Source organism: Micromonospora sp. CPCC 205739, assembly GCF_036906795.1.
Classification (GTDB): domain Bacteria; phylum Actinomycetota; class Actinomycetes; order Mycobacteriales; family Micromonosporaceae; genus Micromonospora.
In genome coordinates this window covers 1-55,654 of record NZ_JBAKHS010000024.1, presented here as the reverse complement: position 1 = coordinate 55,654, position 55,654 = coordinate 1, and the positions used below count along the sequence as shown (strand labels likewise).

Below are 55,654 nucleotides of genomic sequence, written 5' to 3'. Positions count from 1 at the left end.
TCGTCTTGCCGAGGCTGACCAGCCCGGCGGCGCCCATCAGCCGCACCACGTCGGCGTCGACCGGCGGGACGAAGTCGGCGAAGGCCGCCGAACCGAAGGTGGTGCGCACCCCGGCGGTGAGGGTCAGGTCCTTGATCGCGGTCGGTACGCCGTGCAGCGGGCCGCGCCGCTCGACCGGCACGGCGTCGGCGGCCCGGGCGGCGGCGAGGGCGCGTTCGGGCGTGACCGTGACGAACGCGCCGACGGTGTCGCCGAGCCCGTCGACCCGTTCGAGGTGGTGCGCGACCAGCTCGACGCTGGAGAGTTCGCCCCGCGCGACGGCGGCGGCCTGCTCCAGCGCGGTCAGGTCGTGCGGCTCGGCCATGTCGCCATCCTGCCCGCTCGGCGGCCGGTTGGCCCGGCGACACGACCGGGGCGGGCGGGCGGCTCATACCCCCCTGACATGACCCGACCGGGATTGCCCCCGTCCCGGGACCGGAGGGGAGAGTGACCGCATCGATTCACACCGATCGATGCCACCACCCCCGTCCATCCCGTAGGGAGCCACCACCGTGCAACCTGTCCCCGCCCCGCACATCCACCAGGTCCCGTCCCGGCCGGTGCACCACTGGTCCCGCCGCGCCGCCGGGTCGCTGCTCGCGCTGGCCCTCGCCGGCGCCGGCCTGACCGCCGCACCGGCCGCCCGGGCCGCTGCACCGGACGTCCTCCCGGTCGCGGCGCTCGCCGCCAACCCCTACGAGCGCGGCCCCGCCCCCACCGTCGCCAGCATCGAAGCCAGCCGGGGTCCGTTCGCCATCGCCCAGACCACGATCGCGGCCAGTAGTGTCACCGGCTTCCGCGGCGGCACGGTCTACTACCCGACCAGCACCGCCGAGGGGACGTTCGGCGCGGTGGCCATCTCCCCCGGCTACACCGCGACGCAGTCCAGCGTGGCCTGGCTCGGCCCCCGGCTGGCCTCGCAGGGCTTCGTCGTCATCACCATCGACACCCTGTCCCGGTACGACCAGCCGGCCAGCCGCGGCACCCAACTGCTGGCGGCGCTGGACTACCTGAGCACCACCAGTTCGGTACGGACCCGGATCGACCGGAACCGGCTCGCCGTGATGGGTCACTCGATGGGCGGCGGCGGCAGCCTGTCGGCGGCCAACACCCGGCCCGCGTTGCAGGCGGCGATCCCGCTGACCGGCTGGCACACGGTCAAGAACTGGTCCTCGGTGCGGGTCCCGACGCTGGTCGTCGGCGCCGAGAACGACTCGATCGCCCCGGTCTCCTCGCACTCGGAGCCGTTCTACACCAGCCTGCCGGCCACCCTGGACAAGGCGTACCTGGAACTCAACGCGGCGAGCCACTCCGCACCGACGTCGACGAACGTCACGATCGCGAAGTACAGCATCTCCTGGCTCAAGCGCTTCGTCGACGACGACACCCGCTACGAGCAGTTCCTCTGCCCGGCGCCCCGGGGCACGGCCATCCAGGAGTACCGGGACACCTGCCCGCACTCCTGACGGCGATCGCCGGCCGGACCCGTCGCCCGCTTCGGACGGCGGGTCCGGCTTCGCGGGCGGGAGACGGATCGCCGCCCGCGGCGTCAGGAAAGCGTGCCGGCGGGGGCGACCCACTCGGACCGGGGGCCGCCGACCTCGGTCAGCAGGTCGAAGTCGCGGTCATAGTGCAGAACGGTCGCCGAGTACTCGGCGGCCACGGCGGCGACCGTCACGTCGACCGGGCTGGCGGCGCGGTGGTGACCTCGGGCGGTCAGGGCCAACTGGAGGTCACGGGCTCGCGTCGAGACCGCGGCGGTGACCGGCAGGTCCACCATGAGCTGGGCGCGACGGGCACGGATGGTCATGGCGTCCCGAAAGTCGCGAGCGCTACGCCCGTCCTCGAGATCGAGCGGGAGGCACGTCGCTCCGAGACCCTCCTCGAGGATCGCGGTCAATCGCTTGTACACCACCGGCAGACGCATCCGGGCCCAGGCCGACGTGTCGATCAGATAGAGCCCGCCCGGAATCGTCACGCCGCGTCCTGGCGTCCGCCTGGCGTCTTGTCATCGTCCAGGATTCCGGTCCAATCCCGGTCGACGGCCAGCAGCTCACGTACGGCCTCCAGCCGCTCACTGCGCTCCGCGACCAGTCGCAGCGCCGCGTGGATGGTGTCCTTCTTGCTCTTGGTGCCCAACTCACGACGCGCGCGTTCGAGCAATTCATCGTCAAGATCGATAACAGTCTTCACGAGCAGAGTGTATATCGAGACGCCTGGCTTATATACCCGTCCGGCCGAGGAAGCGCAGCGCGTTGCCGCCGAGGAGCTGGTCGCGCTGCTCGCCGGTGAGGAAGTCGGCCTCGTGGACCACCCGCCCGACCGGCCGCTCCCCCAGCGGGTACGGGTAGTCGCTGCCCAGCAGCACCCGCTCCGCGCCCATGGTGTCCACCAGCAGCCGCAGCGCGGCCGGGGCGAAGACCACCGAGTCGACGCTGAACCGGTCGGTGTAGGAGCTGGGCGGCGCGGTCGAGGCGCCGCGTACCAGGTCGCCGCGGCGGTGCCAGGCGTTGTCGGCGCGGCCCAGCCAGAACGGGAAGCTGCCGCCGCCGTGCGCGAAGCAGATCCGCAGCGTCTCCGGCACCCGGTCGAACACCCCGCCCAGGATGAGCGCCAGCACCGACAGGTGCGTCTCGGCGGGCATGCCGGTGAGCCAGCGGGCCATCCACCGGTCCAGCCGGGGCCCGCCCGGCATGTCCCACGGGTGCACGAAGACCGGCGCGCCCACCTCGGCGCAGTGGGTCAGGAACTGCACGATGCCGGCGTCGTCGAGGTCGCGGTCGCCGACGTGGTTGCCGATCTCCACGCCGGCGTGCCCGGCCGCCAGGCAGCGGTCCAGCTCGGCGCAGGCCGCGTCCGCATCCTGCAACGGCACCTGGCAGAACGGCACCAGCCGGTCCCCACCGGCGGCGGTGACCTCCAGGGTGAGGTCGTTGAAGATCCGGGCGACCTTGAGCGCCTGGTCGGCCGGACGGTCGTAGGAGAAGAAGACCGGGGTCGGGGAGACCACCTGCAGGTCGACGCCGTCGGCGGCCATGTCGGCCAGCCGGGTCGGCGCGTCCCAGCACTCGGCGCCGACCGGTCGGAACTCCGTCTCCCCCACCATGATCATGGCGGCGCGCTCGGAGTCCACCCGCAGCCAGGGCCAGCCGGACCCGCCGCACGCCGCGGCGAGGTCCGGCCACCCCTTCGGTACGACGTGCGTGTGCACGTCGACGACCGGTGGACGCATCAGCCCTTGCCCGGGTGCAGCGTGCCGCACTTGTCGCAGGTACGCGCGGACTCGTCGGCGTAGAACGCCTGGAAGACCGGGGGCAGGTCGGCGGCGATGTCACGCACCTGCAACTCCACCTCGTGCACCTTGTGCCCGCACTCCGGGCAGTACCACTGGAACTTCTCCAGCGTGCCCTCCTCGCGGACCCGCTCCACCACCACGCCGATCGAGCCGGGCTCGGGACGCTGCGGCGAGTGCGGGGTGTTGCGCGGCAGCATCCACATCTGACCCTCGCGCACGTGCACCGTACGCGGCCCGTCGGGCGTCATCAGGTTGATGTGCATGTTGCCCTTGACCTGGTAGAAGAACTCCTCGTACGGGTCGACGTGGAAGTCGGTGCGCTGGTTGGGTCCGCCCACCACCATCACGATGAAGTCGTCCCCACCCGGGAACATCTCCTTGTTGCCCACCGGCGGCTTCAGCAGATGCTGGTTCTCCGCGATCCAGCCCGGGAAGCTGAACGGCTCGGCGATCTCACTCACGACGGACCTCCTTGGGGAAGCAGGGCGACGGCTTGGATCTCGATCAGCAGGTGCGGGTGCGGCAACTGGTGGACGGCCACCGTGGTCCGGGTCGGCCCGGTGGCGTCGAAGAACTCCGCCCACACCTCGTTGTAACCACCGAAGTCGTTCATGCTGACCAGGTACGAGGTCACCTGGACCAGGTCGGACAGCTCCGCACCGACCGACCGCAGCAGGTCGCGAATGTTCTCGATCACCGCCCGCGTCTGCACCCGGATGTCGAGATCCGTGGTGCCGAACTCGTCCACCGACACACCCGCAAAGGTGTTGTCCGGCCGACGCGACGACGTGCCGGAGACGAAGACGAACCCGCCCGCCACCTTGACGTGCGGAAACGCCCCCCGCGGCACGGCCTTCCCGGCGACGACCCGGGCGGTCACGAGGCGGCCCGCAGCGAGGCGGCGCCGAGCTTCTCGACCACGGCACGCACATGGGCACCGGGACGCAGCGGGACAGCCGCGGTGGCGGCACCGGCGAGGAAGACCCAGCCGGAGTGCAGCCGCACCCCGTGCCGGCCGGCGAGCCGGATGCCCTCGTCCAGGGCCCGGCGCGGGTCACCGAGGATCGCCGCCGTCGAGCCGACCTGCGCCACCCGCCCGTCGATCTCCAGCAGCACGCCCAGGTTGTCCAGCCCGTCCGGCACCGGCGACCACGGCCCGACCACGAACGCCGCCGCCGAGGTGTTGTCGGCGACCACGTCCGGCAGGGAGAAGGTGAAGTTCGCGTAGCGGGAGTCGATCAGCTCGATCGCCGGGGCGACCGCGCGGACCGCGTCGGCGAAGGCGCCGACCGGTTCGCCCGGGTCGGGGAGCCGGTCCAGCAGGAACGCGACCTCCGGCTCGACCCGCGGGTGGATGAAGTCGGCCACGTCGACCGTGCCGCCGTCCGGGACCCGCATCACGTCGGTGAGCCGGCCCCAGATCACCTCGTCCACCCCGACCTGGGCCATCTTCGCCTTGCTGGTCAGCCCCATCTTGAGCCCGACCAGCCGCTCGCCCCGGTCGAGCCGGCGCTGCAGCAGCGCGGTCTGCACCGCGTACGCGGCGTCGACGTCCAGCCCGGTCTCGGCGGCGAGCTGCGGAATCGCGGTGGCGCTGTCGGCCGCCGCGCCCAGCTTCTCCGCGATCCCCGCGATGTCCGGCCCGATCACGGCGTCCCCTTCGTTCGCGACTGCGGGGCTCGCAAACCCGGCTCACTCCTCGCGCTCACCGGCGATCTCCCCCTGCTCCTCGCGCCGACCGGCCAGGTCGAGCGCCACGTCCACGATCATGTCCTCCTGGCCGCCGACCATCCGCCGCCGGCCCAGCTCGACCAGGATCGAGCGGACGTCCACGCCGTACCGCGCCGAGGCGCGCTCGGCGTGCCGCAGGAAGCTGGAGTAGACCCCGGCGTAGCCGAGCGACAGCGTCTCCCGGTCGACCTGGACCGGGCGGTCCTGCAGCGGGCGAACCACGTCGTCGGCCGCGTCCATCAGCGCGAACACGTCGCAGCCGTGCTTCCAGCCGTGCAACTCGGCGACCGCGACGAAGACCTCCAGCGGCGCGTTGCCCGCCCCGGCACCCATCCCGGCCAGCGACGCGTCCACCCGGACGGTGCGGCCGTGCGGGGCGTCCGGGCCGACCGGCCCGTCACCGGCGATCCGGCCGTGCTCGACGGCGACCACGCTGTTGGCCACCCCGAGCGACAGGTTGTGGTGGGCGTGGATGCCAATCTGCGTCTCCGGCGCCAGCACCTGCCGGTACGCGTCGACCCGCTGCGCCACGTCCGACATCAGCAGCCGACCGCCGGAGTCGGTGACGTAGACGCAGTGCGCCCCGTACGACTCCATCAGCTTGGCCTGGGCGGCCAGCCCGGCCGGGTCGTTCATGTGCGACATCATCAGGAACCCGGAGACGTCCATGCCGTTCTCCCGGGCCCAGGAGATGTGCTGGGCGGAGATGTCCGCCTCGGTGCAGTGGGTGGCGATCCGCACGCTGGTCACCCCGAGCGCCTTCGCCGCCTTCAGGTCGGCGATGGTGCCGATCCCCGGCAGCAGCAGGGTGGTCAGCTTCGCGCTGGTCATCACCTCGGCGGCGGCGGAGATCCAGTCGGCGTCGCTGGCCGCGCCGTGGCCGTAGTTGACGCTGGAGCCGGCCAGCCCGTCGCCGTGCGCCACCTCGATGGCGGCCACCCCCGCCGCGTCCAGCGCGGCGGCGATGGTGCGTACCTGGTCGACGGTGTAGCGGTGGGCGATGGCGTGCATGCCGTCGCGCAGCGTCACGTCCTGGATGTAGAGGTCGGTCACGCCGCCACCTCCGTGCTGCTCGCGCGGCGGGCCAGCAGTCGCTCCGCGGTGCGCAGCGCGGCCGAGGTCATGATGTCGAGGTTCCCGGCGTACGCCGGCAGGTAGTGCCCGGCCCCGGAGACCTCCAGGAAGACCGAGACCTGCCACCCGGCCAGGTGCCGGCCGAGCGACGGCACGTAGGTGTCGACCCGGTCGAACTGCACGTCCTGCTTCAGCCGGTAGCCGGGGACGTACTCCTGCACCGTGGCCACCATGTCCGCCACCGAGGCGGCGATCGCGGCCCGGTCGGCGTCGGCGTCCGGGCAGAGGCAGTAGACGGTGTCGCGCATCAGCAGCGGCGGGTCGGCCGGGTTGAGCACGATGATCGCCTTGCCGCGCTCCGCGCCGCCGACCACCTCGATCGCCCGGGCGGTGGTCTCGGTGAACTCGTCGATGTTGGCCCGGGTGCCGGGGCCGGCCGACTTCGAGGCGATCGAGGCGACGATCTCCGCGTACGCGACCGGGGTGACCCGGCCGACGGCGGCGACGATCGGCACGGTGGCCTGGCCGCCGCAGGTGACCATGTTGACGTTGCTCTCGTGCAGGTGCTCGTCGAGGTTGACCGGCGGCACCACGTACGGGCCGATCGCCGCCGGGGTCAGGTCGACCACGGTCCGGTCGTGCGCCCGCAGCACCGCGTCGTTGTGCCGGTGCGCGGCGGCCGAGGTGGCGTCGAAGACCAGCTCCACGTCGGCGAACTCGGGCAGCGCCACGAGGCCGTCCACGCCCTCGGCGGTGGTCGCCACGCCGAGCCGCCGGGCCCGGGCCAGCCCGTCGGACTCCGGGTCGATGCCGGCCATCGCCACCATGCGCAGGCTGTCACTCAACCGGAGCACCTTGATCATCAGATCGGTCCCGATGTTGCCGGAGCCGATCACCGCCACCCCGACCGTCACGCCGCCTCCTTGGACGAAGAGAAACAGGTCCGTACCGAGCCGAGCCCGGAGATCCGCGCCTCGTACGCCGCGCCGGGGGTGACCGGCACCATCGGGCCGAGCGCCCCGGAGAGCACCACGTCGCCGGCGCGCAACGGGTCACCGGCGCGGGCCATCGTCCGCACCAGCCACTCCAGCGCGTGCAGCGGATTGCCGAGGCAGGCCGCGCCGGCGCCGACCGACACCGGCTCGCCCGCGTGCTCCAGCACCATCCCGCACAACCGCAGGTCCACGTCGGCCAGCCGGCGCGGCGTGGTGCCCAGCACGAAGAGCCCGCTGGAGGCGTTGTCGGCGACGGTGTCCACGATGGAGATATCCCAGCCGGCGATCCGCGAGTCGACGATCTCGATGGCCGGGAGCACGTGGTCGACCGCCCGGATCAGGTCGACGGTGGTGACCCGCTCGTCGGTCAGGTCCGCGCCGAGCACGAAGGCGATCTCCGCCTCCACCCGGGGCTGGAGCAGCCGGTCGATCGGCACCTCGACGCCGTCGCCGACCGCCATGGCGTCGGTCAGCACCCCGAAGTCCGGCTGGAAGACGCCGAAGTTCTCCTGCACCGCCCGGGAGGTCAGCCCGATCTTGGCACCCACCCGGCGCTCGCCCCGGCCCTGCCAGGCCCGCGCCTGGAGCTGCTGCACCCGGTACGCCGACTCGACGTCGGACTCGGGCAGCAGCCGCCCGCGCAGCGGCGGGCAGGGCTTGCCGCTGCTGCGGGCCTCGGCCAGCTCCCGGTTGGCCGCTTCGATGTCAGCTTTCACGCCGGCTCCTCGCCCGTTCACGACAGGTCCACACAGACGTTGGTGAGCTCGGAGTAGAAGTCCAGCGAGTGCACGCCGCCCTCCCGCCCGATCCCGGAGGCCTTCACGCCGCCGAACGGGGTGCGCAGGTCGCGCAGGAACCAGGTGTTCACCCAGACGATGCCGGCGTCCAGCCGGGCGCCGGCCCGGTGCGCCCGGCCCACGTCCCGGGTCCAGACCGTCGCCGCCAGGCCGTACTCGGTGCCGTTGGCCAGCGCGTACGCCTCGTCCTCGTCGTCGAAGGGCGCCACGTGCACGACCGGGCCGAAGATCTCCTCGGTGTTCGTCCGGGCGTCCGGGCCGAGCCCGGTCAGCACGGTCGGCTGCACGTACGCCCCGCCGTCGCGGGTGTCGCCGAAGCGCGGCGTGCCGCCCCCGGTCAGCACCTCGGCGCCCTCGGTGCGGGCCAGCGCGTAGTGGCCGAGCACCTTGTCCCGGTGGGCGTGCGAGATGAGCGGCATGTTCGCGGTGGCCTCGTCGGCCGGCCACCCGTACGCCAGCTCCCCGGCCCGCTTCGCCAGCCGGGCGGTGAACTCCTCGAAGACCGGCCGCTGCACGTAGATCCGCTCGGTGCAGAGGCAGACCTGCCCGCCGTTGGTGAAGCTGGAGCGCACCGAGCCGGCCACCGCCGCGTCCAGGTCGGCGTCGGCGAAGACCAGCCCGGCGTTCTTGCCGCCCAGCTCGAACGAGACCGCCTTCACCCCGTCCGCGGCGGCCCGCATGATCGCGCCGCCGGTGGCCGACTCGCCCGTGAAGGTGATCGCGTCGACCCCCGGGTGCCGGGTGAGGAACTCACCGGCCGAGTCCGGGCCGAAGCCGTGCACCAGGTTGAACACCCCGTCCGGCACGCCGGCGGCGGCCATCACCTCGGCCAGCAGCGTCGCCGAGGCGGGGGTCTCCTCGCTGGGCTTGACCACCACGGCGTTGCCGCAGGCCAGGGCCGGGGCCACCTTCCAGGTGAGCAGCAGCAGCGGCAGGTTCCACGGCACGATCACGGCGACCACGCCGACCGGCTTGCGGACGGCGTAGTTCAGCGCCCGGCCACCGGCCGGGGTGACCGTGGTGAACGACTCCGTCGGCGCGGTCGCCACGATCTCGGCGAAGGCGCGGAAGTTCGCCGCGCCGCGCGGGATGTCCAGGGTGCGGGCCTGCGAGATGGCCTTGCCGGTGTCGGCGACCTCGGCGGTTACCAGGTCGTCGAAGCGCCGTTCCAGCTCGTCGGCGACCCGGCGCAGCACCTCGGCGCGCTCCCGCTCGCCCATCCGGCCCCACGGCCCGCGCAGCGCCGCCCGGGCCGCGGCCACCGCGTCGTCCACGGTGGACCGCGACGCCTCGACCACCTCGAAGACCGGCTCACCGGTGACCGGGCTGCGCTTGGTGAAGCGCCGGCCGGCGTCGACGAACTCGCCGCCGACGAAGTGGCGCAGCAGCCCCGGCCCGTCCGGCGCGTGCCCGGCCATCAGCCGCGCGTCCCAGAGCGTCATCCGCGCCTCCCCAGGCCGATCGCCGCACTCACCACGCCGGCCAGCAACGCCAGCCCGCCCGCGGCCACCGCCCCCGCCACCGCGTACTGGCGCCGCACCCGGCGGCGCACCTCGGCGTACGGGGTGGTGGAGAAGGAGACCAGTTCGTACTGCGAAACGTACCGGCCGGGCAGCGCCCGCTCCAGCGCGTGCTCGATCCGCTTGCGGGTCTGGAAGACCGGCGAGGCGACCTTGTCCCGCATTTCCACGAAGTTGGCCAGTGCCATCCGGGCGATCGCCTCGGCGTTGTCCTGCCGGCGGCGCTGGTAGAGCGGCAGCGCGGCGGACCAGTCGTCGCCGCACTCGTCGAGGCAGCGGTCCAGCTCGACGACGTCCTCGAAGGCACAGTTGGCGCCCTGGCCGTAGAACGGCACGATGGCGTGCGCCGCGTCGCCGAGCAGCGCCACCTTCCCGTCGACCTGCCAGGGCGCGCAGCGCACCGTGCCGAGCACCCCGACCGGGTTGTGCTGGTAGTCGTCGACCAGGTTGGGCGCGAGCGGGATCAGGTCCGGGTAGTGGGTGGCGAAGTGCTGCTCGATCGCAGCCGGGCTGCCCAGCGAGGCGAAGCTGGCGGTGCCGTGGGTGGGCCAGAAGAGGGTGCAGGTGAACGAGCGGTCCGGGTTGGGCAGCGCGATCATCATCGAGGTGCCGCGCGGCCAGATGTGCAGCGCCGACGGATCGAGGGCGAACTCGCCGCCGAGCGGCGGGATGGTGAGTTCCTTGTAGCCGTAGTCGAGGAAGTCCAGGCTCTCGGTCAACGCGCCGTACCCGAGCAGTTGCCCGCGCACCGCGGAGCCGGCGCCGTCGGCGCCGAGGACGACCGAGGCGGTCGCCGTGACCTTGCCCTGCGGCGTCTCGAAGGTCATCTCGCCGCCGGCCGGGTCGAGGCCGACCAGCCGGTGGTCGAAGGCGATCCGCACCCCGGGCAGCGCGGCGGCGGCGGTGAGCAGGGCGTTGTTCAGCGCGCCCCGGCTGATCGAGTTGATCGCCCGGTCCCCGGAGCCGCTGTACGACTGGAACTGCGGCTCGCCGGCGACCGGGTGGATCATCCGGCCGCGCATCGGCAGGGCGTCGGCCATCACCTGCTCGTCCAGGCCGATGCGGCGCAGCGCGTCCAGGCCGCGCTCGGAGAGCGCCAGGTTGATCGACCGGCCGCGCTCGGCCCGCCCGGCGCGCGGGTCCGGCCGCCGCTCGTAGAGGGCGACCGGATAGCCGCGCCGGGCCAGGAAGCAGGCCAGCAGGCAGCCCGCCAGCCCGGCCCCGACCACCGCCACCTCGTCACGTTCCATGCTCATGGGCGCTCCTCGGCAACGGTCGCGGCCAGCGCGTCGGCGACCCGCCAGCAGTCGTGGTACGTCGAGTAGAGCGGCACCGGGGCGAACCGGATCACGTCCGGCTCCCGGGCGTCGGCGATCACGCCGTGCTCGTGCCGCAATCGCTTGGTCAGCTCGGCGGCGCTGCCGACGCCGATGCGCACCGAGAGCTGGCAGCCCCGGCGGGCGGGGTCGCGCGGGGTGACCACGGTCAGCGGCCGGCCGGGGGTCACCTCGTCGAGCAGCCCTTGCAGGTAGCCGGTGAGCCGGAGGCTGCGCTCGCGCAAGGCGGGCATGCCGACGCGGTCGAAGAGTTCCAGCGAGGTGCGTACCGGGCCCATGGCGAAGATCGGCGGGTTGGAGATCTGCCAGGCCTCCACGGTGGCCGGCGGCCGGGAGACCGGGGTCATCTCGAACCGGGTGGCCGCCTCGGTGCTCCACCAGCCTTCGAAGCGGGGCAGGCGGTCATCGCCCAGGTGGCGCTCGTGGACGAAGACCCCGCCCAGCGCGCCGGGCCCGGAGTTGAGGTACTTGTAGGAGCACCAGGCCGCGAAGTCGACGTCCCAGTCGTGCAGCGCCAGCGGCACGTTGCCGGCGGCGTGCGCCAGGTCCCAGCCGACGACCGCGCCGGCCGCCCGGCCGGCGGCGGTGATCGCCGGGATGTCCATCAGCTCGCCGGTGAGGTAGTTGACCCCGCCGAGCAGCACCAGCGCCACCCGGTCGCCCTCGGCGGCCAGGTAGTCGGTCACGTCCGAGGTGCGCAGGGTGTCCTCGCCGGGGCGCGGGGTCAGCCGGACCACGGTGTCGTCCGGGTCGAGGCCGTGGAAGCGGGCCTGGCTGCGCACCGCGTAGCTGTCCGAGGGGAAGGCGCTGTCCTCGATGACGATCCGGGTCCGCTCTCCGGCGGGCCGGTAGAAGCTCACCATCAGCAGGTGCAGGTTGACGGTGAGGGAGTTCATCACCACGACCTCCGCCGGCCGGGCGCCGACCAGTCGCGCGGCGGGCGCCGTCAACAGCTCGTGGTACGGCAGCCAGGGCCGCTGCGCCTCCAGGTGCCCCTCGACACCGAGCGCCTGCCAGGCGTCCAGGTCGGCGAGGAGTTCGGCGCGGGTGGCCCGGGGTTGCAGCCCGAGGGAGTTGCCGGCCAGGTAGGCCGCCTCCGGGTAGCGGCCGCCGTCGGCGGGCGGCACGTGGAAGAGGTGACGGTGGCCGGGGTCGGCGGCGTCGCGGCGGTGCGCGTCCTGCTCCGAGGTCGACATGTCCCGCTCCCCGCTCACATCGCCGTCCGGGCCGACCACAGCTCCGGGAAGACCACCCGGGCCATGCTGCGCTGCAGCCACGCCAGTCCGGCGGAGCCGCCGCTGCCGACCTTCGCGCCCATGGTCCGCTGCACGGCCTTGACGTGGTTCCACCGCCAGTCACCGAACTGCTCGGCCACCTCGGTCAGCGCCTCGCCGAGCAGGCGGAGGTGGTTCTGCGGCCCGCCGTCGTCGTAGATCTCCACCCAGGCCGCCTCGACCGACGGGTGCGGCCGGTGCTCGACGGCGACGTCCCGCTCCAGCAGGTCGGCGGGGAGGTCGTGGCCGTGCCGGGCGAGCAGGGCGAGCACGTCGTCCCAGAGGCTCGGCACGGCGAGGGCTTCGCGCAGCTCGTCGTAGACCTGCTCCTGGCGGCGGAACGGTCGGATCAGCGCCGGGTCGCGCAGGCCGAGCAGGAACTCCAGGTGCCGGTACATGGCCGACTGGAAGCCGGAGCCCTCGCCGAGCAGGTTGCGGAACCGGTTGAAGTCGGCCGGGGTCATCCAGCGCAGCCCGCGCCAGGCCGCGTTGAGCCCCTCCAGGTGCATGGCGGCCCGGCGCAGCGGCGCCAGCGCCTCCCACACCCGGTCGGCGCGCAGGTCCCGCTGCGCCTGGCGCAGCTCGTGGCAGGTCAGCCCGAAGTACAGCTCCATGATCTGGCTGACCATCAGGAAGGACATCTCGCCGGGGTCGGTGCTGAGCGGCTGCTGCAGGGTGTGCAGCGTGCTGGCCTGCACGTACGCGTCGTACGGCACCCGGTCGGCGAACTCGAGCGTGGGCTCGCCGCCGTTGCGGGCCGCCCGCGCGGCGCGCTGCTGCGGGGTGACCGGGCGCACCGCGGTGGTCCCCGTGGGCGCCCGCAGATCCGTCTGATCCACCTTGTCGTCTCCTCCGTGTGCCGGGTGACGACATGATCCCCCGGTCACAACGGCGTACGGAATGCCGATTCCACGGTGATCCGCCGTGATCGCCTTTGACGCGGAAGGCTCTTCTGCCGTTCGGCTTCAGGAAGGTAAGGTCCACGCGTGGACGAGATGGACTGGGCCCTGCTGCGTGAGCTGCAGGCCGACGCGCGGCTGTCGTACAGCGAGCTGTCCCGGCGGGTGCACCTGTCGCCGCCGGCGGTGGCCGAGCGGGTCCGCCGGCTGGAGGAGTCCGGCGTGATCACCGGCTACCACGCCCACGTGGACCTGACCCGGGCCGGTCGCGGCGTCGTCGCGATGATCCGGATGTCCTGCTACGGCTCGCGCTGCATCCTGCACGACCCGGACGTCGCCGACTGGCCGGAGATCCGGGAGATCCACCGGATCACCGGCGACGCGTGCAGCATGCTCAAGGTCGCCGCCGGCTCGATCACCGAGTTCGAGGCGGTCATCGACCGGCTCGCCCCGTACGGCCAGCCGTCCAGCACGATGGTGCTCTCCACCCCGCTGGACTGGCACCCGGTCACGCCGCTGCCGACCCCGCCGGCCGGGACGCCCTCGCCGGGCGCCCGCCGCCGCTGAACCGAGGCGGGGTTTGCCCCCCGGCGAGCGGGAATGCAGGCCCGGACACCCGTCGCAGGATTCCGGCGCACCTGGCCGGGAGGGGAGAATCATGCGGGGGCTCAGCTCGTACCATCGTGCCTTTTCCGCCGTCCTGACGATGTTCGTCCTGGTCGCGGCGTTCGTGCTGGCGACGGTCTCGCCGGCCCGGGCCGGGGAGAACACCTTCGTCGAGGTCACGCCGAACACCGCGCAGGCCGGCACCCGGGTCAACATCCGGGCCAGTTGCGACAAGGCCAACAACCAGCAGGCCACGGTGCACTCCGACGCCTTCGGCCGGGTGGTGCTGCGGCCGGACAACGGCTTCCTCACCGGGGCCGTGACCATTCCGGGCAACAAGCAGCCCGGTGACTACTCGGTCGACCTGCGGTGCCCCAACGGCGAAACCGCGGCCACCACCCTGACCGTGCTGAACATGGCCCAGCCCACCAAGGGCCCGGCGACCGGAGGCGGCGGCACCGCAGCCCGGGGGGCGGGTTCACTGCTGCTGGTCGGCGGCCTGGCCGTGGTGGCCGTGGTGGCCGGGCTCGGGATGTTCGGCGGGGGCCGTCGGCGGGCCGGCGCCGGCTCCTGACCTTCAGTCGCCATGACCCGCACACGCCGACGTACGCCGCGGTCGGGTCGGGACCGGGTCCGCGCCGCGGCCCGGCTGGCGGCCCGGGCGGCCCGCCGCTTCCGCCGGGTGGCCGGCCAGGCCTTCACCGCCAGCGTGACCACCACCGACCCGGTCGCCCACGCCCGGCCGGTACGGCCGGCGGCGAACCGGGCGGCCCGGCCGGGCGGCTTCCGGAAGCGGGGGCCGGGTGCCCCGGTGCTGGTGATCGCCAGCCTGATGGCGCTGATCGTCACGATGCTCGGCGTCGAGCAGGTGACCGGCCTCAGCGTGCTGCCGGACCGGTTCATCGCCGGCCTGCGCCCGCCGCCGAAGAAGTTCCCGGTGCTGCCGGGCAGCCCGCCGACCCGGATCGCGATCAGCCGGATCGACCTGCGGGCGCCGGTGCACCACGTCGGGATCGCGCCGGACGGCAGCATCGGGGTGCCCGACGCCGCCCGCGCCCAGGAGGCCGGCTGGTACGACCAGGGCCCCACCCCCGGTCAGTACGGCCCGGCGGTGATCGTCGGGCACGTCGACACCACCACCGGTCCGGCGGTCTTCCACGAGCTGCGGGAGCTGCACGACGGCGACACCGTCGAGGTGACCCGCGAGGACCGCACGGTGGCGGTCTTCGAGGTGGACCAGGTGCAGCGCTACGACAAGGAGGAGCTGCCGGTGGACGAGATATACGGGGACTTCAGCCGCCCCAACCTGCGACTGATCACCTGCGGTGGGCGGTGGGTGGGCGGCCGGACCGGGTACGCCGACAACGTGGTGGTGTACGCCTCGCTGGTGGAGGCGCGCATCCGGTGACGGCGCCGGGCGGGCGGCTGGCTCAGGCGGCCTCGGGCTCGCGCAGGTCGAGCCAGTCCGCCCAGCGCGGGTCGGGGGCCCGGTGACCGAGCACCCGCCAGGCCGTGCCCTTGGGGGCGGCGGGCAGGGAGTGCAGCCGCCAACCCAGCTCGGCGGGGGTCTTGTCGCCCTTGGTGTGGTTGCACCGCGCGCAGGCGGCGACCACGTTCTCCCAGGCGTGCCGGCCACCCCGGCTGCGCGGGAAGACGTGGTCGATGGTCTCGGCGGGGCCCCGGCAGTAGGCGCAGCGCCCGCCGTCCCGGGCGAAGATCGCCCGCCGGGACAGACCCACGTGGGTGCGGTACGGCACCCGGACGAAACGGGTCAGCCGGACCACCGAGGGCACCGGGAGCGCGTCGCGCGCGCTGTGCAGGACGCCGTCGCCGTCGGCGACGCAGACCGCCTTGGCGGAGAGCACGAGAATGGCGGCGCGACGCACCGACACGACACACAGCGGCTCGTAGGTGGCGTTGAGAACCAGCGCGCCGGAGCCCACCGTGGGTCGTATGTCAGGCATCGTGCTCACCCTCCCGGTCCAGCCGCTCCCACCACTGGCCACGCCGGTCGGGCCCGCGCAGCGGGGAACCACGACCGACGCCGGCAGGATCACCGACGTCCGTTGCGCCAATCGTCCCTGATAAGACCCGTGATTGCACGTACTAATCCGGGCTCCCTCGTGAAGCTTTCTCGGCGCGTGGAAAGATGTCCGGTTCGCGCGCGGCGGACCGTGGCGGGACGCAGGTCGCCCGGCGGTGGGTCGGCGGCGGGCCGCCGACGGTGTTGCGGTACGAAAGCAGGGTGAGTGCCACCCGTGTGACCGTCGCCGTGCCGACCCCCGACCCCTCGCCGTCGGCCGAGTGCCTCCAGGACACCCTGTGCAAGGGCGTCCTGGACGTGACCGGCTCGGTCTGGTTCGCCGAGGGCAGCTACTGGATCCTGCTCAAGCCGCTGCGGGTCGTGCTGATCCTGCTGCTGGCGTTCGCCGCCCGCTGGGCGTTGCACCGGACGATCAACCGGCTGGTCCGCACCACCACCGACGCGGCGGTGCCGACCATGCTCCGGCCGCTGCGCGAGCGGATCCCGTCGGCCTCGCTCGACCCGGCGGAGTTCATCCCCGAGCGGCGCCGCCAGCGCGCCGAGGCGATCGGGTCGGTGCTGCGCAGCCTGGTCACCGCGTTCGTCTTCGGCATCGCGCTGCTGATGGTGCTCAAGGAGTTCAGCTTCGACCTGGCACCCCTGCTGGCCAGCGCCGGCATCGCCGGCGTCGCCCTCGGCTTCGGCGCGCAGAGCCTGGTGAAGGACCTGATCGCGGGCCTGTTCATGCTCATCGAGGACCAGTACGGCGTCGGCGACACGGTGGACCTGGGCGAGGCGACCGGCGTGGTGGAGTCGGTCGGGCTGCGGGTCACCACCGTCCGCGACGGTCGCGGGGTGCTCTGGTACATCCGCAACGGCGAGATCGTCCGGGTGGGCAACAAGAGCCAGGGCTGGGCCCTGGTGGTGGTGGACCTGCCGATCGGCTTCGCCAGCACCGAGCAGGCCAGCGCCGTGCTGCGGACGGCGGCGGCCTCGGTGGCGCTGGACCCGGAGCTGGCCCCGGAGATCGTCGAGGCGCCCGAGGTGCTGGGCGTCGAGCAGATGACGGTGGACGGCGCGGTGATCCGGACGGTGGTCAAGACGACCGCGGACGGGCAGTTCGCGGTGGGCCGGGAACTGCGCCGCCGGCTGGCCGAGGCGTTGGAGAACTCGGGCATCACCGCGAAGATCGCCGCCGCCCGGCTCTACCCGGGGTTGCCGCAGACCGGCGGGACCGGCCCGGCCGGGACGGCGGGCACCCCCGGCACCGGCCAGGGTGGGGCCACCTGACCTGCGACCGACGACCGGAGCCGGGTTATCCGAAATCTGGGGGTCGCGGACCGCGCGGCCCCTCGGGTATCGTCCGTTCGTTCAGTCGGAGATGCGACGACCAATCCGTTCGCCCTAGCCAGTTGTCAGACGATCGGGCAGAATCCGGTGCACGCGCTCCCGCCGGAGCGTGATCATGTCCTCGCTGATCCGTAGATCTGACGACGGGGTCCCGTCAGGCCGTCACGAGTGGCCGCTCGCGGGGCACGATGGAGGCGACGGTGTCCGACGAGCGACCCTCTCCGGACGGGCCGGCCACATTCCGGGAGGTGTTCGGCCAGTCCGAGTACCGGGCGATCTTCGCGGCCACCGTGTTCTCCTGGGTGGGCGACTACGTGGCCAAGGCCGCGGTCACCGTGCTGGTCTACCGGCAGAGCGAGTCGATCGCCCTCTCCGCCGCCGCGTTCGCGGTCAGCTACCTGCCCTGGCTCGTCGGCGGGCCGCTGCTGGCGGCGCTCGCCGAGCGCTACCGCTACCGGCAGGTCATGGTGGTCTGCGACCTGATCCGGATGGCGCTGATGGCGCTGATCGCCGTGCCGGGCGTGCCGGTGTGGGTGATCCTGGCCCTGCTCTTCGCCACCACGCTGGCCAACCCGCCCAGCCAGGCCGCCCGCTCCGCGCTCATGCCGGCCATCCTCACCGGGGACCGGCTGGTCCTCGGCCTGTCGCTGAACGCCAGCTCCGCCCAGGCCGCGCAGGTGGTCGGGTACCTCCTCGGCGCCGCGGTGGCGGCGGTGAACCCGACCGTCGCGCTGCTGATCAACGCGGCCACCTTCGCCGTCTCCGCCGCGCTGACCCGCTTCGGCGTCCGCGACCGGGAGCCGGCGATGACCGCCGCGCACCGCAGCCACCTGTTGCGCGAGACCGGGCAGGGCTTCCAGATCGTCTTCGGCACCCCGGTCCTGCGGGCCATCGCCGTGCTGGTCTTCAGCGCCATGCTCTTCTCGATCGTCCCCGAGGGGCTGGCCGCCGCGTGGGCCGCCGAGAGCTCCGGCGACGGGCTGGACAGCGGCGTCGCGCAGGCCGTCATCATGGCCGCGAACCCGGTCGGGTTCATCCTCGGCGGGCTGGTGGTGGGCCGGGCGGTCGCGCCGGCCCGCCGGCTCGCCCTGATGCGGCCGCTGGCGGTGATCGCCCCCCTGGTCCTGGTGCCCACGCTCCTCGACCCGCCGCCGGTGGTGGTGGCCCTGCTCGCGGCCGCCTGCGGCTTCGCCGCCGCCGGCCTGCTACCGACGGCCAACGGGCTCTTCGTCCGGGCACTGCCCAACGGCTACCGGGCCCGCGCCTTCGGCGTGATGGCCACCGGCATGCAGGTGATCCAGGGCGCCTCGGTGCTGGTCACCGGGCTGCTCGCGGACCGCTTCTCCATCCCGCTGGTGGTCGGCCTGTGGAGCGCCGCCGGCGTACTGCTGATGCTCTTCACGGCCCTGCGCTGGCCGGACGGGAAGACCATCGACGCGGCCGTCGCGGCGGCCGACCGGGCCAACCAGGACGACGCCGCGGCCCGTGACGCGGCGCACGCTCCCCGGCCCCGCGCCGGCCGGGCGGCGGAGGGCCGCTCCGGCGAGCGGAGCCGCCACAGCCACGCTGTGACGTGATCGGCAGCCGTCCCGGCCGGTACGCGGCGGTCGCCGCGCCGGGGCACCTGGCAGGATGGAACGGTGAATCCCGCAGCTGAGTCCGACCGGCCCGGTGCGTCGATGACCCTCTTCGAGGCGGTCGGCGGCGAGCCCACCTTCCGCAAGCTGGTCGACGAGTTCTACGCCGGCGTCGCCACCGACCCGCTGCTGCGGCCGATGTACCCGGAGGAGGACCTCGGGCCGGCCGCCGACCGGCTGACGCTCTTCCTGATGCAGTACTGGGGCGGCCCGAACACCTACTCCGCCCAGCGCGGGCACCCCCGGCTGCGGATGCGGCACGCGCCGTACCGGATCGGCGCGGCCGAGCGGGACGCCTGGCTGCACCACATGCGGCGGGCGGTCGACCGGCTGGACCTGCCGCCGGAGATCGCCAAGGCGCTCTGGGACTACCTCGAACGCGCCGCGTACTTCATGGTCAACGTGATGGAGGACCCGGCCGGGGACGCCTGAGGCGCCGAAGCGGTCGCGGCCGGCCCGTGCCGGCCTGCGACCGTCGGCTCAGAGCAGCGCGCCCTCGTCGTGCAGCCAGTCCACGAAGGTGGTCGCCACGGCCGCGCCGCAGTCGAGCATCTCGACCAGAAGCGCGTCGTGGGTGCCGGCGCCGAGCGGCACCTGGAGCTCGCCGTAGATCGGCAGTTGGCCCCGCTCGGTGGGGTCGCCGATGTACGCCTTGCAGAACCGACGGGTGTGGTTCCACTCGTTGACCACCCGGTAGGCCCGGTCCGCCCAGTCCGGCGGCACCGTCGCGTGTGGACGGGCCCGCATCACCAGGATCTCGTCCTCGGGGCCCTCCAGGGTGACCAGCACCGCGTGCCGCTCCCACATGGCCAGCAGGTTCCCGTCGCCGTCGGCCAGGTACCGCACGTCGAGCAGGTCCAGAGCCTCACAGACCCTGCGCAGGGTGACCGGCTCCACACTGACCGGCATGTCCGCGATCACCGGCCGGTCGGCCGCCTGGCAGTCGTCCCCCGGCTGCCGGGGGGACGGTGGTCCGACCCGGACGGTGCTGTCCACTGTGATCCCGGTTCGAGTTTCCGGGTCGCCGCCAGCGGCGGGACCAGGGCGCCATGACCACCACGGCATCGCTCGCGCACCTCACTCCCCAGCGGATCCGAACGCCTACGGTGCGTTGGATCCGAGGATGGACGGTACCCGGACAGCCGGGTTGAAGCACCCCCCCAACGACAGCCCCAGGCCAGAAGGATGACCATGGGTCATCCGTTCGGATGATCCTTCACCGGCCGGATCGCCAGCTCCGAAACCTTGCGCGACCAGGCCGCTCCGTACGGTCCCACCAGGCCGACCCAGCGGCCCGCGACGCGTACCTGGACCTCGCCCGGGGCGTCGGCCGGCCCGAGGAAACCCATCCGGACCAGGCCCTGAACCAGGCGCTGGGTCACCTCGACCGGCTCCCCCGGCGGGTCGTCCGGGGTGACCACCACGGCCACGTGGTCCAGCAGCGCGTCACGCAGCACCCGCTGACCCACCGCACGGCCGCCCACACCCTCGGTGGCGGCGGTGCGCAGGGTGCCCGCCGCCGCCTCGGCGATCCGCCGCAGCTCCCCGGCGGGCAGCGCCTCCACCCGCCGGCTCGCCACCGGCGGCAGCGGCCAGCGCCACCGGTCGTCCCGCCGGACCGGCAGCGCCCCGCCGGCGGACTCCAGCTCGGCCAGCAGGTCGGCGGCGGCGACCGTGACGTCACCCGGGCCGGCGCCGGCCACCGTGCGGACGACCAGCACGTCCCAGGGCAGCCGGGCCCAGAGCGCGGTACGTCCGCCCCCGGCGGCCGGACGGAGCCGGACCACGGTGGCCGGGTCGAAGCGGACCACCCGGGCCAGGAAGGCGCCCGCGTCGGCGACCCCGTCCAGCCCGTGCCCCGGCGTCACGACGGGCGCGCCACTCACGCCGCCCCGCCCGCGGGCGCGTACGCGAGCAGGAAGGCGCGCTCGTCGGAGGTGATGCGGCGGGGCCGCTTGGCCACCAGGTCGAACGGCACCAGCACCGAGCGGGCGGTGCTGGCCAGCACGTCGCCGTCGTACAGCTCGTAGGCGACGGTGAACCGGGACGCCCGGATCTCCTCCACCCAGAGTTCGATCCGGACGGTGGGGGCCGCCTCCGCAGTGGCCCGGCCCAGCGCGTAGTCGACCGGGCGCAGGTAGTCGACCTCGTGCCGGCGGATGACCACCCCGTCGGCGAACGAGCCCACCCCCCACGCCCGGCCACCGGCGAACATCAACGCCACCCGCGCCTCCTCGTAGAGGGTGAGGAAGCGCGAGTTGTTGACGTGGCCGTACGCGTCCAGGTCGGACCAGCGCAGCGTGCAGTGGTAGACGAACCGGTCCGCCATGCTCAGTCGCGGGTGAGCTTGCGGTAGGTCACCCGGTGCGGGCGGGCCGCCTCGGCGCCGAGCCGGTCGACCTTGTTCTTCTCGTACGCCTCGAAGTTGCCCTCGAACCAGAACCACTTGGACGGGTTCTCGTCGTCGCCCTCCCAGGCCAGGATGTGCGTGGCGACCCGGTCCAGGAACATCCGGTCGTGGGAGATGACCACGGCGCAGCCGGGGAACTCCAGCAGCGCGTTCTCCAGGCTGGAGAGCGTCTCCACGTCCAGGTCGTTGGTCGGCTCGTCGAGCAGGATGACGTTGCCGCCGATCTTCAGCGTCAGCGCCAGGTTGAGCCGGTTGCGCTCGCCGCCGGAGAGCACCTTGGTCGGCTTCTGCTGGTCCGGCCCCTTGAAGCCGAACGCGGCGATGTACGCCCGGGACGGCATCTCGACCTTGCCGACCATGAGGTGGTCCAGCCCGTCGGAGACGACCTCCCAGACGGTCTTGTCGCCGTCGAGGCCCTGCCGGGCCTGGTCGACGTACGACAGCGAGACGGTGGGGCCGACCCTGACCTCGCCGCCGGTCGGCTGCTCCAGCCCGACGATGGTCTTGAACAGGGTGGTCTTGCCGACGCCGTTCGGGCCGATGATGCCGACGATGCCGTTGCGCGGCAGCGAGAACGACAGGCCGTCGATCAGGAGCCGCTCGCCGAAGCCCTTGCTGAGGCTGTGGGCCTCGATGACCGTGCTGCCCAGGCGCGGGCCCGGCGGGATCTGGATCTCCTCGAAGTCCAGCTTCCGGGTCTTCTCCGCCTCGGCGGCCATCTCGTCGTACCGGTCGAGGCGGGCCTTGGACTTGGTCTGCCGCGCCTTGGCGTTGGAGCGGACCCACTCCAGCTCCTCGGAGAGGCGCTTCTTCATCTTGGCGTCGCGGCGGCCCTCGACGGCCAGCCGGGCCGCCTTCTTCTCCAGGTAGGTGGAGTAGTTGCCCTCGTACGGGTACGCCCGGCCGCGGTCCAGCTCCAGGATCCAGTTGGCCACGTTGTCGAGGAAGTACCGGTCGTGGGTGATGGCGACGACGGTGCCGGCGTACTTGGCCAGGTGCTGCTCCAGCCACTGCACGCTCTCCGCGTCCAGGTGGTTGGTGGGCTCGTCGAGCAGCAGCAGGTCGGGGGCCTCCAGCAGCAGCTTGCAGAGCGCGACCCGGCGGCGCTCACCACCGGAGAGCTGGGTGACGTCGGCGTCCGGCGGCGGGCAGCGCAGCGCGTCCATGGCCAGTTCGAGCTTGGAGTCGATGTCCCACGCGTCGGCGTGGTCCAGCTCCTCCTGGAGCTTGCCCATCTCCTCCATCAGCTCGTCGGAGTAGTCCGTCGCCATCTGCTCGGCGATCTTGTTGAACCGCTCCAGCTTGGCCTTGGTCTCCGCGACCGCCTCCTCGACGTTGCCGAGGACGGTCTTGGCGTCGTTGAGCGGGGGCTCCTGGGCGAGCATGCCGACGGTGTAGCCGGGCATCAGCCGGGCCTCGCCGTTGCTCGGCCGGTCCCAGCCTGCCATGATCTTGAGCAGGCTCGACTTACCGGCGCCGTTCGGGCCGACCACACCGATCTTGGCCCCCGGCAGGAAGTTCAGCGTCACGTTGTCGAGCACGACCTTGTCGCCGTGCGCCTTGCGCGCCTTTTCCAGGACGTAGATGAACTGGGCCACGGTGCGGGCTACCTCCGTCGGTTGCTGTCGCCGATTGGCGGGCACGGCGCGGGCTGCGACCTCCACCCGCCGCCGCCGGCCGGGAGCCGGCCGCGCGCACGCCGTCGTCAATCCTGACAGGTACGACGCGCTGCGCCCACATCACCCCGCCCGAGCAGTACGCCGCGGGTCGCGTTCCGGCGGGACGGCCGGCTTCCCGGCGGGCCGGGGTACGGCCGGTTCCCGACCTGTCAGCAGGGGCTGTCACCATGATCACGAGGACGGTTCAGCCACCGTGGGGCGGGTAGGAGACTCCGGCACGGGGCACCAGAGGCCGCAGCTACGCTCAGTACGCTCAGCGCGGTGGACCCGTCAGTACCCGGAGGTGGCCGATCGTGACCGTCCGTAGCTCCTTTGTCGTTGTGGCGAACCGATTGCCGGTCGACGAGGTGAGCACACCCGAGGGACGGCAGTGGCGACGCAGCCCGGGCGGGCTGGTGACCGCGCTGCATCCCGTCCTCGCCGAGCACCAGGGCACCTGGGTCGGCTGGGCCGGGGGCACCGGGGCCGCTCCCGAACCGTTCGACCTGGAGGGCATCCGCCTGCACCCGGTGCCGCTGAGCGCCGAGGAGCTGGAGCGCTACTACGAGGGCCAGTCCAACGCCACCATCTGGCCGCTCTACCACGACGCGGTCGAGACCCCGGCGTACAAGCGGCGCTGGCGCGAGGCGTACCGGCTGGTCAACGCGCGGTTCGCGGAGGCCGCGGCGGACGTCGCGGCCGAGGGCGCCACGGTCTGGGTGCAGGACTACCAGCTCCAGCTGGTCCCGGCGATGCTCCGCGAGCTGCGGCCGGACCTGAAGATCGGCTTCTTCCTGCACATCCCGTTCCCGCCGATCGAGCTGTTCATGCAGATGCCGTTCCGCACCGAGATCCTGCGCGGGCTGCTCGGCGCCGACCTGGTCGGGTTCCAGCAGCGGCTGGCCGCGCAGAACTTCGTCCGGCTGGCCCGGCACCTGCTCGGCCTGCGCTACGAGGGCCAGATGATCCAGGTGGACGGCCGGCAGGTGAAGGCCGGCGCCTTCCCCATCTCGATCGACACCCAGGAGATGGAGCGGATGGCCGCCGACCCGGCGATCCAGGCCCGCGCCAAGCAGATCCGCGAGGAGCTGGGCAACCCGAAGACGATCATCCTGGGGGTCGACCGGCTCGACTACACCAAGGGCATCGAGCTGCGGCTGAAGGCGTTCCGGGAACTGCTCGCTGACGGAAAGCTGACAGTGCCGGACGCGGTTATGGTGCAGGTCGCGACGCCGAGCCGCGAGCGGGTGGAGCACTACCAGGCACTTCGCGTCAAGGTGGAACGCGAGGTTGGTCGGATAAATGGCGAATTTGGACGGGTGGGCGTGCCGGCGGTGCATTATCTGCATCAGTCGTACAGTCGCTCCGAGCTGGCCGCGATGTACGTCGCGGCCGACGTGATGATGGTGACCCCCCTGCGAGACGGAATGAATCTGGTGGCCAAGGAGTACGTGGCATCGCGCGCCGACCAGGGCGGCGCGCTCGTGCTCAGCGAGTTCGCCGGCGCGGCCACCGAGCTGCGTCAGGCATTCCTGTGCAACCCGCACGACCCGGACGCGGTCAAGGACGCCCTGCTGCGGGCCGTACACGTGGAGAAGCCGGAGGCCCGTCGACGCATGCGGATCATGCAACGTCATCTGCGCGCCCACGACGTGGGGCACTGGGCGAAATCGTTCCTCACCGAGCTCGGCACCCCCGGGGCGGAGGCCGCGTGAACGCCCCCAGCGACATCCTGACCCCCGCCGCCGGGACGATGGACCCGGAGCTGCGCGCGGCGATCGGGCGGATCGCCCGGGTCCCCCAGCTCCTGGTCGCCTGCGACTACGACGGCACGCTCGCGCCGATCGTGGAGGACCCGAGCAAGGCCGTGCCGCTGCCGGAGTCGGTCGCCGCGGTCCGCGCGCTCGCCGCGCTGCCGCAGACCACCGTCGCGGTGGTCTCCGGTCGCGCGCTGCGCGACCTGGCCGCGCTCTCCCGGCTGCCCAGCGAGGTCCACCTGGTCGGCAGCCACGGCTCCGAGTTCGACATCGGCTTCGTCGAGCGGCTCTCCCCCGAGCTGGTCGCCGTCCGCACCCGGCTGCGCGACGCGCTGCGCGAGATCGCCACGGCCCACCCGGGCGTCCGGCTGGAGCGCAAGCCGGCCAGCATCGCCCTGCACACCCGCGGGGTCGCCCCGCAGGTCGCGGCGGCGGCCATCGAGGCGGTCCGCAACGGTCCCGCGAAGTGGGGCGACGTCACGGTCACCCAGGGCAAGGAGGTCATCGAGCTGTCGGTGGTCGCCACCCACAAGGGCACCGCCGTCGACCAGCTGCGTACCCAGCTCTCGGCCAGTGCCGTGCTCTTCATCGGCGACGACGTCACCGACGAGAACGCCTTCGGCAACCTGCACGGGCCGGACATCGGCATCAAGATCGGCCCCGGGGACACCCAGGCCCACTTCCGGGTGGCCGAGCCGCTCGACGCGGCCCGGGCCCTGGGCCTGCTGCTGGAGACCCGCCGGCACTGGCTCTTCGGCGAGCGGGCCGTCCCGATCGAGCGGCACTCGATGCTCGCCAACGGCCGGACGGTCGCCCTGCTCACGCCCGAGGCCAAGGTGAGCTGGCTCTGCCACCCCAAGCCGGACTCGGCGGCGATCTTCGCCGACCTGGTCGGCGGCAGCCCCGCCGGCCACTTCACTGTCGGGCCGGAGCGCGGTGGCATCCCGCTGGGGCAGCGCTACCGCAGCGGCACCATGACCGTGGAGACCCGCTGGTCCGGGCTCACCGTCACCGACTGGCTCGACCTGCCGGCCCGGGAGACCACCCCCGACGGCCCGGCGATCATCACCGGCGACTCCACCCTGGTGCGGGTGCTGACCGGCTCCGGCAAGGCCCGCATCGACTTCGCCCCGCGCCCCGAGTTCGGTCAGATCCAGGTCCAGCTGCAACCACTCGACGACGGCCTGCTGGTGCTCGGCTCCAACGAGCCGGTCGCGCTCTACGCCCCCGGCGTCGAGTGGGAGGTCAGCAACGACGGCGGGTACGAGACCGCGCGCGCGGTGGTCGACCTCTCCGCGGCCGGCGGTCAGGTGGTGCTGGAGCTGCGCTTCGGCACCCACAGCCTGGAGCACCACGCCGTCCCGATCCACGAGCGCCAGGCCAGGGCCGAGCAGCCGTGGAAGGACTGGGTGGCCTCGCTGCGGCTGCCGACCACCGCCCGCGAGCTGGTCGCCCGCAGCGCACTCACGCTGCGCGGCCTCTGCCACGAGGCGACCGGCTCGATCCTGGCCGCGGCGACCACCTCGCTGCCGGAGGAGCTGGGCGGCGTCCGGAACTGGGACTACCGCTACTGCTGGCTGCGGGACGCGGCGATGACCGCCCGCGCGCTGGTCGACCTCGGCTCGCTCGAAGAGGCCGAGGCGCTGCTGCGCTGGGTGGACGGCTGCATCGAGCGCACCGGCGGCCACCCGGAGCGGCTGCACCCGCTCTACACGGTCGACGGCTACGAGCTGGGCGCCGAGGCGGTCATCGACACCCTGCCCGGCTACGCCGGCTCCCGGCCGGTCCGGGTGGGCAACCTCGCCAACCACCAGCTCCAGCTGGACGTCTTCGGCCCGATCGCGGACCTGATCGCCGCCGTGGCCGACGCCCGGGGCTCGGTGCGCGACGACGAGTGGCGGGTGCTGGAGAACATGGTCGAGGCGGTCCGCCGCCGCTGGCACGAACCCGACCACGGCATCTGGGAGGCCCGCCTCCCCCCGCGGCACCACATCTTCTCCAAGGTGATGTGCTGGATGACCGTCGACCGGGCACTGCACGTCATGCGCCAGCACGGCGGCGAGGACCGGCCGGAGTGGGTGGAGCTGCGCGACCGGATCGGCGCCAACGTGCTCGACAACGGCTGGCACGAGGAGGTCGAGGCGTACAGCGTCGCGTACGGCGACGAGGACATGGACGCCTCCTCGCTCTGGATCGGTCTGTCGGGGCTGCTGCCGGGCGACGACCCGCGCTTCCTCTCCACCGTGCTCAAGATCGAGGCGGACCTGCGCAGCGGGCCGGTCGTCTACCGGTACCACTGGGACGACGGCCTGCCGGGCCGGGAGGGCGGCTTCCACATCTGCACGGCGTGGCTGATCGAGGCGTACCTGCGCACCGGCCGCCGCACCGACGCGGAGGAGCTGTTCATGCAGATGGTCGACACGGCGGGCCCGACCGGGCTGCTCCCCGAGCAGTACGACCCGCTCGCCGAGCGCGGCCTGGGCAACCACCCGCAGGCGTACAGCCACCTCGGCCTGATCAAGTGCGCGATGCTGCTGGACAACATGCTCAAGCAGTGACCTGACCAGCGACGACGGCGGCCGGAGAGATCCCTCTCCGGCCGCCGTCGCATCTCCGCCCCGGAGGCGCCGGTTGCGGGGCCGAAGATCCACCCCCGTTTGCGGCGCGTCGGGCTGTCGTCGCGGTGGTGGGTCAGGTGTCGAGTGCGCCGACCACGTCGCCGATCACCACGATGGCCGGGGGGCGCAGGCCGGCGGCGACCACGTCGTCGGCCACCGCGCCGAGCGTGGAGCGCAGCGTCCGCTGGGAGCCGGTGGTGCCCTCCTGGATCACGGCGACCGGGGTGGCCCGGTCCCTGCCGTGCGCGGTGAGCGTCGCGGTGATCGCGGCGAGGTTCTTCAGCCCCATCAGGACGACCAGGGTGCCGCGCAGCCCGGCCAGGGCCGGCCACCGCACCAGCGAGTCCGGCGAGTCCGGCGCGACGTGCCCGGACACCACCGTGAACTCGTGGGCCACCGCCCGGTGGGTGACCGGGACGCCGGCCACAGCCGGGACGGCGATCGCGCTGGTCACGCCCGGCACCACGGTCACCGGTACGCCCGCCTCGGCGCAGGCCAGCAGCTCCTCGCCGCCCCGGCCGAAGACGTACGGGTCGCCGCCCTTGAGCCGGACCACGAACTTCCCGGCCAGCGCCCGGTCCACCAAAATGCGGTTGATCTCCTCCTGGGCGCGGGACGGCCCGTACGGGATCTTGGAGGCGTCCACCAGCTCGACGTCGGGGCGCAGCTCGTCCAGGAGCAACCCCGGCACCAGCCGGTCGGCGACCACCACGTCCGCCTCGGTGAGCAGCCGCCAGCCCTTGACGGTGATCAGCTCCGGGTCGCCCGGACCGGCCCCCACCAGCGCCACCCGCCCGGGCGCGACCTGCCCCGGCGTCGTGCCCCGTCCGGCGGCGGCCAGGCCGGTGCGGACGGTCAGCAGCTCGCGGACGGCGTCCCGGACCCCCATCGCGCGGCGCGGGTCGCCTCCGCCGAACACCGCCACGGTGATCGGGCCGTGCCGGGTCACCGCCGGCGTCCACGCGGTGGCGGCCAGGCGGTCGTCGGCCCGGACGCAGAAGATCCGGCGCTCGGCGGCGGCGGCGCTGACCGAGGCGGCGGCGAGCGGGTCGTCCACGGCGACCTGGACCAGCCAGGCACCGTCCAAATCGGCCGGGGCGAACCGGCGCGGCGCCCAGTGCAGCCGGCCGGCGTCGACGTGGGCGTGCAGCGCGGGGGTCAGCTCCGGCGCGACGAGGAAGACGTCCGCCCCGGCGTCCAGCAGCGCCGGCACCCGCCGGGTGGCGACCGCTCCCCCGCCCACCACGACCACCCGCCGGCCGGCCAGCCGCAGGCCCAGGGGGTACGGGTTGGCGCTCACGCCGCCGCCTCGTCGGGCTGGGCGGCGGCGCGAGGCGGCACGCCACCGGGCCGGATGCCTCGCTCGTTCACTTCTCGGAGACCCCTGCCGAGTCGAAGGTGGCGACCTCGTGCAGCACCCGGACCGCGCCGGTGACCACCGGCAGCGCCAGCAGCGCGCCGGTGCCCTCGCCGAGGCGCAGGCCGAGGTCGATCAGCGGGTCCAGGCCGAGGTGGCGCAGCGCCACGGTGGCACCCGGCTCGGCGGAGCGGTGCCCGGCGACCATCGCGCCGACCGCCTCCGGGGCCAGGGCCGCGGCGACGAGCGCGGCGCTGGCGGCGATCACCCCGTCCAGCAGCACCGGGACGCGGCGGGCGGCGGCACCGAGGATCAGGCCGGCCAGCGCCGCGTGCTCCAGGCCGCCGACGGCGGCGAGCACGCCGAGCGGATCGGCCGGGTCGGGCCGGTGCCGGGCCAGCGCGGTCCGCACCACGCCGACCTTGCGCCGGTACGTCTCGTCGTCCACCCCGGTGCCCCGCCCGGTGGCCTCGGCCGGGTCGGTGCCGGTGAGCGCGGCGATCAGCGCCGCCGACGGGGTGGTGTTGCCGATGCCCATGTCGCCGGTGAGCAGGATGCCCGCCCCGGCGTCGACGAGTTCGCCGGCGATCCGGATGCCGGTCTCCAGCGCCGCGCGGGCTTCGTCCCGGGTCAGCGCCGCCGTGACGGTCATGTCCCGGGTGCCCCGGCGGACGTTCGCGGCGACCAGGCGGGGGCCGGCCGCCCCGGCGGCGTCCGGGTCGACCGGGAGCGGGGTGGCCACGCCGACGTCGACCACGGTGACCGAGGCGCCGGCCTGGCGGGCGAACGCGTTCACCACCGCCCCGCCGGCCAGGAAGTTCGCGATCATCTGGGCGGTGACCTCCTGCGGCCAGGGGGTCACCCCCTGGGCGTGCACGCCGTGGTCACCGGCGAAGATCGCCACCGCGGCCGGCTCGGGCAGCGGTGGCGGGCACGCGCCGGCCAGCCCGGCGAGGCGTACGGAGAGCTCCTCGAGGGCGCCGAGGGAGCCGGCGGGCTTGGTCAGCCGGGCCTGGAGGTCGCGCGCGGCGGCCATCGCCGGCTCGTCGAGCGGCCCGATCGCCGCGATGGTGGTCTCCAGCATCATGCCTCCAGGATCTCGGCCAGTACCTCGGTGAACGCGTCGGTGGTCGCGGGGTCGCGGACGGCCACCCGCAGCCAGTCCGGCCCCAGGCCGGGGAAGGTGTCCCCGCGCCGGACGGCCCAGCCGCGCTCGCGCAGCGTCTCCCGCACCCGGTCGGCGCCGGCCAGGTGGAGCAGGACGAAGGCGCTGGCCGGGCGGCCCGCGACGCGTACCCCGGGCAGGGCCGACAGGCGCGCGACCAGGTGGTCGCGGTCGGCGGCGAGCCGCGCGGCGATCTCGCGCTCGGCCGCGACGGCGGTGGGCGACGCGCAGGCGGTGGCCGCGGCGAGCGCCGGGGTGGAGACGGCCCAGAGCGGCTGGACGGCGGCGAGCCGGTCCAGCAGATCGGCCTCGCCGAGCAGGTAGCCGATCCGCAGGCCGGCCAGCCCCCAGGTCTTGGTGAGGCTGCGCACCACCACCAGGCCGGGCAGGTCGCGCCGGCCGGCCAGCGACTCGGGCTCGCCGGGCACGCCGGGGGCTGCGGTGGTGTCGGCGAACGCCTCGTCGACGACGAGCACCCGGCCCGGGCGGGCCAGGGCGGCCAGGTCGGCGGCGGGGTGCAGGACGGAGGTGGGGTTGGTCGGGTTGCCGATCATGACCAGGTCGGCGTCGGCGGGGATCCGCGCCGGGTCGAGCCGGAAGCCGTCGGCGGGGTCGAGCAGCACCCGCTCCACCTGGTGCCCGGCGGCGCGCAACGCCGCCTCCGGTTCGGTGAACTGCGGGTGCACCACCACCGGGCGACGTACCCCGGCCAGCGCGCGGGCCAGCAGCACGAAGCCCTCGGCGGCACCGGCGGTGAGCAGTACCTCCTCCGGGGGACGGCCGTGCCGGGCGGCGACGGCCGCGCGGGCGGGGCCGGGGTCCGGGTACGCGGCCAGCTCCGCCAGCGAGGCGGTCAGCGGATCCGCCAGCCAGTCCGGCATGGTGTCCCGGCGGACGTTGACGGCCAGGTCCACCAGGCCCGGGGTGGCCTCGACGTCCCCGTGGTGCCCCAGGTCGGGCTCGTCCCCGGCGCCCGGCGGCACCTCGATCAGCTGACCACGCATGTCCGTGATCCTGCCGGGAAGCCGCCGTAGGGGACAGCGCATCCCGACGTGGGGCACGTCACCGCTCGGCGGCGGTCCCGCCCGTTTATGAATTCTTCTCATTTCCGAATCGGAAATGTCATAACTTGACCATGTGAGCAACCGACCCCTTGCTGCCGCTGGTCGTTCCGTTCCTCTCCTCCGCGCCGGGTTGATCGCCGGCATCGTGGTCGCCGCCGTGGCCTACCCCTTGGTCGCGGTCACCGGCATCGGCGCCAAGGCCACCGCCCACGCCGTGGAGCAGAAGACGAGCATCCTGCGCACCGCGCTGCCGGCCGAGACGTCGTACCTCTACGCCCCCGACGGCAGGACGATCCTGACCATGTTCTACGAGGAGTACCGGCAGTACACGAAGCTGTCGGACATGTCGCCGAACATCCAGCAGGCGATCATCGCCGCCGAGGACAACCGCTTCTACCAGCACCACGGCGTCGACCCGAAGGGCGTCGCCCGCGCCTTCGTGGCGAACGCCCGCTCCAGCGGCGTCTCCCAGGGCGCCTCGACGCTCACCATGCAGTACGTCCGGATGGCGCTGCGGGACAGCGCCACGACACCGAAGGAGGTCCAGGAGGCCACCCAGCAGACCAGCCTGCGCAAGGTCCGGGAGATGCGGATGGCCCTGGACATCGAGAAGGAGCTGACCAAGGACGAGATCCTGGAGCGCTACCTCAACTCGGCGTACTTCGGCCACCGGGCGTACGGCATCTACGCCGCCGCGCAGATCTTCTTCTCCAAGACCCCGGCCACCCTCACCCCGGTCGAGGCGGCCACCCTCGCCGGTCTGGTCAAGTCCCCCTCCGAGTACGACCCGATCACCTCGGACCAGAAGGACGCCACCGGGCGGCGCAACTACGTGCTCGACCGGATGGCCCAGCTCGGCTACCTCTCCCCGGACGCCGCCGCGGCGGCCCGGTCCGAGCCGATCCGGACCCGGGTCACCAGCCCGGCGAACGACTGCGTCTCCCTGCCCAGCCGGTACCAGACCTGGGGCTTCGCCTGCGACTACGTGAAGAACTGGTGGAGCGCGCAGCCCGCGTTCGGCGAGAACCGGCTGGAGCGGATGGACAAGCTGCGCCGGGGTGGCTACCGGATCGTGCTCAGCCTCGACCCGAAGATCCAGTCGGCGGCGGAGAAGAACGTCGGCGCGAAGGAGAACGTCGGCAGCCCCTTCGCCAACGGCATCGTGGTCGCCGAGCCGGGCACCGGGCGGGTGAAGGCGATGGCGGTGAACCGGACGTACTCGCTGGACCTGGCCGAGAACGGGCCCAGCTCCAACCCGGAGGCCGGCCCCAACGTCAAGGCGAACTTCCCGAACACCGTGGCGCCCCTGCTCGGCGGCGGCAGCCTCCCCGGGTACCAGGCCGGATCGACGTTCAAGATGTTCCCGATGCTGGCCGCGCTGGACGCCGGGTTGCCGCTCTCCACCACCTACGACTCGCCGTACCGGTACCGGTCCGCCGTCTACGACGGGTGGGCGCCGTCCAACGCCAGCGGCGCGATGAGCGGCCGGCAGACCATGTGGTCCGGCTTCGGCAAGTCGGTGAACACCTACTTCGTCCAACTGGAGGAGCAGATCGGCGCGGACCGCGGGGTACGCCTCGCCGAACAGCTCGGGCTGCGCTGGCGTACCGACGTGGACCGCGACCACGCCTCCCCGGCCAAGGCGAAGAAGTGGGGCGCGTTCACCCTGGGCGTCTCCGACGCCACCCCGCTGGAGATGGCCAACGCGTACGCCGCGATCGCCGCCGACGGGCGGTACTGCGAGGCGATGCCGGTCATGTCGATCACCAACCGGGACGGCACCCCGGCGACGTACAAGACGGCGTCCGGGATCGAGCGGGAGGTGGCCAAGCCGCGCTGCCGCCAGGTGGTCAGCGCGGACGCGGCCCGGGCCGCCACCGACGCCGCCCGCTGCCCGACCGGGGACACCCCGGCGAAGGGCAGCTGCGGCGGCTGGTCCACGGCGGACAGCGTCCGGGGCACCGTGGGCCGCCCGGTGGCCGGCAAGACCGGTACCACGGACAGCACCCGGACGGCCTGGTTCGTCGGGTACACGCCCGAGCTGGCGGCGGCGAGCTTCATCGCCGACCCGGACAACCCGTTCAACGCGGTGGGTGACGGCCAGTCCCAGATCCCCATCGCCGCGGTCGCCGAGACACTGCGCGACGGCCTGAAGGGCGCGCCCACCCGCCAGTTCATCCCACCGTCGGACCGCATCGTGGGGTGAGCCCGGCTCGCCTCACCCGGATACCGGGAGCGCTGCGTCAGGAACGGTGCGGTTCCGGGCGCGGCGCTTCCGCTTGCAGCGGTGGCCGGGGCTCGGTGCAGGCCGGCGGCGGCCGGGGTTCGGTGCAGGTCGGCGGCGGCCGAGGTCAGTGCAGGTCGGCGGCGACCAGGGACCAGAGTTCCAGGTCGACGCGGGCGCCCCGCACGAAGCCGGCGTTGCGCAGCAGGCCCTCGTAGCTGAAGCCGGCCTTCTCGGCCACCCGGCGGGACGCCACGTTGCCCGGCGCCACCCGCAGCTCGACCCGCTGGAAGCCGTGCTCCAGGATCAGGGCGATGGCCAGCGCGTCCACCGCCTCGGCGGCCAGCCCGAACCCGCGGGCGTGCGGGGCGAGGGCGTACGACACCTCGGTGAGGCGGGCGCCCCAGTCGGTGCGCCGGGTCCAGAGGCAGCCGACCACCCGGGCGTCCTCCCGGCGGAGCACCGCGTAGTGGTCGCCGTCGCCGCTGTCGCGCCGCTGCCGGGCCAGGTCCGTGCACCAGGCCTGCCCGTCGATCTGCCCGGCGGCGTCGGCCAGCGGCAGCCAGCGCTGGGTCTGCCGGTCGGCGAAGACCTCGTCGACCGCTTCCGCGTCCGCCGCCACCAGCCGGCGCACCTCGATCCGCGGGGTGGAGACGGTCAGGTCCGGGAAGCGCCGGACCGCCACCTGCCCGATCACGCCGGCGCTCCGACGCCCTCGGCGATCCCGGCCGCCGACACCAGTCGGGTCGCGATCGCCGGATCGGCCGCCCAGTGCAGGCCCAGCTGGGAGGCGTGCACGCCCCGCCAGACGAAGCCCTCGGGCGCCCCGCCCTCCCAGCTCCACGCCGGGCGCTCGCCGGCCCGGGGGGTGAGCACGGCACCGTGCTGCTTGTAGCCGACCACCGTGGCACCGGCCTCGGCGACCACGCTGGCGGTGCGGGCGGTCGCCTCCCGGTACCCGACGACCAGGCCGTCGCGGCTGGCGCCGATCGCGTCCAGCACTCCGCACATCGGCCGGCCGTCCAGCTCGCGGGCCAGCCAGAGCAGGCCCGCCCCCTCGGCCAGCACCGGGCGGCCGGTGCGGGCCAGCTCGGCGACGGCGATGCAGAGCCTCCGGTTGGCGGAGAGCTCGTCGGCGTACGACTCGGGCAGGCCGGCCCCGACGACCAGCGCGCGGGTGCCGGCGGGCAGCGCCTCGTCGCGCAGCGGGTCGACGGTGACCACCTCGGCGCCCGCGGCGCGCAGCAGCTCGGCGGTCTCCGCGTAGCTGTAGTTGCCACCCGGCCCACCGGCCAGCGCGACCACCGGGCGGCCCTCCACCGGGACGGCCGACGACGGCGACCAGGGCTCGACGGAGAGCGCGGGCGCGGAGCGGGCCAGCGCGAGCAGCCGGTCCAGCTCGACGGTGCCGGCCACCGCCTCGCCGAGGCGCCGCACCGCGCGGGCCGCCTCGGCGTCGCCGCCGACCACCGGCAGCACACCGTGGCGCCGGGCGGGCAGCACCGGGGGCAGCTCGTGCCGGCGCAGCGCGCCGTAGACGGGGACGTCGACGTCGTCGAGCGCCGCCCGCAGCATCGCCTCGTGCCGGGGCGACGCCACCTGGGTGAGGATCACCCCGCCCAGCCAGAGCTGGTCGTCGTAGGAGCGGAAGCCGTGCACCAGGGCGGCCACCGACTGCCCCATCGCGGCCACGTCCACCACCAGCACGACCGGGCTGCGCAGGGTGGTGGCCACCGCCGCCGTGGACTCCGCCTCGGGACGGCCGGCCACCGAGTCGTACAGCCCCATGGTGCCCTGCACCACGGCCAGCCCGGCGCCGGCGGCGCCGTGCGCGAAGAGCGGCCCGAGCCGGTCGGCGCCGACCAGCCGCGCGTCGAGGTTGCGCCCGGGCCGACCGGCGGCGAGCCCGAGGTACGCGGCGTCGACGTGGTCCGGGCCGACCTTGAAGCCGGCGACGTCCAGGCCCCGGTCGGCGAGGGCGGCCAGCAGGCCGATGGCCAGCGCGTTGGTGCCGTGTCCGGAGGACGGCGCGCTGAGCACGAGGCGCGGCACGGCGGTCATCATCGACTCCTCGCGGGCGACGGGTGGTGGTACGCGGACGACCCGGACGATCACGACCGGAGATCCGCTCGCGTGACCATACCCGCCCACACCGACGTGCGGCGGCCGCCGACCGGTCGGCGCACCGGGCCGGCGCGGTCAGTGGCCCCGGTCATACGGGTAGCCTCGTGCTGTGTACCGGTTCCTCCTGACGCCACGTTGGCTGGGCATCCTCGCGCTGACCCTGGTCGCCGCCGCGGTGATGGTGCAGCTCGGCAACTGGCAGCTGGACCGCTACGAGCAGCGCACGGCGGTCAACGAACGCATCGACGCCGGCAGCCGGGGCACCCCCGCGCCGCTGCGCGACGCGCTGCCCGCGCCCACCGGCGGGGCGGGTTCGGTCGGCCCGGCGCCCGCCGAGCGCGCCGAGTGGAGCCGGGTCACCGCCACCGGCCGGTACGACGCCGCGAACGTGATCCTGGTCCGAGGCCGGACGGTCGAGAGCAAGGTCGGCTTCGAGGTGCTCGCCCCCCTGGTGCTGGCAGACGGCACGGCCGTACTGGTCGACCGGGGCTGGATCCCGCCCGCGCCGGGTGGCGCGATGGCCATGCCGCAGGTGCCCGCCCTGCCCACCGGCGAGGTGACGGTGGTCGGTCGGGTGCACCCCACCGAGACCGGCGGGGCCGGCGTGGACCGGCGCGAGGGCCGGCTGGAGACCCGCCGGGTCACCGTCGACAAGCTCGCCCGCGAGCTGCCGTACCCGCTGCACGGGGCGTACTTGCTGCTGGACGAGCAGACCCCGGCGGACGACCCGGCCTTCCGCGCGGTACCGATCGGGCACGCCAACAACTGGCAGAACTTCGGCTACGTCGTCCAGTGGTGGCTCTTCGCCGCGATGTCGCTCTTCGGCTACGGCTGGGTCGCCCGCCGGGAGGCCCGGCGCGCGGCGGGGCTGGACGCGCCGAAGGGGCCGGTCGACCGGGCCGCCGAACCGGTCACCCCGGCCTGATCGCCCGCTCGGCGCGCTGCCCGGCCGAGCGGAACCGGACACTCGGGCGGCTCCCGGGACAGCGGGGGACGTTGTAGTGTCCGCCCGTGATCGACGAGCCGGTGAACCCTGATCCCACGATGCCCACGGCGGAGCCGGTGACGGCGACGTCCCCGGCCTACGACCCGTGGGGCGCCATGCCGCCGGCACCGCCCACCGCGCCGTTCCCCGCACAGTCACCGCCCACCGCGCAGTTTCCCCGCACTCGCCGCCCACCGCGCCGCTGCCGGCGGTGCCGCCGGTTCCGCACTCCGCGCCGCCCGTGACGGCGCAGTTTCCCGCCCCGCCGGTTCCGCACTCCGCGCCGCCCGTGACGGCGCAGTTCTCCGCGCCGCCGGTCCACTTCTCGCCGCCGCCGGCCCCGTTCTCCGCGCCGCCCGGGGCGATCCGGCCAGGGCCGTACCCGCCGGTGTCCGCGCCGGCGCTGCCGCCCGCCGGCTACCACCCGGCCCGGCCGGAGGTGGTGGCGGTGCAGATCGCCGAGATCGTGGTGACCCCGCCGGTGATCCGGACGCCGGCCGGGGTGCTGCCGCTGGCCGGCGCGTCCTGGCACGTGGCGGACTACTGGCAGAAGGAGGAGAAGATCGCCACCTGGGCGCTGGTCTGCGCCATCGTGGGCTTCTTCTGCCTCACCTTCTTCAGCCTGTTCTTCCTGCTGATCAAGGAGACCCGCCACCACGGCACGGTGCAGGTGACGGTGGTCAACGGCGCCCACCAGTACGTGGCCCGCATCCCGGTGGTGGACCAGGGCCAGGTGCAGCACATCAACAACCAGGTCAACTACGCCCGGTCGCTGTCGACGTCCTGATCCCGGCTCGCCCGGGGACCGTCACCGGCGGGCGGGCTCAGCCGCCGGCCCGCCCGGCGTGGATCGCCCGCACCATGTCGATGGTGTCCGCCTCGGCGGCGGTCTTGTCCTCCCGGTAGCGCACCACCCGGGCGAAGCGCAGGGCCATCCCGCCCGGGTAGCGGGAACTGGTCTGCACCCCGTCGAAGGCGATCTCGACCACCTGCTCGGGGCGTACCCGGACCACCCAGTCGCCGCGCTCGACGGCCAGCGACAGGAACCGCTCGGTCTGCCAGCGCAGCAGCTCGTCGGTGAGGCCCTTGAACGTCTTGCCGAGCATGACGAAGTCGCCGGTGTGCGGGTCCCGCGCGCCGAGGTGCAGGTTGGAGAGCCAGCCCTGCCGCCGGCCGCTGCCCCACTCCACGGCCAGCACCACCAGGTCCAGGGTGTGCCGGGGCTTGACCTTCACCCATGCCGCGCCGCGCCGGCCCGCGTCGTAGGGCGCGTCCGGCGCCTTCACCACGACGCCTTCCTGGCCCGCGTCGAGCGCGGCGGCGAAGGCCGCGCCGGCCTGCTCGGCGTCGTCCACCGTCATCCGCCCGACCAGCAGGGACTCGTCGACCGCGCCGGCCAGCGCCGCCCACCGCTCCCGACCGGGCTGGTCGATCAGGTCCTCACCGTCGAGGTGCAGCAGGTCGAAGAAGTACGGCGTCAGCACGGTCTGGCCGGTCGTCTCGGCGGCGGCGAGCACCGCCGGGGCGACCGGGGCCGCGCCGGTGGTGCTGGGCGTGGTGCGGCGGGCGGCGCGGCTGGAGGTCTGCTGGAACGGCAGCGGCCGACCGGTGGCGTCCAGCCCGATCGCCTCGCCGTCGAGCACCAGCTCGCGGGCGGGCAGCGCGCGCACGGCGGCGACCACCTCGGGCACCCGGGAGGTGATCTCGTCGAGGCTGCGGGTGAAGACGGCGATGTCACCGCCGGAGCGGTGCACCTGGATCCGGATGCCGTCGAGCTTGACGTCCACCACCGCCGGCACGCCGGTGGCGTCGAGCGCCGCGTCCACCGACGGGGCGCTCTGCGCCAGCATCGGGGCGAGCGGGCGCCCTACCTGGAGCCCGAAGCCGGCCAGCGCGGCGGCGCCCCCGGAGAGCGCGGCGACCGCCACCGCGCGCAGGTCGCCGGCGAGCAGCAGGGCCCGGCGGACGGCGGCGACCGGCACCTCGGCGGCCCGGGCGATGGCGTCGGCGAGCAGCCCCGCCTGGGCGCCCTGGCGCAGCTCGCCGCTGAACAGTCCGACCAACAGCCGCTGCTCCTCGGCGGTGGCGGCGGCGAAGAGCGCGCCCAGCAACTCCCGCCGGCGGGCCTGCGAGCCGGGCCCGCGTACCGCCGCGATCCGGTCGATCGCCGCGTCCACGTCGGCCACGGTCAGCGTCGGCTCGGCGGCCGGGGCGGGCAGGTCGCGCAGGGCGGCCCAGCCGACGCCGGTCTGCCGCTGGCGCAGCTCACCGGCGAGGTAACCGGAGCCGGCCGGCACCTCGGACTCGTCGAGCGACCGCAGCGCGGCGGCGAGCAGCTCCACCTTGGCCCGTCGGCCGCTGGTGGCGCCGACGGCCGCGGAGGTGGCTGCCAGGTCGAGGAACCGCACGGCCCCATCCTGCCAGCCACCCCCGACACCACCCGGGCATTGCCGTGCCCGGGCCGTCGGCTGGGCCCGCCGCAGCCGCTGCGAGGTTTCCCGACCGCCTCTCAGGCCGAGACGGGTTCCTCGATGCGCAGGCCCCGGGCGCGGACCTCGTCGGCGACCCGGGAGAGGACCCCGTCGAGGGCGACCAGCGCGGCCGAGAGCTCGCCGAGCTGGTCCTTGAGCGTGTCCTCGGGCCACGCGGAGACGTCGACGTCCCCCAGAGCACTCACGGCGGCTTCCAGCCGTGCCATCACGTCGTTCGTACGCATGTTCGAAAGGCTATAACAGCCCTGCGCCCGACACACCGCAAACTCCGACATCGACCCCGAAGTTACGGTTCCGTCACCTAACCGACCTGGCGCCCCGCCTCCGCGACCCGGGCCAGCAGCAGCGCCTCGGCCAGGCAGACCCGGGCGAACTCGCCGAGGTGCAGGCTCTCGTTCGGGCCGTGCGCACACGCGTGCGGGTCCTCCACACCGGTGACCAGGATCGCGGCCTGCGGGAACATCTCCTGGAAGGTGGCGATGAACGGGATGGAGCCGCCGACGCCGATGTCCACCGGGTCGGTGCCGTCCCAGGCGCTACGGAAGGCTCCCCGGGCGGCGTCGAACATCGGCCCGGAGGCGTCGATGACGCAGGGGTCGCCGTCGTGCTCGAAGGTGACCGTCACCTGGGCGCCCCACGGGGCGTGCTTCTCCAGGTGGGTGCGGAGCGTCTCGTACGCCCGCTTCGGGTCGTCGCCCGGCGCCAGCCGGACGCTGAGCTTGGCCTTGGCGGACGGGACCAGCGCGTTCGGCGCCTCGCCGGTGGCCGGGGCGTCGACGCCGAGCACCGCCAGGGCGGGCTTGGTCCAGAGCCGGTCGGTGATCCGGCCGGTGCCGAAGAGCGCGGCGCCCTCGACCAGCCCGGCCTCGGCGCGGAACCGGTCCTCCGGGTAGTCGACGACGGCGCCCTCCCGACCGACCAGGCCCTCGACGGCCACGTCGCCGGCGTCGTCGTGCAGGGTGGCCAGCAGCCGGACCAGCGCGGTCAGCGCGTCCGGCACCGCGCCGCCGAACATGCCGCTGTGCACCGCGTGGTCGAGGGTGCGCACCTCGACGAAGCAGTTGACGATGCCGCGCAGCGAGGTGGTCAGCGCCGGCACGCCGACGTCCCAGTTGGTGGAGTCGGCGATCACGATCACGTCGGAGGCGATCTCGTCGCGGTGCTCGGCGAGCAGCCGCTCCAGCGAGTCGGAGCCGTACTCCTCCTCGCCCTCGATGAAGAGGACCACGCCGACCGGGAGCCGGTCGCCGAAGGCGCGCAGCGCCGCGATGTGCGCCATGATGCCGGCCTTGTCGTCGGCGGCGCCCCGGCCGTAGAGGCGGCCGTCCCGCTCGACCGGCTCGAACGGGTCGGACTCCCACAGCGACAGGTCGCCGACCGGCTGCACGTCGTGGTGGGCGTACATCAGGACGGTGGGGGCGCCGGGCGGGGCCGGCTTCGTCCCGATCACCGCCGGCTGGCCGCCGGAGCGCACGATCCGGGTGTCGAGGCCGCAGCCGCGCAGCAGCTCCGCGACCGCCTCGGCGGAGCGCTCGACGTGCGAGTGGTCGAAGCCCTCGAAGGCGATGCCGGGGATGCGGACGAGTCGTTCCAGGTCGGCACGGACACCGGGCAGTTCCCGCTCGACGGCGGCCCGCACCTCGGACTCGGACATGATCGGTGTGGTCATGACCGGCATGGTATTCCGCCCTTACCGCGGCGCCCCCTCCGAGGCCGCGTCGCAGCTCCTCGGGTGGCGCACGAAATAGCACGCGGCGTCGTGCGGCAGCGTCGGCGCGCCGTCCACCACCAGGTCGGCGTGCGCGGCGGTGCGGTCGGCGGCGAAGTGCGCCCGCTCGCCGTCGTGCCAGCGGCGCAGCTCGGGCAGGATCTGCGGGCCGTCGCGGTCCAGCGCCCGGGCCCGCCGCAGCGGCGCCGGGGCGGTGACGAACACCGCGAGGCTCAGCTCCGGCCGGATCGCCGCCCGCGCCGCGCTGACCCCCTCCAACAGCAGCACCGGCGCCACCGGCACCGGCAGCACCCGGGGCAGGAAGCCGCGCCGCACCCAGCTGTAGCGCTGGTACCCGCCGGGCCGCCCGGCCCGCAGCGGCGCCAGCACCCGCTCCTCCAGCCGCGACCAGAAGGTGAACTGGTCGTCCCATCCGTCGAGCAGGTCGTCGGTGTGCACGACCGGTGGCCGCGCGCCGCCGGGCAGCGCGGCGAGGGCGTCCGCGAGCCGCGCGGCGAAGACGCTCTTGCCCGCGCCGCTCGGTCCGTCGACGGCCACCAGCCGGGTACGCCCCAGCCGCGCCGGCCGGGCCAGCACCCGCCGGGCCACCGTCGCGTACGCCTCGACGACCGCCACCCGCGGCCGGCCGGGCCCGTCGCCGGCGTCCTCCCGCTCCCCCGTCACCCGGCCGACGCTAGCGCCGCCCGGACGGCCGCCGACGCCCGGCCCGGTGGCCGCCGGCCCTGGTCGCGTCGGGCAATCGCGGTGTTGTCCCCCGTGAGCCTGGTTCCGTCCCCCGCCGGACCGTTCGCCCGCCGGTCGCTCCGGGTGACCGGCATGATCTGGATGTGCTGCATGACGTGATGAGTCCGGGCGTGGACGCCCTGCTGGAACAGGCCCGTGCCGGGCTGCGCCGGCTGAGTCCGCAGGAGACGGTCGAGGCGGTACGGGCCGGGGCCCTGCTGGTCGACATCCGCACCGAGCCGCAGCGCCGCGAGCAGGGTGAGCTGCCCGGCGCGATCGTCATCGAGCGGACGGTGCTGGAGTGGCGGCTGGACCCGGCGAGCGAGTGGCGCATCCCCGAGGCGACCGGGTACGACCGGGAGATCGTCGTGGTGTGCCGGCACGGCTACGGCTCCAGCCTCGCGGCGGCGAGCCTGCAGGCGCTGGGGCTGCGCAACGCGACCGACATGATCGGCGGGGTGCAGGCGTGGCGGGAGGCGGGGCTGCCGCTCTCCGACGAGCCCGCCGACGTACGCCCCTGACGGTGCCGCCTCAGGCGATTGGCGGGGCGCCGGGCGGGATGAACGGCAGGCCCGCCGGCGGGCCGGTCTCGATCAGCCGCCAGAGCGCGTCGGTGTCGAGGTGTTCGGCGACCAGGTCGCCGAGCAGGTCGAGGGAGCGCTCGCGGGCGGCGGCGAAGGCGGTGTCCGGCGCCACCTGGAAGCCGTGCCGCCCGGCCGCCCGGGCCACCTCGGTGAGGAACCGGCGGCGGAACTCGTCGGACTCGAACGCGCCGTGCCAGTGGGTGCCGTACACCGCCCCGAGCCGCGCGCCCTCGCCCTGGCCGTCGGCGTACGTGAGCAGCGGGGGCAGGGTCTCCTCGGCGGTGGAGACGTACCCGTGGTGGATCTCGTAGCCGCGTACCGGGACGCCCCCGGCGGCCGTGCCGACGGCCTGCCGGACGGTCTTGCGCCGGTCGAAGGTGATCTCGACGGGCAGCAGGCCCAGCCCGGGGACGCTGCCCCGGCGGCTCTCCACCGGGTCGTGGATGGCCCGGCCGAGCATCTGGAAGCCGCCGCAGATGCCGAGCACTGGCCGGCCGGCGGCGGCGTGCGCGGTGACGGCGTCGGCCAGGCCGGTCTCGCGCAGCCAGGCCAGGTCGGCGACGGTGGACTTGGAACCGGGCAGCACGACGAGGTCGGCGGCGGCCAGCTCGGCGGGCTCGACGGTCAGCCGGACCCGCACGCCGGGCTCGGTGGCGAGCGCCTCGACGTCGGTGGCGTTGCTGATCCGGGGCAGCCGGACCACGGCGACGTCCAGCCAGTCGGTGCCGCGCGGCGCGGCCGGCCGGCCCAGCACCCGCCCGTACGCCAGGGAGTCCTCGGCGTCGAGCCAGAGGTCGAGGTGCCAGGGCAGCACCCCGTACGTCGGGCGGCCGGTGACCCCGCGCAGCATGTCCAGCCCGGGCTGGAGCAGGCCCAGGTCGCCCCGGAACTTGTTGATCACGAAGCCGGCGACCAGGGCCTGGTCGGCCGGGTCGAGCAGGGCGACCGTGCCGAACATCGAGGCGAACACCCCGCCCCGGTCGATGTCGCCCACCACGATGGTGGGCAGGCCGGCGTGCCGGGCCAGCCCCATGTTCACGTAGTCGCCGGCCCGCAGGTTGATCTCGGCCGGGCTGCCGGCGCCCTCGCAGATCACCACGTCGTACGCCTCGCGCAGCTCGGCCAGGGCCGCGTACGCGGTCTCGGCGAGCTTCGGCCGCAGCTCGCGGAAGTTGCCGGCGGTGACGGTGTCGACGGCCTCGCCGAGCAGGACCACCTGGCTGGCCAGGTCGCTGCCGGGCTTGAGCAGGACCGGGTTGAAGCGCAGGTCGGGGGCGAGCCCGCAGGCCGCGGCCTGCATCGCCTGGGCGCGGCCGATCTCCCCGCCCCGGCCGTCGGGGCCGACGACCACGGCGGAGTTGTTGGACATGTTCTGCGCCTTGAACGGCGCCACCGCGACCCCCTGGCGGTGCAGCCACCGGCAGATGCCGGCGGTGAGCACGCTCTTGCCGGCGTCGGAGGTGGTGCCGGCGACCAGCAGCCCGCCGCTCACCGCCCGCTCCCCAAGCCCGCCCCGGCGTCGACCACGCGCCGGGCGGCGACCGCGGGGCTGACCGGTCGCCGGGCCGTGGTGGAGGCGAACCGTGGACGCAGTGCGCGCAGCGTCCGCCGGCCGGCGGCGTCCACCAGCCGGCCGACGGTCAGCGGGTAGGTCGCGGCGACGGCGAGCGCGGCGAGGCCGACGGCACCGGAGATCCGGGCGGCCCGCTTGAGGTGCCGCGCCTCGGGGCGGGGGCCGTCGCCGAGGAACGGCCGCACCTCGGAGCGGCCGAAGTACACGTTGCGCCCGCCAAGCCGGACGCCGAGGGCGCCGGCCATCGCCGCCTCGCACTGGCCGGCGTTCGGGCTGGGGTGGTCGGCGCGGTCGCGCCGCCACACGTGCCAGGCGCGGGCCCGGTCGCCGTGCGCGGTCGGCGCGACGGCGATGGTGAGCAGCCCGGTCAGTCGCGCCGGGACGAGGTTGAGCACGTCGTCGAGGCGGGCCGACGGGGTGCCGAAGCGGGCGTAGCGCGTCGAGCGGTGGCCGACCATGGCGTCGAGCGTGTTGGCGGCGCGGTAGCCGAGCAGGCCGGGGAGCCCGGCGACCGCTCCCCAGAGCAGCGGGGCGACCACCGCGTCGCAGGTGTTCTCGGCGACCGACTCGACGGTGGCCCGGGCCAGCTCGGACTCGTCGAGCGCGGACGGGTCCCGCCCGCAGAGGTGACCCAGGCGGCTCCGGGCGGCCGGCAGGTCGCCGCCGCGCAGCGCGGAGCCCATCACGCCGGCCTCGTGCCGCAGCGTGCGTCCACCCAGCACCGTCCAGGTGCCGGCGGCCACGAGCAGGCCGCGCAGCACCGGGTGCCGCCGGGTCGCCACGGTGGCGGCGGCGCCGAGCAGCACCGGCGCGCCGACGGCGAGCGTCGTGAAGACCGCTCCGGCGGCCCGGTCGGGGCGGTAGACCCGCCGTTCGAGGGCGCCGGCCGCGCGGCCGAAGCCGGCCACCGGGTGCCAGCGACGCGGGTCGCCGAGCAGGGAGTCCAGGGCGTACCCCGCCACCAGCCCAGCCGCGTTCGCCACGGCGGTCGCCTGACGCACCTCGCACCACCTCCGGCCGGCCAGCCTAGCCGTACGGCGGGGCGGCCGACGCCGCCGCGTCACCACCCCGCCCCCGTCCGTACGCCCCCGTCGGGCCGGAGCCGGGACCACCCCGCCGCTCACCGGCTCCGGCCCGTCGGCTCAGGCCGGCACCGGCACCCGGCCGCGCCCCCGTCGGCCCCGCCCGGCCGGCGCGACGGCGCTCTCCTCCGACGCGGCGTCCAGCTCACCCTCCCCGGCGGCCTCCCCGCCCTCCCCGGCGGCCTCCCCGCCCTCCCCGGCGGCCGGTTCGCCGTCCCCCGGCACCGGGGCCAGCTCGTCGTCGGAGGCCGGGGGGTCGCCGGTCTCCTCGTCGAACGGGTCGGTCAGCCCCTCGAAGCCGGTGCCGGGCAGTTCCACACCGGCCCGGGACGCGGCGAACCCGGAGAACTCGAAGTCGTCGTCGAACGGCCGGTCGTCCGGCGCGGCCGGGGCCTGCTCGTACGGCACCGGCTCGGTCGGCTCGCCCTGGACCCGACCGGCCGCGTCGGCGTCCTCGACGGTGCTGGTGGCCATGGTCGGCTTGTTGCGCAGGAAACGGGCCCGTCCCCGGGACAGGTCGTGCCCGACGGCGATCGCCTCCAGCTCGTAGAGGGTGCGGTGGTTGCCGGCGTCGTCGGTCCAGTCGCGGGTGTAGAGGCGGCCGGCCACCACCACCGGGTCGCCGACCATCACCGAGGCGGCCACCCCCTCGGCCAGCTTGCGCCAGCAGTTGACCCGGACGCGGAGGCTGTTGCCGTCCACCCACCGGCCGCTGTCCCGGTCGAGCCGGCGGGCGGTCGAGGCGACCTTGAAGTTGGCGACCAGGGTGTTGCTCTGCGTGGTGCGGCGCCACTCGGGGGCCGTCAGCACGTTGCCGACGATCGTGACGTAGGTATCGAACATCGTCCCCTCCCAGGGGTTCCAGGGCCTGCCGTGGCGAGTCGACTCGGTGCCGAGCCTGGCCGGGTGGGCGCCGCGGGGCGAGCGCGAGAGGTCCCGGCTGTGGACGACGGAACGGCCTGTGGACAACGACCTGATCAAGGTCCCGGTCTGCTAGGGCCGCTCGGCCCTGGGTGGCCGTACCGGGGGTGACCAGGATCGGAAGGCGGGTTCACGGCGTGGGAACGACCGGATCTGGGTATGGATTTGATCAACCGAGAGCCAGCACGGCACGAGGTCCGATGGGAGAAAGGTCAGTGACGATGATTCTCAGCCCGCGTACCACCGGCTCCGTCCGCACCGAGCGGGAGGTGCGGCGATGAGCGCGGTGACCAACCCGGCGACCGTGGCCGAGTGCCTGCGCGTCGGCGCCGGCTTCTCGCAGGGTGACCGGAACTGGATCGTGGAGCAGTTCGCGACCCTGGACGCGCGGCTCGCCGCGTTCCACGCCGACGCCACCGAGCTGGAGGTGTCGGTCAAGGACCGCGAGGCGCGCGGGCAGAAGGTCACCCTGGAGTGCTGGATCGCCGGTCGGCAGAAGATCGTGACCACCTCCAGCGAGGAGGACCTGCGCGCGGCGCTGCACGACGCCCGCGACGACCTGCGCCGGCGGCTCAACGACGCCAAGACGCGGCAGGAGCCCCGGCACAACAAGCACATCCGGGAGATGGGTCAGCCCGGCCCCGACCAGGTGGCCGACGCCGACGTCGACCTCCCCCGGGCCGACGCCGAAACGGCCTGAGCGGCGCACCGGCCGTCCCCGTCCGACCGGTGCGACCGGACGGGGACGGCAACGGGGGCTACCGCCCGGTAGCTTCCGGGCGTACCGTCGCCTTCGTGGAACCGGACGTGCTGGGGCCGCCGTACGAGCGGCAGACGATCGACCTGGGCACCGACGACGAGGGACCGGTGGTCGCCACCCTGGTCCGGCGGCGCGCGGAGCGCCCCACCGGGCGGGCCGTGCTCTACGTGCACGGTTTCGTCGACTACTTCTTCCAGACCCACGTCGCCGACTTCTTCGCCGAGCGCGGCTGGGACTTCTACGCACTCGACCTGCGCAAGTACGGTCGCAGCCTGCTGCCGCACCAGACCCCGAACTTCTGCCACGACCTCGGTGACTACTTCCCCGAGCTGGACGCCGCCGCAAAGATCATCCGCGAGGACGACGGGCACGACACCCTGCTCGCCATGGGCCACTCCACCGGCGGCCTGATCCTCTCGCTCTGGGCGCATGCCCGACGCGACGCCGGCCTGGTCGACGGGCTCTTCCTGAACAGCCCGTTCTTCGACATCAACGCCCCCTGGGTCATCCGTCGACCCCTCGCGGCCGCCGTCTCCCGGCTGGGCCGCCGCGCGCCGCAGCGCGTCCTCCCCTTCGGCCTGGGCACCGTGTACGGCGAGAGCCTGCACGCCGAGCACCGCGGCGAGTGGACGTACGACCTGGCCTGGAAGCCGCTCGCCGGGTTCCCCGTCCGGGCCGGCTGGATCAACGCCATCCGCACCGCCCAGCGGCAACTGCGCGCCGGGCTGGAGATCCCGGTACCGGTGCTCCTGGCCTGCTCGACCCGCAGCTTCAAGGGCACCAAGTGGCAGGATGCCGCGGCCCTGGCCGACGCCGTCCTGGACGTCGAGCACATGGTCCGCTGGGCGCCCCGGCTCGGCCGCCACGTCACCCTGGCCCGCTTCGACGGCGGCATGCACGACCTGACGCTCTCCGGCCCCGCCGTACGCGAGAAGGTCTTCGCCGAGGTCGGGCGGTGGGCCGAGGCGTTCCTCGGCGCGGGTCCGACGGACGCCGGCCCCGCCGCGACGGAGTCCGGCGCGACCACGGTCCCGGGCAGCCGGGAGCCGGCCGGGGAGAGCGAGCCCGCGGAAGCGACGCAGGCCGGCTGACCGGTGCTCAGCCGCCGGTCGGCAGCTCGGCGGTGATCCGGTCGAAGGTGGCGACCGGGTGGCCGCCCTCGCCCGGCAGCACCAGGCCCAGGCAGCGCAGCCCGACCTCGCCCGTCGCGTCGGCCCGCACGCCGAACACGGGCGCGCCGACGTACCCGGCGGGCAGCTCGCCGGTGATCCGCAGGCCGTCGTCCGCGCGGACCGCCCGCTCGACGGCGACCTCCAGCGGGCGTGAGCCGTCGTCGCGGACACCGAGCGCCAGCACGATGGCGGAGACCGGCTCCGCGCCGATCCCGGCCACGTCGTCCGCGCCGGCCGCGACCGCGTCGGGCACCGGTTGGGTACGCCAGCGCCAGCCCTGCCCGGCCGCCCGCTCGTGCAGCTCACCGGTCGGCAGCACCGCCACCCCGAGATCGGGCCGGTGCGTCCACCGGTCGGCGAAGTGCGGCAGCACCAGCGCGTCCGGCGCCACCCCGGCCGGCTCGGTGACGCTCGGCCGCAGCCCGACCTCCCCGGCCTCGACCCGGGTCACGACGTCGGCGGTCAGCAGGTACTCCCCCGTGCGATGCGCGAAGAGGAACGCGGTCCCAGCGGGCCCGTCGTCGGTCGGCCCGGCCGGGCGGATCGGCAGGATGGCCCGCCCCAGGAGCTGGCACAGCTCGTAGGCGACCTCGTTCTCGGCGTCGGGTTCCAGCAGCACGAAGCCGAGGGTACGGGGCGCGCCTGCCCGTAACCGGGATGACCGCGGCGGCGGTGGCGTGCGACGCTGATCACCGCGCCGCCGCGGGCACCCGTTCCCCCGCGGCCCGGGGGTGCGGCGGTACCCTCTTGGCGCGACACGCACGCCGCGCGCCCGTAGCTCAGCGGATAGAGCAGGGGACTTCTAATCCCAAGGCCGCAGGTTCGAATCCTGCCGGGCGCACCACCGTCACCGCAGGTCAGCGGCTTTCCGCTCCCGGTCGAGACGATCACCGCGGCCTCCGTACCGCCATTCGTACAGCCAAGTCAGCCGAAGAGGTGCCTCGCGGCCTCGTCCACGGCGGCCCGTTCGATCTCGGGCAGGACGTGGGCGTAGGTGTTCATCGTCAGCCGATTTGACTGTGCCCGAGCACCTTCATCACCGTCCGGGGCGAGGCACCGGAGACGAGCAGGAACGTCGCGCAGGCGTGCCGCAGGTCATGCAGCCGCAGCCAGTCGAGGCCGGCCGCCGCCCGGATCTTGTGCCACGTCCGGTCGATGTGGTCCGGGTCCATCGGCGTACCGACCTTAGACGGGAAGACCAGGCCGTGATCCTGCCAGCGCTCCCCCGCCGCCAACCGGTCGGCGGCTTGCTGACGGCAGCGACCAGAAGCTACCCGCCATCCTCGCCGAGGCGATCAGGCAGACAGCCGCCCTACACGAAGACACCTGCCATCTTGACGAGCCCGGCACCCCGTCCGCGACGGTCATCATGCTCCGGACCAATCGTGACCACCTTGAGCACCTGGTGCTCGCCGACTCCGTGCTCGTACTCGACCAGGCCGACGACGCACCGCTCGTCATCAGCGACGACCGCGAGGCAGAGATTGGACGGCACTATCGGGCCACAATGGACATTCTCCCCAACGGCACACCGGAACACGACCAGGCCCGCCGCGACTACGTGCAGGCCCTGCGCGCCCACCGCAACAAGCCCCGCGGATTCTGGGTTGCCGCCGCCGACTCAAGAGCCGCCGACGAGGCGGTGATGGGAAGCCGACCGATCAAGGACGTGACAGCCGCAGCGCTGCTCAGTGACGGAGCCGGCCCGGCTTACCGACCGCTTCGGCCTCACCGACTGGACCGGCCTCCTGACGATCCTGCACGACCACGGCCCAGCCGAGCTGATCCGCCGCGTTCGTGCCGCAGAAGACTCCGACCTACAGGGCGAGCGCTGGCCCCGTGGCAAGGTTCATGACGAGGCCACCGCCGCCTACTGCACGCAACTGCTCGACGCATAGCGTCGCGGTCCTGTCTAGTTCCACCTGATGCTTGACGAATCCGTCCCAGCACATGCACGACAGTCAGCCTTGGTTCCTCGGTCGTCCTGGTTACGGTCGGTGACATCTGAGTGCCTGCGGGCGCACTCAAACTCAGGCAGAGAACGAACCATTGCCGCCAAGACGCCATGCACGAGGGGAAGGCCGCCCAGCTCGCTGATCCCGACCCATGCGATGTCGTCATGCTCGTCAGGTGCACGGTTGGTCGGAGAGCCAACCCAGTCTTCAATTTGCCAGACGCCCACGTGAACCGCGTCCTCGCCATTGCCGGCATGCAAGACGCCCAACCGTGAAGCGGACTCCGCCACAATGTGAACACCGAGCTCCTCGTGCATCTCACGCGCGAGGGCTTGTAGTTCCGACTCACCCGCTTCGACCTGCCCCCCGGGCAGATCCCAGACATCTGGGTATGCCCGTTTGGTCGGCCTGCGGTGTACTAGCAGGACCGCGCCGTTTTCAACGAGTGCGCCTGTGACGACGACATGCATGGCGGGATTAGAGCACAGGGATAGGACAAGCTCGTTCCAGCCAAAGGGGACGCGGCCATGCCGCGATTCGCGCCCGGGTCGCGGACCGGACGTGAGCGTCAAGCTGTCCCGTGACGGGACACATAGCGTCGCGGTCCAGACTGCCGAATTGCGCTCTATCAGATCAAGGCGGCCCGCAAGCGGGCCGCGCCGGCCCGGCCCCGGCCTGCTGGCGACCTCCGGCCGGCATCGGCCGGGCCGGTCGGCCACGCTTGAGAGTCACAGGATCGGAAGACCTCGGGGCTCCGCCCCGAACCCCGGCCCTCCTCAGAGATCGGCCGCGGATCACCTCGCCGGGCACCACAAGGGCTACCAGCCTCCCCGGAAGGGGAGATCCGCTCTATGACTCCCCATCCCAACCCAGCGCACCGGGCAAGCTGTGGATGAAGTCAGCGCGTTTGGTCTCCAGTGCCGCTACACGCTCCAGCAGGTCACGGAAGTCCTGACGTTCGTCGGAGTTCATCTGGCCGAGCAGGTAGGCGATCTCTTCCAAGGTATTCAGAGCAGTGCGCTCTGCATCCCGGCCTGACTCAACGGACTCGACCAAGGTGACCATTGCTGCTACGAGGGCCCTGACAAGGTGGTCGACGATCACGCGTCCCCCTCCGCGTTCGGGTGCAATGCTGGCGTCGCTGGGCCCTACAACTGGTCATCAGCGCCGAGGTTCGGCATGAACGGCGAGCCGGGGCGCTCCGGCTGCCATCCCCGCTCAAGCGCCTGCCGGATGGCGCTTGCGACCACCGAAGGGAGTACCGGAGAGGCCGCAGCGTTTATCCAGTTGTCCGGACGAGGTGATGCGAGCTGGACGACAAGGGTGGCGCAGTCAGGCAAATCCGCCCGCTCAACGGCGAAGCTCAGCGGTGACCAGGTCAAGCCCTGGCTGTATGTCGGCTTCCGGCGGACGAGCCAGCGATAGCGGTTGCCATCGACAACGATGGGCCGACTGCCCCGCTTGTTCAGCGCCACTGATCCTCCAGCCATGCCCACGCGGTTCCCTGCGCCGTACAGCCATTCGTACAGCCAAGACCCCCGGCCCACGCCGACCAGAACCGACACCAGCGGACCAGACCAGCAGCGGCACCGTACCCCGACCAGCCATCCGCGATCTTCTTCTAATCCCAAGGCCGCAGGTTCGAATCCTGCCGGGTGCACCCATGTCACCGCAGGTCAGCGGCTTCCCGCTCCCGCAGAGGTTGTACCCCCCGAAGCGGCTCGACAGGTCCGAGAGCGGCCAGCGCACATTGCGGAGTGTGCCTAGTCCCACCAAACGCTTGACGGTTGGCCTAGATTCACGTCCACGAAAAACCCCCGGTGACAGGCCCGCGGCCCGCGCGGGCTATCACGATCGGCTGGATCGAGACGGGCGTTGGGGAGGACGGGGATGCAGGTCACGGTACGTGCGGCGACGGCGGCCGACGCTGCGGCGTTAGGCGGCCTCCGGTGGCGCCGGCTGACCGAGGAACGCGGCTATACCGGAACAGACCGCGCCGCCTTCATGGAGCTGTTCTCCGCTTGGGTCACAGACCATCTCTCGACCCACTTGCCCTTCCTGGCTGAGACAGACGGTGACGTGGTCGGGATGGCCTGGCTGATGGTCGCCGACCGGGTACCGACTCCCGCACGTCGACGTCGTCAAAGCGGTGACGTCCAGTCGGTGTATGTGGTCCCTGAGCTGCGTGACAGCGGGATCGGTGCGGTGCTGCTGAAGGCCGTGTTGGCCGAGGCGCGCAAGCTGGACCTGGAGCACGTGACCGTCCACTCCAGCAAACGCGCAGTGCCCTTCTACCAGCGGGTGGGCTTCCAGCACGACCAGCGCTGGCTCCGCTGGCAACCGGAGTGAAGGTACCTCGCCAAAGGCGGCCCGCAAGCGGGCCAGGGAGAACCGTTGGCAGCCCTGGCGGCAGGCGGCGCCTTCGCCCTCGGGCGTACGAGGTGGCGCATCGTCACGTCCTACTCATCCGGGTCCCACGCCAGGAGCAGGTCGAAGAGACGTCGGTCGGTCGCCGTGCAGCTTCAGCGAGTCCACCGGAATACGGCCGTAAAAGGCCAGGACCAGCTCACTGGCGGTGCCCCGGAGGGAGGCGTCGGCCGCGTCCGGGTCCTCGCCGGCAGCGGTGGCGGGCATTGTGCCGGGCGTGGGCAGGCGGGCGGCCCGTGCGCCGTCGGCGGAGAGCCAGTTGCGCCAGGAGCGGCCCTCGGTGGCGTGGTAGTCGACGGCAGCGGGCTCGTGCGGCCAGGCGGCCGTCGTTGCGCAGCAGGTGGACAGGAACTCGTCGACACCGTCGAGTGCCACCTCGTCCGGCAGCGGCTGCGGGGCGCCCAGGGTGACCTGAGCGTCGTAGGTGTGCACCGCGATCTCCTGGAGCTGGTGCCGGGCGACGGCACCGCAGGTCTGCGGCGACTGCGACGTACCCCACCACGTCCAGCAACCGCGATCCGGGCCGGCCTCCCGCAGTGCGTCCAGTAGCTGCTGCGTCGATGCGGCCGACCAGGCCAGCAGAGCCTCGCGCTCCCGAGGCGCAGCCGGACCCTCCGATGAGGACTTGGCCGAGGCGGTAGGCCCTGCGGCGATGGTGGCGGCCCAGGAGCGGCGCCCCTCGCCCAGGTGCTGCACCAGATCGAACAGCGTCCACTCGGGGCAGGTCGGCACCTGCACGTCGAGGCTGGGCGCGGAGGCGACCGCGGCGCGGAAGGCCGTCGATCGTTCGTCGATCAACCGCAGCAGAGCGGGGAACTCCAGAGTCTTTTCCACTCCGGCTGTCTAGCACCGTGCTCCGGCAACCGGACAGCGATTTTGAGCCGCTCTTCACCTTCTCGGCCGAGCGTCAGCCGGCTGCCGCTTCCGACCCGCCTCAGGCCGATTCCGAGCTCGGCGGCAAGGAGCGACCCAAGCGTCAGGCGCAGTCAAGCCTGCCAACCCCCGGTCCAGACGATCACCACGGCCCTGTACAGCCACTGGTGCACCTACTCCTTCAGGTATCCGGTGGCGGGGTCGATCTCAGCGAGGAAGTCGCGGATGGCCTCCTCCATCTCAGGCACGGTCATTGCGCCGCCGTCAGCTCTGCTGATGCCGAAGCCGTAGTCGTGCGGCCCGCTGAGCCAGTCGAAGTCGTACTCGCCGGGCTCTTCAGCACGCTCACGAATGCGAAAGTCCTGCCCGTCGACCGTCATCAGGACCGGATCCTTGGCGTAACGGGGTCGGGTGTGCTCGGGCGCGAGGCCGGGCTCCGGTTCGGTTGACATGCCTGCTCCTTCCTCCGCCACCCGCTGCACGCTTGAATCCTGCCGGGCGCACCACCGTCGCGGCAGGTCAACAGCTTGCCTCTCCCGGCCGAGATGATCATCGCGGTACCGTACCGCCATTCGTGCAGCCAGGTCATCCGAAGAGGTACTTTGCGGCCTCGTCCGCGGCCGCCCGAGCCACCAGGTCGGCAGACTCCTCTCTCATCCGGGGTTCCCTGGGGCGGGCGATCAGCACGAAACGGCCTAGAAAGGGCCAGCATCGGGCGGTTCACCCAAAGAGCGCAAGCGGCCCACTTATCGCACCAGCGCCCCAGACGTCTCAAAACCCGGAAAACCTTCCGATACGGCATGAGTCGTCCTAACGTTTCGTCGTGGCTCGCCTCCTGAGCCGCCCAGAAGGGAGTGAGGGATCATGTCGATGAGCTTTCTGACCAAGATCGCCGGTGGGGTGGCACTGGGCAGCGCCGCCCTGCTGCTCAGTGCGCCGGCCGCCGCGCTCGCCGCGCCCGACGAGACACCCAAGGAGCCCAAGGCCACGAGCGAGGGGCAAAAGACGAAGAGCCAGGGGCAGACGTCGAAGAAGAAGAAGCCAGACGACAAGCCCCAGACGTTCAGCCTGCGCGACAAGGAGGGGAACGGCGTCACCTGTGCCACCAGCAGGCAGGTCAACAAGCTGAACGTCTCCAACATCATCAGTGACAACACCATCACTGACAGCGTCGTCGTGTTCAATCAGGCCGCAGCTGGTGCGACGTCGAACACAGGCGGCCAGCTCCTCATCGTCTGCATCCGCGACCTCGACGTGGAAGCGGATGTGGAGACCGACCTCCTGGGCGACCTTCTCAAGATGGTCGAGACCGGCATCGGCGGGGTCGGCGCGCCGGCAGGTCAGCGTGCCGGCAGCCTTCCCGCGACGGGCGGCGCGTACGCGGGTCCGGAGGGGGCCTGGGCGCTCCCGAGAACGGGCGGCGTCGCTGCCGGTGACGGTGGCGCGCTCTCCGGCACCAACACCGGTGCTCTGACGGCGACCGGTGCCGGCATGCTGGGCGTGGCCGCACTCGGTGGCATCGCGCTGCTGCGTCGGCGGTCCGCCAATGGCACCCCCGCCTGAGGCGGCCAGAGGCGCCAGCGGCCGCCACGGTTTTCCGTGGCGGGCCGCCGGCCTCGTCCTGGTCGTCCTTCTCACGCTCACCGGGGCAGGGCTGATCGGGCTCGCGGCCATGGCTCCTGAGCCGGTCCGACCACCACAGCCCGACTCCGCCGCCGCACCGCCGTTCCTGCTCTCACCGGTGGCGGGGGAAACCACCGCACCGGAACCGGCCCCGAGCGCGGCCGGCGCGTCGCCGGCCGCCAGCCTGGCGGGCGAGGCCCGCGGCCGCCCCGTCGAGGGTCGCGGGTCCGCCGCGACCCCTCCGTCTCCTGCACCGGCAGGGGCCGGAATGCCGCCCTCACCACCGACCCGAATCAAGATCCCGCGAATCGGCGTTGACGCACCAACGACTCCGCTCGGGCTGGATCGCAACCAGCAGATCGCGGTCCCGCCGCTCCAGCAAGCCAACGCAGCCGGGTGGTACAAGCTGGGACCCAGCCCCGGCGAGGCCGGAACCGCGGTGGTGGTGGGCCACGTCGACTCCCGCGCCACCGGGCGTGCGGTCTTCTTCCGGCTGGGTGCGCTCAAGCCGGGAGACACCATCGAGGTGCTTCGCAAAGACGGCAAGAAGGCCCGGTTCACCGTCGACGGGGTGGTCCGCTACCCGAAGAAGAAGTTCCCCTCCGCGCTGGTCTACGGCCACACCGGCAAGGCACAGCTCCGGTTGATCACCTGTGGTGGCGACTACGACAAGGCGGCGAAATCGTACAAGGACAACATCGTGGTGTTCGCGAGTCTGGCCACGGGCCGCACCGCCTGAGGCCGGCACCGCTTCACGCGAGAAGGACGACCAGAACGGGGCCAGCGGCCGCCACGGGGAAACCGTGACGGCCGCTGGCGCTCCTGGTGGCCTCAGGCGGCCAGCCCACCGGCTAGCCGACGCTGTGGAGCAGATCAGTCCTCCAGCTCCAGCTCCAGGTCCACGTCGCCGATGCAGACGTTGGTGCGCGGTCCACCGCCCTGCTGGTTTTCGTTCGTCGCGTCAACGTCTGCGTCCTGGTCGATGTCGACATCGCTGTCCTCGATGTCGTTGCCGACGACGAAGTTGCCGACGAACACCTCGTTGGACTGCTTGTTGTTCCCGCAGAAGACGCTGCCGCGGTCCCGGTCCTTGGAGTCCCCGTACCCGTCGGACGCGAACGCGGCGGCGGGCGTACCGAGCAGCAGGGCGGCGCTCCCCAGCGCCACCCCACCAGCGAGCCTGGTCAGAAACTTCTTCGACACGTCCCTCACTCCCTCCTCTGGCTTGGCTCTGGAAGGCGAGCCACGACAAACGTTAGGAACACTCATGTTCGTTTGAGAGGGTTTCCGCGTTTTTGGAACAAGCACACTTCCGGATGGTATGTCTAGTTGTTGGCGACCTCAGGCCATCCGCCGGGTGATGTGTTGTCTGAGCCGACCTGTACCGCGTGCACCCGAAACGGCTTCCTGGGAGAGCCGCTGGTGCAGTCATCGACATCCGCTTGACGCAGGGCGATGAAGGCGAGGCGCTGGCTCGATCGCCGATCTTGACCGGGGCTCGGCTGCCGTCTACCACCACCCGGGCCATCGCCATGTTCGACGGACCATGGTGGCCCGGTGGAACGCCGGGAAGGCGAGCACGGACGGATGAGCACCGGACGAGCACCCGGGATCCGAAGTGGAGCCGGACCCCGGCATGGCCGAGCTTGCGGAGCAGTTGGCTGTCAGCGTTGCCACCGCGTACCGCGGTCTCGCTCTGCATGACCCGGGTCTGGTCATCGGCCAAACTGGACGCGGGGCCTAGTAGTGCTTTGTTAGGTTCGGTGGCGTTTGTTGCGGTGTAACGGTTTCACGGGTTGGT

At 73.2% G+C, this 55,654-nt stretch carries 57 protein-coding genes, 1 tRNA gene and 1 pseudogene (1 of these 59 cut by a window edge); 20 read left to right on the top strand and 39 right to left on the bottom strand.

The annotated features are described in order from the left end of the window. A protein-coding gene (locus V6U88_RS26160; protein WP_334456978.1) for an amidase crosses the window boundary here: on the bottom strand, nt 1-364 show its beginning. It extends 1,100 nt beyond the left edge of the window; only the first 364 of its 1,464 coding nucleotides appear in the window; its start codon is at nt 362-364; the stop codon falls past the left edge of the window. Between the two features lie 268 nt (nt 365-632). Here V6U88_RS26160 and V6U88_RS26155 point away from each other — a divergent pair, with 268 nt between their 5' ends. Beyond that, nucleotides 633-1,505, top strand: coding sequence for a poly(ethylene terephthalate) hydrolase family protein (locus tag V6U88_RS26155; protein WP_442934700.1), 873 nt, complete (start codon nt 633-635; stop codon nt 1,503-1,505). An 83-nt stretch (nt 1,506-1,588) separates the two neighbouring features. Here V6U88_RS26155 and V6U88_RS26150 read toward each other — a convergent pair whose 3' ends face one another. Genes V6U88_RS26150 through V6U88_RS26090 form a run of 13 tightly spaced genes read right to left on the bottom strand, consistent with a single transcriptional unit; the run spans nt 1,589 to nt 12,901 of the window. Beyond that, a complete protein-coding gene (locus V6U88_RS26150) occupies nt 1,589-2,017 on the bottom strand; it encodes a PIN domain-containing protein (protein WP_334456977.1) in 429 nt (142 codons plus the stop codon). Further along, on the bottom strand, nt 2,014-2,232 hold the full coding sequence (locus V6U88_RS26145; protein WP_334456976.1) for a type II toxin-antitoxin system VapB family antitoxin: 219 nt from the start codon (nt 2,230-2,232) through the stop codon (nt 2,014-2,016). The genes V6U88_RS26150 and V6U88_RS26145 overlap by 4 nt, the downstream gene beginning before the upstream one ends. Nucleotides 2,233-2,260: 28 nt before the next feature. After that, nucleotides 2,261-3,271, bottom strand: a complete 1,011-nt coding sequence (locus V6U88_RS26140; RefSeq protein WP_334456975.1) for an amidohydrolase family protein — start codon at nt 3,269-3,271, stop codon at nt 2,261-2,263. Then, nucleotides 3,271-3,795, bottom strand: a complete 525-nt coding sequence (locus V6U88_RS26135; protein WP_334456973.1) for a 3-hydroxyanthranilate 3,4-dioxygenase — start codon at nt 3,793-3,795, stop codon at nt 3,271-3,273. Before V6U88_RS26135 ends, V6U88_RS26140 begins: the two co-directional genes overlap by 1 nt. Then, the gene (locus V6U88_RS26130) at nt 3,792-4,214 is read right to left on the bottom strand and encodes a RidA family protein (protein ID WP_334456972.1); all 423 of its coding nucleotides are present in this window, start codon (nt 4,212-4,214) and stop codon (nt 3,792-3,794) included. The genes V6U88_RS26135 and V6U88_RS26130 overlap by 4 nt, the downstream gene beginning before the upstream one ends. After that, nucleotides 4,211-4,984, bottom strand: a complete 774-nt coding sequence (locus V6U88_RS26125) for a 2-keto-4-pentenoate hydratase (protein WP_334456971.1) — start codon at nt 4,982-4,984, stop codon at nt 4,211-4,213. Before V6U88_RS26125 ends, V6U88_RS26130 begins: the two co-directional genes overlap by 4 nt. A gap of 42 nt (nt 4,985-5,026) precedes the next feature. Beyond that, nucleotides 5,027-6,118 (bottom strand): 4-hydroxy-2-oxovalerate aldolase, encoded by a 1,092-nt coding sequence (dmpG, locus tag V6U88_RS26120; RefSeq protein WP_334456970.1) that lies wholly within the window; start codon nt 6,116-6,118, stop codon nt 5,027-5,029. Next, nucleotides 6,115-7,053 carry an acetaldehyde dehydrogenase (acetylating) gene (locus V6U88_RS26115; protein ID WP_334456969.1) on the bottom strand — a complete coding sequence of 313 codons (939 nt, stop codon included), beginning with the start codon at nt 7,051-7,053 and terminating at the stop codon, nt 6,115-6,117. Before V6U88_RS26115 ends, dmpG begins: the two co-directional genes overlap by 4 nt. After that, nucleotides 7,050-7,850, bottom strand: a complete 801-nt coding sequence (locus V6U88_RS26110; RefSeq protein WP_334456968.1) for a 2-keto-4-pentenoate hydratase — start codon at nt 7,848-7,850, stop codon at nt 7,050-7,052. The genes V6U88_RS26115 and V6U88_RS26110 overlap by 4 nt, the downstream gene beginning before the upstream one ends. A 17-nt stretch (nt 7,851-7,867) precedes the next feature. Further along, nucleotides 7,868-9,349 carry a 2-hydroxymuconic semialdehyde dehydrogenase gene (locus tag V6U88_RS26105; RefSeq protein WP_334457016.1) on the bottom strand — a complete coding sequence of 494 codons (1,482 nt, stop codon included), beginning with the start codon at nt 9,347-9,349 and terminating at the stop codon, nt 7,868-7,870. A gap of 20 nt (nt 9,350-9,369) precedes the next feature. Next, nucleotides 9,370-10,707, bottom strand: coding sequence for an FAD-dependent oxidoreductase (locus V6U88_RS26100; protein WP_334456967.1), 1,338 nt, complete (start codon nt 10,705-10,707; stop codon nt 9,370-9,372). Continuing rightward, nucleotides 10,704-11,984 (bottom strand): kynureninase, encoded by a 1,281-nt coding sequence (kynU, locus tag V6U88_RS26095; protein ID WP_334456966.1) that lies wholly within the window; start codon nt 11,982-11,984, stop codon nt 10,704-10,706. The genes V6U88_RS26100 and kynU overlap by 4 nt, the downstream gene beginning before the upstream one ends. 14 nt (nt 11,985-11,998) lie before the next feature. Beyond that, nucleotides 11,999-12,901: a tryptophan 2,3-dioxygenase gene (locus V6U88_RS26090; RefSeq protein ID WP_334456965.1), complete on the bottom strand. Its 903-nt coding sequence runs from the start codon at nt 12,899-12,901 to the stop codon at nt 11,999-12,001. A 147-nt stretch (nt 12,902-13,048) separates the two neighbouring features. On the opposite strand from V6U88_RS26090, the gene V6U88_RS26085 reads away from it, so the two are divergent. From V6U88_RS26085 to V6U88_RS26075, 3 genes are all read left to right on the top strand, one after another. Then, complete coding sequence (locus tag V6U88_RS26085; protein WP_334456964.1) at nt 13,049-13,528, top strand: Lrp/AsnC family transcriptional regulator; 480 nt, start codon at nt 13,049-13,051, stop codon at nt 13,526-13,528. 139 nt (nt 13,529-13,667) lie between these two features. Then, on the top strand, nt 13,668-14,141 hold the full coding sequence (locus V6U88_RS26080; RefSeq protein ID WP_334456963.1) for a hypothetical protein: 474 nt from the start codon (nt 13,668-13,670) through the stop codon (nt 14,139-14,141). A 12-nt stretch (nt 14,142-14,153) separates the two neighbouring features. Then, entirely contained in the window at nt 14,154-14,975 is an 822-nt protein-coding gene (locus tag V6U88_RS26075; protein WP_334456961.1) for a class F sortase, read from the top strand. Between the two features lie 22 nt (nt 14,976-14,997). Here V6U88_RS26075 and V6U88_RS26070 read toward each other — a convergent pair whose 3' ends face one another. Continuing rightward, on the bottom strand, nt 14,998-15,531 hold the full coding sequence (locus tag V6U88_RS26070; RefSeq protein WP_210775995.1) for an HNH endonuclease: 534 nt from the start codon (nt 15,529-15,531) through the stop codon (nt 14,998-15,000). A gap of 185 nt (nt 15,532-15,716) precedes the next feature. Between V6U88_RS26070 and V6U88_RS26065 the strand changes: the two genes are divergently transcribed. The 3 genes from V6U88_RS26065 (at nt 15,717) to V6U88_RS26055 (ending at nt 19,009) form a co-directional block, all read left to right on the top strand. Then, nucleotides 15,717-16,880 (top strand): mechanosensitive ion channel family protein, encoded by a 1,164-nt coding sequence (locus tag V6U88_RS26065; protein WP_334456959.1) that lies wholly within the window; start codon nt 15,717-15,719, stop codon nt 16,878-16,880. A gap of 248 nt (nt 16,881-17,128) precedes the next feature. Continuing rightward, a complete protein-coding gene (locus tag V6U88_RS26060) occupies nt 17,129-18,517 on the top strand; it encodes an MFS transporter (RefSeq protein ID WP_334456958.1) in 1,389 nt (462 codons plus the stop codon). A 63-nt stretch (nt 18,518-18,580) separates the two neighbouring features. Beyond that, nucleotides 18,581-19,009 (top strand): globin, encoded by a 429-nt coding sequence (locus tag V6U88_RS26055; RefSeq protein WP_442934696.1) that lies wholly within the window; start codon nt 18,581-18,583, stop codon nt 19,007-19,009. A gap of 48 nt (nt 19,010-19,057) precedes the next feature. On the opposite strand, the gene V6U88_RS26050 is transcribed toward V6U88_RS26055, so the two are convergent. The 4 genes from V6U88_RS26050 to ettA form a co-directional block, all read right to left on the bottom strand. Further along, nucleotides 19,058-19,642 (bottom strand): YbjN domain-containing protein, encoded by a 585-nt coding sequence (locus V6U88_RS26050; RefSeq protein ID WP_334456956.1) that lies wholly within the window; start codon nt 19,640-19,642, stop codon nt 19,058-19,060. Between the two features lie 131 nt (nt 19,643-19,773). After that, nucleotides 19,774-20,463, bottom strand: a complete 690-nt coding sequence (locus V6U88_RS26045; protein ID WP_334456954.1) for a hypothetical protein — start codon at nt 20,461-20,463, stop codon at nt 19,774-19,776. Further along, nucleotides 20,460-20,906, bottom strand: coding sequence for an acyl-CoA thioesterase (locus tag V6U88_RS26040; protein WP_334456953.1), 447 nt, complete (start codon nt 20,904-20,906; stop codon nt 20,460-20,462). The genes V6U88_RS26045 and V6U88_RS26040 overlap by 4 nt, the downstream gene beginning before the upstream one ends. Nucleotides 20,907-20,908: 2 nt before the next feature. Beyond that, nucleotides 20,909-22,585 (bottom strand): energy-dependent translational throttle protein EttA, encoded by a 1,677-nt coding sequence (gene ettA / locus V6U88_RS26035; RefSeq protein ID WP_334456951.1) that lies wholly within the window; start codon nt 22,583-22,585, stop codon nt 20,909-20,911. Between the two features lie 374 nt (nt 22,586-22,959). Between ettA and V6U88_RS26030 the strand changes: the two genes are divergently transcribed. Together V6U88_RS26030 and otsB are read left to right on the top strand one after the other, a co-directional pair. After that, on the top strand, nt 22,960-24,360 hold the full coding sequence (locus V6U88_RS26030) for an alpha,alpha-trehalose-phosphate synthase (UDP-forming) (RefSeq protein WP_334456949.1): 1,401 nt from the start codon (nt 22,960-22,962) through the stop codon (nt 24,358-24,360). A gap of 38 nt (nt 24,361-24,398) precedes the next feature. Next, on the top strand, nt 24,399-26,960 hold the full coding sequence (gene otsB / locus V6U88_RS26025; protein ID WP_442934699.1) for a trehalose-phosphatase: 2,562 nt from the start codon (nt 24,399-24,401) through the stop codon (nt 26,958-26,960). A 133-nt stretch (nt 26,961-27,093) separates the two neighbouring features. Here otsB and cobA read toward each other — a convergent pair whose 3' ends face one another. From cobA to cobC, 3 genes are all read right to left on the bottom strand, one after another. Continuing rightward, entirely contained in the window at nt 27,094-28,320 is a 1,227-nt protein-coding gene (gene cobA, locus V6U88_RS26020) for a uroporphyrinogen-III C-methyltransferase (protein ID WP_334456945.1), read from the bottom strand. 67 nt (nt 28,321-28,387) lie between these two features. Continuing rightward, nucleotides 28,388-29,461, bottom strand: coding sequence for a nicotinate-nucleotide--dimethylbenzimidazole phosphoribosyltransferase (gene cobT, locus V6U88_RS26015; RefSeq protein WP_334457014.1), 1,074 nt, complete (start codon nt 29,459-29,461; stop codon nt 28,388-28,390). After that, nucleotides 29,461-30,546 (bottom strand): Rv2231c family pyridoxal phosphate-dependent protein CobC, encoded by a 1,086-nt coding sequence (gene cobC / locus V6U88_RS26010; protein WP_334456943.1) that lies wholly within the window; start codon nt 30,544-30,546, stop codon nt 29,461-29,463. The genes cobT and cobC overlap by 1 nt, the downstream gene beginning before the upstream one ends. A gap of 133 nt (nt 30,547-30,679) precedes the next feature. Here cobC and V6U88_RS26005 point away from each other — a divergent pair, with 133 nt between their 5' ends. After that, nucleotides 30,680-32,812, top strand: coding sequence for a transglycosylase domain-containing protein (locus V6U88_RS26005; RefSeq protein WP_334456942.1), 2,133 nt, complete (start codon nt 30,680-30,682; stop codon nt 32,810-32,812). A gap of 145 nt (nt 32,813-32,957) precedes the next feature. Here V6U88_RS26005 and V6U88_RS26000 read toward each other — a convergent pair whose 3' ends face one another. After that, on the bottom strand, nt 32,958-33,527 hold the full coding sequence (locus tag V6U88_RS26000; RefSeq protein ID WP_334456940.1) for a GNAT family N-acetyltransferase: 570 nt from the start codon (nt 33,525-33,527) through the stop codon (nt 32,958-32,960). Further along, a complete protein-coding gene (locus V6U88_RS25995) occupies nt 33,524-34,891 on the bottom strand; it encodes a cobyrinate a,c-diamide synthase (RefSeq protein ID WP_334457012.1) in 1,368 nt (455 codons plus the stop codon). Before V6U88_RS25995 ends, V6U88_RS26000 begins: the two co-directional genes overlap by 4 nt. A gap of 172 nt (nt 34,892-35,063) precedes the next feature. Here V6U88_RS25995 and V6U88_RS25990 point away from each other — a divergent pair, with 172 nt between their 5' ends. Next, the gene (locus V6U88_RS25990; protein WP_334456938.1) at nt 35,064-35,879 is read left to right on the top strand and encodes an SURF1 family cytochrome oxidase biogenesis protein; all 816 of its coding nucleotides are present in this window, start codon (nt 35,064-35,066) and stop codon (nt 35,877-35,879) included. 349 nt (nt 35,880-36,228) lie between these two features. After that, nucleotides 36,229-36,726 carry a hypothetical protein gene (locus V6U88_RS25985; protein ID WP_334456936.1) on the top strand — a complete coding sequence of 166 codons (498 nt, stop codon included), beginning with the start codon at nt 36,229-36,231 and terminating at the stop codon, nt 36,724-36,726. A 37-nt stretch (nt 36,727-36,763) separates the two neighbouring features. Here the strand turns inward: V6U88_RS25985 and V6U88_RS25980 are convergent, their stop codons facing one another. The 4 genes and pseudogenes from V6U88_RS25980 to V6U88_RS25965 form a co-directional block, all read right to left on the bottom strand. Then, nucleotides 36,764-38,347, bottom strand: a complete 1,584-nt coding sequence (locus V6U88_RS25980; protein ID WP_334456934.1) for an ATP-dependent DNA ligase — start codon at nt 38,345-38,347, stop codon at nt 36,764-36,766. 101 nt (nt 38,348-38,448) lie between these two features. After that, on the bottom strand, nt 38,449-38,655 hold the full coding sequence (locus tag V6U88_RS25975; RefSeq protein WP_334456933.1) for a hypothetical protein: 207 nt from the start codon (nt 38,653-38,655) through the stop codon (nt 38,449-38,451). 77 nt (nt 38,656-38,732) lie between these two features. After that, complete coding sequence (locus V6U88_RS25970) at nt 38,733-40,085, bottom strand: dipeptidase (RefSeq protein ID WP_334457011.1); 1,353 nt, start codon at nt 40,083-40,085, stop codon at nt 38,733-38,735. Further along, nucleotides 40,075-40,996, bottom strand: a pseudogene (locus V6U88_RS25965) (uridine kinase family protein); the annotation flags it as partial. The gene V6U88_RS25970 and the pseudogene V6U88_RS25965, both read right to left, overlap by 11 nt. Before the next feature lie 6 nt (nt 40,997-41,002). On the opposite strand from V6U88_RS25965, the gene V6U88_RS25960 reads away from it, so the two are divergent. Then, a complete protein-coding gene (locus V6U88_RS25960) occupies nt 41,003-41,404 on the top strand; it encodes a rhodanese-like domain-containing protein (protein ID WP_334457010.1) in 402 nt (133 codons plus the stop codon). Between the two features lie 10 nt (nt 41,405-41,414). On the opposite strand, the gene V6U88_RS25955 is transcribed toward V6U88_RS25960, so the two are convergent. The 3 genes from V6U88_RS25955 to ssb all read right to left on the bottom strand — a co-directional run bounded on the left by V6U88_RS25955 (nt 41,415) and on the right by ssb (nt 44,965). Beyond that, a complete protein-coding gene (locus tag V6U88_RS25955; RefSeq protein WP_334456929.1) occupies nt 41,415-42,959 on the bottom strand; it encodes a cobyric acid synthase in 1,545 nt (514 codons plus the stop codon). Beyond that, a complete protein-coding gene (locus tag V6U88_RS25950; RefSeq protein WP_334456927.1) occupies nt 42,956-44,041 on the bottom strand; it encodes a cobalamin biosynthesis protein in 1,086 nt (361 codons plus the stop codon). The genes V6U88_RS25955 and V6U88_RS25950 overlap by 4 nt, the downstream gene beginning before the upstream one ends. Nucleotides 44,042-44,182: 141 nt before the next feature. Further along, nucleotides 44,183-44,965 (bottom strand): single-stranded DNA-binding protein, encoded by a 783-nt coding sequence (gene ssb / locus V6U88_RS25945; protein ID WP_334456925.1) that lies wholly within the window; start codon nt 44,963-44,965, stop codon nt 44,183-44,185. 355 nt (nt 44,966-45,320) lie between these two features. On the opposite strand from ssb, the gene V6U88_RS25940 reads away from it, so the two are divergent. Further along, entirely contained in the window at nt 45,321-45,743 is a 423-nt protein-coding gene (locus V6U88_RS25940) for an HPF/RaiA family ribosome-associated protein (RefSeq protein WP_334456923.1), read from the top strand. A gap of 95 nt (nt 45,744-45,838) precedes the next feature. Further along, nucleotides 45,839-46,894 (top strand): alpha/beta hydrolase, encoded by a 1,056-nt coding sequence (locus V6U88_RS25935; protein WP_334456922.1) that lies wholly within the window; start codon nt 45,839-45,841, stop codon nt 46,892-46,894. Between the two features lie 7 nt (nt 46,895-46,901). Here V6U88_RS25935 and V6U88_RS25930 read toward each other — a convergent pair whose 3' ends face one another. Beyond that, a complete protein-coding gene (locus V6U88_RS25930) occupies nt 46,902-47,594 on the bottom strand; it encodes a hypothetical protein (protein ID WP_334456921.1) in 693 nt (230 codons plus the stop codon). A 149-nt stretch (nt 47,595-47,743) separates the two neighbouring features. On the opposite strand from V6U88_RS25930, the gene V6U88_RS25925 reads away from it, so the two are divergent. Continuing rightward, a tRNA-Arg gene (locus V6U88_RS25925) sits at nt 47,744-47,819 on the top strand. A 160-nt stretch (nt 47,820-47,979) separates the two neighbouring features. On the opposite strand, the gene V6U88_RS25920 is transcribed toward V6U88_RS25925, so the two are convergent. After that, entirely contained in the window at nt 47,980-48,210 is a 231-nt protein-coding gene (locus V6U88_RS25920) for a tyrosine-type recombinase/integrase (protein WP_442934695.1), read from the bottom strand. Between the two features lie 456 nt (nt 48,211-48,666). Between V6U88_RS25920 and V6U88_RS25915 the strand changes: the two genes are divergently transcribed. Beyond that, nucleotides 48,667-48,873: a hypothetical protein gene (locus tag V6U88_RS25915; RefSeq protein ID WP_334456916.1), complete on the top strand. Its 207-nt coding sequence runs from the start codon at nt 48,667-48,669 to the stop codon at nt 48,871-48,873. 14 nt (nt 48,874-48,887) lie between these two features. On the opposite strand, the gene V6U88_RS25910 is transcribed toward V6U88_RS25915, so the two are convergent. From V6U88_RS25910 to V6U88_RS25900, 3 genes are all read right to left on the bottom strand, one after another. Continuing rightward, on the bottom strand, nt 48,888-49,400 hold the full coding sequence (locus tag V6U88_RS25910; protein WP_334456913.1) for an NUDIX domain-containing protein: 513 nt from the start codon (nt 49,398-49,400) through the stop codon (nt 48,888-48,890). A gap of 379 nt (nt 49,401-49,779) precedes the next feature. Continuing rightward, the gene (locus V6U88_RS25905) at nt 49,780-50,034 is read right to left on the bottom strand and encodes a hypothetical protein (protein ID WP_334456912.1); all 255 of its coding nucleotides are present in this window, start codon (nt 50,032-50,034) and stop codon (nt 49,780-49,782) included. 44 nt (nt 50,035-50,078) lie between these two features. Further along, on the bottom strand, nt 50,079-50,405 hold the full coding sequence (locus tag V6U88_RS25900) for a hypothetical protein (RefSeq protein WP_334456910.1): 327 nt from the start codon (nt 50,403-50,405) through the stop codon (nt 50,079-50,081). A 415-nt stretch (nt 50,406-50,820) separates the two neighbouring features. On the opposite strand from V6U88_RS25900, the gene V6U88_RS25895 reads away from it, so the two are divergent. After that, a complete protein-coding gene (locus tag V6U88_RS25895; RefSeq protein ID WP_334456909.1) occupies nt 50,821-51,279 on the top strand; it encodes a GNAT family N-acetyltransferase in 459 nt (152 codons plus the stop codon). 114 nt (nt 51,280-51,393) lie between these two features. Here the strand turns inward: V6U88_RS25895 and V6U88_RS25890 are convergent, their stop codons facing one another. Both V6U88_RS25890 and V6U88_RS25885 read right to left on the bottom strand, forming a co-directional pair. Next, complete coding sequence (locus tag V6U88_RS25890; protein ID WP_334456908.1) at nt 51,394-52,191, bottom strand: maleylpyruvate isomerase family mycothiol-dependent enzyme; 798 nt, start codon at nt 52,189-52,191, stop codon at nt 51,394-51,396. Between the two features lie 212 nt (nt 52,192-52,403). Beyond that, nucleotides 52,404-52,682 (bottom strand): hypothetical protein, encoded by a 279-nt coding sequence (locus tag V6U88_RS25885; RefSeq protein WP_334456907.1) that lies wholly within the window; start codon nt 52,680-52,682, stop codon nt 52,404-52,406. A 418-nt stretch (nt 52,683-53,100) separates the two neighbouring features. On the opposite strand from V6U88_RS25885, the gene V6U88_RS25880 reads away from it, so the two are divergent. Both V6U88_RS25880 and V6U88_RS30400 read left to right on the top strand, forming a co-directional pair. Beyond that, on the top strand, nt 53,101-53,793 hold the full coding sequence (locus V6U88_RS25880) for a hypothetical protein (protein WP_334456905.1): 693 nt from the start codon (nt 53,101-53,103) through the stop codon (nt 53,791-53,793). A 328-nt stretch (nt 53,794-54,121) separates the two neighbouring features. After that, nucleotides 54,122-54,592 carry a class F sortase gene (locus V6U88_RS30400; protein ID WP_442934694.1) on the top strand — a complete coding sequence of 157 codons (471 nt, stop codon included), beginning with the start codon at nt 54,122-54,124 and terminating at the stop codon, nt 54,590-54,592. Nucleotides 54,593-54,726: 134 nt separating this feature from the next. On the opposite strand, the gene V6U88_RS25870 is transcribed toward V6U88_RS30400, so the two are convergent. Next, nucleotides 54,727-55,056, bottom strand: a complete 330-nt coding sequence (locus V6U88_RS25870; RefSeq protein ID WP_334456901.1) for a hypothetical protein — start codon at nt 55,054-55,056, stop codon at nt 54,727-54,729. Between the last annotated feature and the right edge of the window lie 598 nt (nt 55,057-55,654).

What these genes read in the sequence shown, in the direction of transcription:
- V6U88_RS26140 (WP_334456975.1), bottom strand. Translation starts at nt 3,271, where the DNA reads ATGCGTCCACCGGTCGTCGACGTGCACACGCACGTCGTACCGAAGGGG.
- V6U88_RS26105 (WP_334457016.1), bottom strand. Translation starts at nt 9,349, where the DNA reads ATGGCCGGGCACGCGCCGGACGGGCCGGGGCTGCTGCGCCACTTCGTC.
- V6U88_RS26100 (WP_334456967.1), bottom strand. Translation starts at nt 10,707, where the DNA reads ATGAGCATGGAACGTGACGAGGTGGCGGTGGTCGGGGCCGGGCTGGCG.
- kynU (WP_334456966.1), bottom strand. Translation starts at nt 11,984, where the DNA reads ATGTCGACCTCGGAGCAGGACGCGCACCGCCGCGACGCCGCCGACCCC.
- V6U88_RS26080 (WP_334456963.1), top strand. Translation starts at nt 13,668, where the DNA reads ATGTTCGTCCTGGTCGCGGCGTTCGTGCTGGCGACGGTCTCGCCGGCC.
- V6U88_RS26075 (WP_334456961.1), top strand. Translation starts at nt 14,154, where the DNA reads ATGACCCGCACACGCCGACGTACGCCGCGGTCGGGTCGGGACCGGGTC.
- V6U88_RS26070 (WP_210775995.1), bottom strand. Translation starts at nt 15,531, where the DNA reads ATGCCTGACATACGACCCACGGTGGGCTCCGGCGCGCTGGTTCTCAAC.
- V6U88_RS26065 (WP_334456959.1), top strand. Translation starts at nt 15,717, where the DNA reads ATGTCCGGTTCGCGCGCGGCGGACCGTGGCGGGACGCAGGTCGCCCGG.
- V6U88_RS26060 (WP_334456958.1), top strand. Translation starts at nt 17,129, where the DNA reads ATGGAGGCGACGGTGTCCGACGAGCGACCCTCTCCGGACGGGCCGGCC.
- V6U88_RS26050 (WP_334456956.1), bottom strand. Translation starts at nt 19,642, where the DNA reads ATGCCGTGGTGGTCATGGCGCCCTGGTCCCGCCGCTGGCGGCGACCCG.
- V6U88_RS26040 (WP_334456953.1), bottom strand. Translation starts at nt 20,906, where the DNA reads ATGGCGGACCGGTTCGTCTACCACTGCACGCTGCGCTGGTCCGACCTG.
- otsB (WP_442934699.1), top strand. Translation starts at nt 24,399, where the DNA reads ATGGACCCGGAGCTGCGCGCGGCGATCGGGCGGATCGCCCGGGTCCCC.
- cobT (WP_334457014.1), bottom strand. Translation starts at nt 29,461, where the DNA reads ATGCTGGAGACCACCATCGCGGCGATCGGGCCGCTCGACGAGCCGGCG.
- cobC (WP_334456943.1), bottom strand. Translation starts at nt 30,546, where the DNA reads ATGCGTGGTCAGCTGATCGAGGTGCCGCCGGGCGCCGGGGACGAGCCC.
- V6U88_RS25995 (WP_334457012.1), bottom strand. Translation starts at nt 34,891, where the DNA reads ATGACCGCCGTGCCGCGCCTCGTGCTCAGCGCGCCGTCCTCCGGACAC.
- V6U88_RS25975 (WP_334456933.1), bottom strand. Translation starts at nt 38,655, where the DNA reads ATGCGTACGAACGACGTGATGGCACGGCTGGAAGCCGCCGTGAGTGCT.
- V6U88_RS25970 (WP_334457011.1), bottom strand. Translation starts at nt 40,085, where the DNA reads ATGTCCGAGTCCGAGGTGCGGGCCGCCGTCGAGCGGGAACTGCCCGGT.
- V6U88_RS25960 (WP_334457010.1), top strand. Translation starts at nt 41,003, where the DNA reads ATGAGTCCGGGCGTGGACGCCCTGCTGGAACAGGCCCGTGCCGGGCTG.
- ssb (WP_334456925.1), bottom strand. Translation starts at nt 44,965, where the DNA reads ATGTTCGATACCTACGTCACGATCGTCGGCAACGTGCTGACGGCCCCC.
- V6U88_RS25940 (WP_334456923.1), top strand. Translation starts at nt 45,321, where the DNA reads ATGAGCGCGGTGACCAACCCGGCGACCGTGGCCGAGTGCCTGCGCGTC.
- V6U88_RS25910 (WP_334456913.1), bottom strand. Translation starts at nt 49,400, where the DNA reads ATGCATGTCGTCGTCACAGGCGCACTCGTTGAAAACGGCGCGGTCCTG.
- V6U88_RS25895 (WP_334456909.1), top strand. Translation starts at nt 50,821, where the DNA reads ATGCAGGTCACGGTACGTGCGGCGACGGCGGCCGACGCTGCGGCGTTA.
- V6U88_RS25885 (WP_334456907.1), bottom strand. Translation starts at nt 52,682, where the DNA reads ATGTCAACCGAACCGGAGCCCGGCCTCGCGCCCGAGCACACCCGACCC.
- V6U88_RS25880 (WP_334456905.1), top strand. Translation starts at nt 53,101, where the DNA reads ATGAGCTTTCTGACCAAGATCGCCGGTGGGGTGGCACTGGGCAGCGCC.
- V6U88_RS30400 (WP_442934694.1), top strand. Translation starts at nt 54,122, where the DNA reads ATGCCGCCCTCACCACCGACCCGAATCAAGATCCCGCGAATCGGCGTT.